Origin of the sequence: Nitrosomonas sp. (assembly GCF_019635155.1) — a bacterium.
Taxonomy (GTDB): Bacteria; Pseudomonadota; Gammaproteobacteria; order Burkholderiales; family Nitrosomonadaceae; genus Nitrosomonas.
In genome coordinates this window covers 56,349-114,019 of the sequence record NZ_JAHBZY010000009.1, presented here as the reverse complement: position 1 = coordinate 114,019, position 57,671 = coordinate 56,349, and the positions used below count along the sequence as shown (strand labels likewise).

Sequence of the window (57,671 nt, the reverse complement as noted above, 5' to 3'; positions counted from 1 at the left end):
GACTACTCATATTAACAAATTTAACGCCATTAATAACGTGTGCTAACAAGTTATAGCCTCTTAAGTGGAACCCTTCTTCCATGAAAGAGAGTCGCCGATTGTCAATAGTTGTTTATAGCTTAAAGAATAAGAGAATTAATTAGCTTGAGTGCGCGGTAAGATATTCTAAGACCTCCCGAACATGCCCTGGTACTTTAACACCACGCCATTCTTTTCTTAGAATCCCTTGAGTATCTATAACAAAAGTGCTGCGTTCTATGCCACGAACCTGCTTACCGTACATATTTTTCATCTTCATAACATCAAATAAGCTACAAGCCGTTTCATCGCTGTCACTCAACAATTCAAAAGGAAATTGCATTTTGGATTTAAAACTTTCGTGGGATTTGACACTATCACGTGAAATACCAATTATGATGCAATTTTTTTGATTGAATGCATCCCAATTGTCGCGAAAATCCTGCCCCTCGACGGTACATCCGGGAGTATCATCTTTGGGATAAAAATAGATTATTACATTCTTACCTAGATGATCAGACAAATTAAAATCTTGCCCACCAGTTGAAGGTAATTTAAAATTTTCCACCGCTTGGTTAAGTTTTAGCATGAGATCAATTATGGAATCTGTGTGTCGATGACAATCGAAATGTTATTGTAACCCAGTTGAACTGGTTCACTAAATCCCTGAAGATCACCACTTGCAGGAACTGCTTGACCGGATTTTGAAATTCTTGCCTCAATTACAACTTCTGGGAAACTTGACATTTTCATAGTCGGTGTCATTGCCATATCATCTGTCAATGTAAACGTCGCTGGTAGATCGCTCGCTTTGAGGCGCAAAATTGCAAGCGGCATTTTAGGACCTGTTTTGGCGCGCGCAAAAATGAACAAAGTATCGTTTGGTGAAGCTTTAGCTACCAATTCAGGTTGAATCGTTACCTGACCTGAAACAGAAATCGACCCTGCCGTAGCTGCTGAGTTGTTCTTAGTTTCACTTCCAGGTTGAACAACCACAGCTTCCTCTTTAGATTCCACCATTTCGACAGATCGTGTCGATTGTTCATGACTTGTTGCTTTTCCTCCAAAGGCGAGCAATCTGGCTTCTGCAATGCTATCCTTTACGGATTTTGCCAGAGGAGAATCAGGAGGAATAGTCGTTAATAGTTTCTCCCAGTATACAGAAGCATCTTCATATTTTTCTTGTTCAAATTCCGCATGACCGGCCAGTGCCAGAGCCGGTGGGAAAAGCGGGTCAATTTTTAACGCTTCATGAAGTAATTCAGTTGGTTTTCCAGCTAAGGTTCCTTGATTCTTAAGTGCTAATGTGCGCGCATAATCACTCAATATTTGAGGGTTATTGGGGATCAGTTCGCTTAACTTTGCGTAAGTATTACTTGCTTCAGTATAACGTTCCATTGCAGTATAAGTACGCGCTAGCATTACCCATCCTTCAATGTCTTCAGGATTACTGCTTAACCTGGCTATAAGGTTTTCCAATGCTGCGGAAAAATCATGCCCCCCCATATCGGAAAGGTTATCACTGCCTCCGCCGCGATTCATATTGGTTGCACTGGCAAGTTGAGCCTGCGGTAACAATCCACGAGTATCACCAATATTCAAATACAAAAAAACAGCGGCTAACGGCAATCCAAGCGCAATAAAAATTGAAACGACTATATTTTGATATTTCTTGTTTCTCTGAGGGGTTATTGTCTCTTGTTCAACGACATCTTGCAGCATTCGCTGTTGCAGCTCCTGTTTACTTTTATCATATTGCTCTTGGCTCAAAATATCATTTTGCAAATCTCTATCAAGCTCCGCAATTTGATCCCTATATACGGTTATATTAACAGCGTCATGCTCAATATCTCTCGCAATATTTTTTTTATTTCTAAGCAGCGTTGGAATCACAAATAACAACGCTGTCACAATGAAAATTCCAGAGATAACCCAGAAAGCAGTCATACGTTTTTACCTTTATTATCTTCTTTAAGTAATGCCTCCGCTTTCTCACGCTGTGCCTGTGAAAGTAATACTTCCTCAATCTGCACTCGTCGACGTCTTAAATAAAAAATTAATGAACCAATACTGATCAAAAATAAAACAACAGGACCAAACCACAATAGAATTGTGGTTGGCTTCACCGGAGGATTATAAAGAATAAAATCTCCATAACGATCCACCAGAAATTGAACTATTTCATCATCTGTTTTATTAGCTTTGATTTGTTCTCGTATTTCGCGTCGGATATCATTTGAGAATTCCGCACGAGAATCTGAAATTGTCTCATTCTGGCAAACTAAACATCGCAAATCCATGGTTAGTTCCAGCATCCGCTTCTCTATTTCAGGATCTTCTGCGACTGGTATAGCCTCTTTTGACCATCCGATCAATGGAATCAATAAAAGTAACAAAAAAACAAAACTTACTTTTGTCGACTTACAATGTGTTAAAAATGTCATAGTAAAACAGCACCCTTTCTCTCAAATAATCTACACCTGATCTTGCAATTCTTTTATTAGAGGAAGGATTGTTTTTTCCAAAGAATCGACAGTTACTGGTCCAATTTGTTTGTGTCTGATAATTCCTTTTTTGTCTATAACATAAGTTTCAGGAACTCCATAAACACCATAATTAATACCTACTTTTCCATCAGAATCGACAATACTGATCTGATAAGGATCACCGTAACGTTTTAACCATTGTAATGCAGTGTTACGATCGTCTTTATAATTCAAGCCGTAGATTGGAACAATCCCGGCATTTGCTAACTGTACCAATAGTGGATGTTCATCACGGCAAGCCACACACCAGGAAGCCCAAACATTCAGCATCCAAACCTTACCAAGATTATCATCCGATGACATAACTTTATCGGAATCATGGAGTTGATTTAGTTGAAACTTTGGTGCTGGCTTATCAATCAGCGGTGATGGAACTTGGCGAGGATTTAATGTCAGACCGATCATTAAAAACACCGCCAGCACCATAAATGCAAACAGCGGAATCAAGTAACGCATCATATTTTACTTGACTCCGTTGCTAACTCAGCTTTATTAGTCGCAGGTGCAATAACAACAGGAGCTTCTTCAGGTAGCCGTTCAATTTCTTCGTCTTTGGTGGTTAACTGATTCTTTTTAGTTATCTTCAGACGATAACGTCGATCTGTAATTGAAGTGATTCCACCGATTGCCATTAAGATACATCCCAGCCATATCCAATCAACAAATGGTTTGTGATAGGCACGAACAACCCAAGCACCATTTGCAAGCGGTTCGCCTAAAGCGACATAAAGATCGCGGAATAATCCAGTGTCAATGGCCGCCTCTGTCATGGCCATACCCGATGCATTATAAGTACGTTTTTCTGGATACAGATTACGAACAAATTGATCGTCTTTGATAACAGCGATGTCTCCACGTACGGCCTTATAGTTTGGACCTATGACATCACTGGTACCATTAAATTGAAAAGTATAACCTCCGACTGTTACCTTACTTCCAATCTCCATGCGCACATCTTTTTCAGTTTCATAACCATTGACTAATGTCACACCGATAATAAATACAGCCACACCTAAATGCGCCAGATGCATGCCATAATAACTTCTTGATTGTTTTAATAATTTGGAAATGAAATTACCTTCACCGCTAGAACTCACGCGATGCTTGATACTTACAAATATGCAAACAATGATCCAAAACGCTAACAATAAACCGAAACTGATCATCGGTTTCCATTCACCCATAAAATAGGGCGCTATCAGTGCAGAAACGACACTCACCGCAAATGCCCAACGTAAACGCACAGCCAATGCCGGCAAACTCATTTGTTTCCATCGTGATATAGGGCCTACACCAATAAGGAAGATTGCCGGCGTCATAACAGGAACAAAAACTGCTTCAAAATAAGGAGGGCCTACTGATAGCTTGCCCAATCCAAGTGCGTCAATAATTAGTGGATACAATGTTCCCAACAACACACTGGCAGCCGCAACTAATAATAAAATATTATTCGTCAACAGCATGGATTCTCGAGAAAGCAAGTCAAATTTACCACCCAGTCCGACTTTAGGCGCACGCCAAGCAAACAGTATCAATGAGCAACTGATAACAACGACTAGGAAAACAAGGATAAAAATACCTCGTGCTGGATCGGTTGCAAATGCGTGTACAGAAGTCAAAACACCCGAACGCACCAAAAAGGTGCCCAATAAGCTTAGCGCAAATGCGCTAATAGCTAATAATACCGTCCAACTCTTAAAACTGCCCCGTTTTTCTGTAACGGCTAATGAATGAACCAAAGCAGTCCCAACCAACCATGGCATGAACGATGCATTTTCAACCGGATCCCAGAACCACCAACCACCCCAGCCTAGCTCATAATAAGCCCACCAGCTTCCGAGCATTATGCCAAATGTCAAAAATACCCAGGCTACAATCGTCCAAGGCCGAGACCATCGAGCCCAAGCCGCATCCAACTTCCCGCTTAATAAAGCCGCGATAGCAAATGCAAATGCAATTGAGAAACCAACATAGCCCATATAAAGCATCGGTGGATGAACAACCATACCTACGTCCTGCAACAGAGGATTCAAATCACTTCCTTCAAACGCTGCAGGCAATAAACGATCAAACGGATTTGAGGTAAATAACATGAACACATAAAAACCAATCGCAACAAGCCCCAACACGCCAAGCACACGTGCGACAACATCATCCGGTAGTTGTTTACTAAAAATACTGACCGCAACAGACCAACTAGCTAACATTAACACCCATAACAACAAGGAACCTTCATGCGACCCCCAGGTAGCCGCTATTCGAAAATGAAGAGGCAACTCCGTATTCGAATTCTTTGCCACATTCAATACTGAAAAGTCGCTGGTAACAAATGAATAAGCCAAGCAAAAGAACGCTATCAGAACGAATACAAATTGGCCTTGCACTACCGGTCTCGCGAGAGCAATCCAGGAGGGAATACCTCTTGCCGCACCAATTATGGGGAGTGTTCCCTGTATGATGGCTAATAAAAGAGCGAGAATTAATGAAAAGTTACCTATTTCTGGAATCATGATGTTGTACCAATTGAAAATTTTTCAGGATTTAAAAAAGAAATTCCCAGAGGTAATAATCTACCTTGAAAAACTATTGTATGAGAGATGCTTTTTGTGCTTTTGCTGCTTTCTCTAAAGCTTCAGCAGCCTCAGGCGGCATGTAGTTCTCATCATGTTTAGCGAGAACCTCATCAGCGAGAAATACACCTTGGTTCGATATTTTTCCTTGCGCGACAACACCCTTACCTTCCTTAAACAAATCGGGCAAAATGCCAGTATAGACAACCGGGATTGTTTCTGCGGTGTCAGTAATCGCAAAGTGTACAGTCGTTGATCCATCTTCACGCTTCACACTACCATCCGCAACAAGACCGCCGATACGGAAACTTTTACCTATGGGCGCCTCTTTAGCAACAACTTGTGTCGGACTAAAGAAAAATACCAGATTACTTTGAAATGCATTCAATACTAAGACTGATGCAATTCCTAACGCAGTTACGCTAGAGGCAATAATTACAAGCTTTTTATGACGGGGTTTCATTTTTAGTCTCTATTTATTCAAGTCGTGAATGTGACCGTATTGTTTTTCCAAAGTTCTACGTCGATTTGAAATTAACAAAACTTCAGCAACGATACAAAGAAATACCACCGCATACGAACCCCAAACATAGAGCCCATATCCCCCCATTGAGAAAAACTCCGACCAACTCGACCAGTTCATTAAACAGCCCCCTTCTTTTGTAATTCTGTTACCCAAGCTGAGTGACTCTCTCTTTCCAGGATAATAACGCGCACTCTTTTTAATATGACTGCAATGGAGTACATCCAGCTTGCTAGTACCATAACAAGCATCCCCGTCAACATCGTCGATGCCATTGCGGGTGCTTGATTAATACTTACAGATGCTCCCTGATGCAGAGTATTCCACCATTGAACCGAGAAATAAATAATCGGAATATTAACTACGCCGACAATTGCGATGATCGCCCCCGCTTTATCAGCCCGGCGTGGATCATCAATCGCTGCCTGTAACGACATAAAGCCAATATACAAAAAAAATAAAATCAGTTCCGAGGTTAACCGTGCATCCCATACCCACCACGTACCCCACATGGGCTTGCCCCACAGGGCGCCGGTCCATAATGCTAGAAAAGTGAACATAGCACCAGTCGGTGCAATCGCGGTTGCGAACATGGAGGATAGTCTTGTATTAAAAGCCAACCCTATTGCGGCCCAGAAAGCCATCACCACGTAAAGAAACATTGACATCCAAGCAGCCGGCACATGAATAAAAATAATCCGATAAGCTTCACCTTGCTGAAAATCTGTAGGTGCCACAAAGAAACCGATATAAAGCCCCGCTACCAAAAAAATCACCGCAGCTATGACAAAGATTGGGATCATTTTTCCTGCAAGTGTATAAAAACTAGCAGGGGACGAATATTTGAACCAATTGATCGCCATTTTATATATTAACAACCTTTATAATAAATTTTAATTCTATCTATAACTTACCCTAATTTTGCAGCGGCTCATTCTATACCAAAAAGTAAAAATCAAAAATTGCTTTCTTTATCTGCACGCTTTACAAATAGAATATTTTAGAAGAAAACAGACAAAAAAGAATATGCTGCTTTTTAAATAGCGCTCTTATAAACCAATCAATGGTTCATCATCGTTTTTCATCTTATTCTAAAGAAACTCGTAGCGACGCAGCCGCCGCCCATGGTGCAAAAACAAGTGAAGCCAGCAGAAATGCGCCAATCAGTGACAAATGCGCATCAAATGCAATACCGGCCATATTTGCTTCAACCGCGCCTGCTCCAAAAATCAGGATTGGGATGTATAGTGGCAACACTAAGAGAGATACCAATACACCCCCGCCTCTCAATCCAAGTGTCAGGGCGGCACCTATGGCTCCTATCAAACTCAACACGGGTGTCCCCAGCAATAATGCGCCTGTTAACACAAGTAATGCGTCAAACGGCAAATCATATTGAATACCTAGAACGGGCGCCATCAACACGAGTGGAACACCCGACACTATCCAGTGCGCAAATGCTTTACCAAGAACAAGAATCGATAATGATTGCGGCGATAACAGCATCTGCTCCAACGTTCCATCCAAATAATCATTAGAAAACATTCTACCGAGCGACAGCATGGATGCTAACAAAGCTGCTACCCACACTACTCCGGGCGCCATTGTTCGAAGCAAATTCATCTCCGGTCCGACACTTAGCGGAAATAAGCTGACTACAATAATAAAGAAAAAAAGTGTGATCAGCACATCAGATTGCCGGCGTACAGCCAATAACAAATCGCGCTTAATAATCCATATAAACATATATTTATCAAGCAAGATGCAACTGCATTTTTGAAGAAGCCGTGATATCGATTTCCTGATGTGTCGTCATCACCACAATGCCATTCTGCTGCAAATGCCGCTCCAGCACCTCCTTTATCAACTGAACGGCAGCCACATCCAATGCAACCAGAGGTTCGTCCAAAATCCATAATGTAGTTTTACAAACGAGCAAGCGCGCCAACGCCACACGACGACGCTGACCTTGCGACAAAACTTTTACCGGTAAATTATCCCTACCGCCCAATCCAATAAAAGCAAGTGCCTCAGCCGCTTGCGAAAAGCTTATCTCAACACCGGCCAACGCACTCGATATGCGTAAATTCTCACTAACAGTAAGATCATCTTTTGTACCGCTTAAATGGCCGATATAGGTCATATCAGAAAAATATTCTCCTTCGAGCGAACGAACCGGTGTATTACACCAACGAATCTCACCTGCAGCAGGATTAGATAAACCACACAACATTCGGAGCAGACTGGTTTTTCCACTGCCATTAGGACCGCTCACTTGCATTAAGCAACCTGCTTCGACAGAAAAATTAATATCTCTAAACAACTCACGGTCCCCGCGAACGCAAGCGAGGTTAATCCCTTGCAACATGATTTTTATCATTCGATGAAATAAAAAGCTATTATACCGTATCGATGAGATTCATAGCATTGTAGATCTTCGAAGCACTCACCGAGTGGTAACTAGAATGTTTAATTTCTCTTGTAGCTTACTGTAAACGCATTCAGTCGATATAAACCGGACATCCAGGGAGGGCATCTTGCTTTTTATTCGCGACAACCGCAAGATCAGTATTATTGGCGGATTATTATTACTAGGTCTTACACTCACAACTGGTATCGCAGTGTATAGCGCCATGCGGCAGCAAATTGAATCCGTGCTTGGCCGAGGATTGAGTGTGGCTTTGCAAGGCAAAGCACTATTGATTGAAAGTCAAATCCAAAAAGGACTTGAGAATACCCACACATTGACACTTCGTCCTTTTCTAATCCAGTCGATACAACAACTTAATGCGCAATCAATAAACAGCAGCGCTTTGCAGGATTTGGAGCGTAATGTTCATTCTTTACCAGAGGCTGGTTTTACAGCTGCAGTTGTTCATGATCAGCGAGGCAACGTGCTGTCGAAAGTCGGTCGCTTTTCAGACCGGCAAGCACAATCCATTCCTCTCAATAAATTTCAAGACACCTACATCATCTGGGATAAGCAGTTTATTTTACGCACCACGATGGATGTTTTTGATCAAGACAAACAACGAATCGGCTCGATCACAACCGAAATAAAATTGCCGCAACTAACCCGCAGATTCAGCGAAATAAGATCGATTGGCAAAACCAGTGAATTCATCCTATGCGCCCCTCCGGCATCAGGTGATCATGAAATGGCTTGCTTGATCAGTCAGATTGATGGCGTGAAATTCGCGCATCTAATGCGTATTACTGAAGTTGGCACTTTGCCGATCAGCTTTGCGCTCAATGGCGAAAGTGGTGTGATTGCGGTCAGAGACTATCGCAACGTGCCGGTCATTGAGGCATACGCGCCATTGCGTCAGATCGGTCTTGGCATCATCCTAAAGCTGGATGAAGATGAATTGTTCAGACCGATCAATGAACAACTTAGAGTCATTATCCTTTATCTTGCCGGACTGATTATCGCTGAAATTCTGCTATTAAACTGGTTTGTGCAAAAATTGATCAAATCGGAACGCGAAGCACGTGGTGCCAAAGAAATTGCCGAACAAATTTCCCTTGAACTCAGCCAAAAAGAAATAGAACTTCGCGAGCGCCTAAAGGAAATTACATGTCTTTATGAGATACGGCGTGGTTTCACACTGGATTTGTCGGAGGAAAAGGTGTGTCAGCAGATTATTGAGCATCTGATTCCAGCCATGCAGTACCCGGAACAGACTGCTATCATAATCGAGCTAAATGGCAAACGTATTGTTTCCCATGCTCAAACTCAAAACTTTACGCATGGATTAGAATCGAAAATTTGGGTCATTGGCAAAGTATGCGGTCAGTTAACTGTTTTATCTTCAAACGACAAGCCATTTTTCCATCAGGAAGAACAAAAACTGATCGATTCCATTACCAATGATCTTTCCAGATGGCTGGAACGCAAACAAGTTGATGAGCTATTGCGTGAACGCCTGAAAGAAATCACTTGCCTTTATGAAATTCGGCGAGGCATCGGTATGGAATCTTCGATTGATAGCGTATGCCATAATATTTTTGAGCATCTAATACCGGCGATGCAATTCCCGGAAATAGCAAATGCCGTAATCGAATTGGATGGCTGGCGTTTTCCCTCTGGGAATTTTGATCAGGTAATAAATCGGCAATTTCCATCTAAAACCAAAATTGTCAGCAGAAAGCAGCATTCCTGGCGCGCAGAGCGGGATCCCGCTTGTACATGCTGGTCTTCAATCACTGTCAATGGCAAAGTACGCGGCCAATTGCGTGTATACTATCCTAACGATAAACCATTCCTCATGCTGGAGGAGCAAAAACTCGTCAATGCAGTCGCAAGTGATCTGGAAAGTTGGCTTGAACGCAAACGGCTGGAACAAGCGATCGTACTCATTGCGGAAGAACAGTCGCATACAATCGGGCAGGAATTGCATGACAACCTCGGTCAGCAAATTGCCGCAATCAGTTATCAAGCAAGAGCCTTAGAAAAACAGATTGCAACCATTGGAAATTCGAATATGGCGGAAATTGCTGCTGCAATTGCTTCACAAGCACAGATCTCAGTCATTCAAATCAAACAGCTTGCACAAGGATTACTTCCATTTGAATTAGAAACCAATGGCTTGATATCCGCGCTGCAAAAACTTGCGAATCGGATTTCAACGACTTATAACATCGTATGCGATTTCTCAAGCAGAAATGATCCAAACGTTAGCGACGAAATTGTAGCGCTCAATCTTTATCGGATTGCACAAGAAGCAACCAATAATGCAATTCGTCATGGAAAAGCGCAGCATATTGAAATATCATTAACGCTTGACGGCGGCATACTAAAGTTATCAATTGCAGATGACGGTAGCGGTTTCCCTGTAGCGAATCTGACGCCCGATACAATCACAACATCAGGAATGGGAATAAAAATCATGCAGTATCGCGCAAGACAGCTAGGCGCCAAGTTGGACTTCCTCTCTCGCGCCGAAGGCGGCACGGAAGTTCGTATTGAAATGCAAATAGGATAAATCTCTCAACCCTATGAAAGCAAGAATAATGCTAGTCGATGATCATGCCATGCTCCGGCATGGCATGGCCATGATGATCAATATGGAACCGGATCTTGAAGTATTTGCCGAGGCAGGTGATGGCGATGAAGCACTTCGCATCCTCAAAAAAACCGGATCAGCGGATATCGTTTTATTAGATGTCACCCTTACGACCGTTTCTGGTTTCGAAGTGATAAAAAGCATGCACGCCTTGATTCCGACACTTCCTGTACTTTTTGTGTCGATGCACGATGAATCGGTATATGCGGAACGCGCATTACGTGCCGGCGCTCGCGGTTATGTGATGAAACAAGAGCCGGGTGAAACATTGCTCGCTGCAATCCGTGAAGTTCTTAAAGGGAACATTTACTTAAGCAAAAACATGCAGGAGAAATTGTTAAAGAAAATTGCATCCGGAGGTTCGGAACCCGAGCAATTGATCAATTCGCTGACTCCCAGCGAATTTGAAGTGCTTCACTTAATCGGACAAGGACACAGCAGTCAGGAAATTGCAAAATTACTCTGCCGTAGCATTAAAACCATTGAAACACACCGTTTTAACATACGAATTAAATTAAACTTAAAAGACGGTGCGGACTTAATCCGTTATGCAACCCGTTGGGTCTCGGAAGAACGTTGATTAAATTTGGGCAAAAAAACCCAAGTGATTGCAGTTGTCATAAAATTCATGACCGACTTTTATATCACTCGCCGGGCGATATCATCCTGTCATCATATTTTTATTTCATCAAAGTTCCGCCCGATTCTCCCGATACATTCACCCATAAATGCGGCAAACCCAGCGACCTTAACCAAGCAGGCCCGTCTTCTTCTTTCAGCATGCCGATTGTCGATGCACTACCGGCAACCACGCAAAACTCTCCAATAACGCTCACTGCCGCCATATAACGTACCGGCCAGCCGGTTTTAGGATTGAGCACATGACCATAACGGATACCATCGAGTGTGATACACCGCTCATAATCACCGCTGCTTGCCAGTGCGCCGGAATGCAACAACAGCGTCTGCAAAATACTGCCAGGGATACGCGGATGTCGAATGGCAACACGCCAGGGTGTGCCATCAACATGCGGACCGATCACTTTGATATCGCCGCCAAGATTCACAATACCGTGGCGAATGCCAGTTTCATAACAAAGTGATGCCGCGCGATCGACTGCATATTCTTTCACGACACCGCCAAAATCGATTTCCATTCCGGCAGTGTTAAATGATAAAACAGGCCGTAGCCAAGCAATTTTATCCCAGCCAACCTTGCTGAGCAGCGCCTGAATAGCTTTAGATTCCGGTATTTTACCGGATTTAAAATTCCAAGCGCGCCGCAGAATACCGGATGTGATATCAAACAAGCCATCGCTTTGCTGATAACAGGTAGATGCATAATCCAGTAAACCGGCCGTTTCATCGTCGACCGGAAGCTGCCCACCATCAGCCGCAATACGATTAATTGAAGATATCAAGCTATCTTCCCGGTACCGGGAATATTTCGCTTCCAGGCGGGAGACATCATCCATCGCAATTTTGGCGGCGCGTTGCGCTGATTTATCATTACGCGCATATAGCTGAATCGAGCACGGCGATCCCATCGCATTAAAATCATAATGAAAGAAATTTAGGCGCGCCATGCAATTCCGGTTTCGAAGCTCAATGCTCCCCCCTATCCTAACTTAAAACTGATAACTCCAGGTTGCTGCCAATGCGCCCTTGCGATCCAATTGAAATCCATTAAAGTCGTTACTTACCGGTTGTATCCATTCGAAACCGAGGCGATTGCCTGCAAACCGCCCGCGCGGAACGGCTGCGTTTAAACCAAATCCGACATCCCAAAATTGACCGCCATAATTGGATGGAAAATCCATGGGGCCGATGCGCGCATTGAATTGATTGAAATCCCGGTGAATGGCGTCTTGCCAAGTATACGCACCTCGTACCGAAGCAGTCAGCCAGCGATTGATATCGAAACCGACCCATGATGTCGCTTGTATGGTATCGCCCAGCCGGTAGCCGGATTTGTTCTGACTCTCCAAACGCTTGATGCCTCCAAATTGCGCGCCCCAAGACCAGCGGTTGTACTCGCCGGCATACGTCAGGCTTGGCATAAAATCCCAAGTACCGCTGCCTTGCTGCATGCCGAAATGGATCAAACCGCCGTCGATTCTAAACACTCGCCGTAACTTGATATCCACTTTGCCAGTCGGCGCACTCAAACCAAGATTGATATGCATGCGATGTCCGGGGATATCGAGCAACCTCACCAGAGACGATAGATAGGTATCGCCGACCGCGCCCGTTTCGTGGCCTGCGATGCCACTATGTTCATGCGTTTCTGTAGTGGATGACGGACGACCGGTCAATTCACGCAGATTCATGTCCATGGTCATAAACGTCGGCATTAACATGACATTCAGCCACTTCGTCGGCGCATACATAAGATCGAGCATATGCATGCTCATATTCATGAAGGTAGGCGTGAAACGGCATGGTGCCGCATCGCTGCATCCTTGTGCAACAATCGTTTGATCGCTTATTTGGTGGTCGCCATGCATCATGCTGCCGTTCGTCCAATTGTGCATATATCGGTAACCCGCCATAAAATCACCGGGTTTGTCGAGCATGTGGCCGAACATGATACCGGCCGGCGGAAGCTTATGATGATGCGAGGATGAATCATGATGGTGCGATGATCGACCGCCTGCAAGCGGCGGATTACTTGGTTCCATATCGAACTTCAACGCAGCGTTGGCCACATAATAATCAAAGTCGGCAAAGCTGCTATTGCCGCCGCCGATTTGCATCGAACTGGCACGCGTGTAGTATTCGAACCCCGCTTCCAACGCGATGCCCCTGCCAATCAGCTTACTCAGCGTAACACCACCGCTCAATGCGCCAAAACCAGCCAGCCGGTGGTCGCTGGAGAAATTTTCAGGCAGCTTCCCGGCATCATACGCAATCGTTTTGGGGACCGGATTCGCAGAAAAGGGGTCAACAGGATTGCCATTCTGGTCAACCAGATTAAATTGATCGGAACCGAAATACTGAATAGTGGGGTTTTTCTCATTAAACCAAATTTGCCGCCCCAAACTATCGATTTCCTGCTTTGAATAACTTTGCATGGAAAATAAATAAGGTCGATAAAAACTCGCGGAATCCTGCGAATAATAACGAATCCGAGGGGTCAACATCCAGCCGCCACCAAGCGGTTGCACCCAACTCGCATCAAAGGTGTGGGTGTTGATACCCCAGTCATCTGCTGACACCCGGTACCCTAAATGCAATGCTGCATTTAGGGCATTGATATATTGTATATATTTAGCATTGAATGCGAACTGATTGCGACTGTCTGGGCGCTGCTCCAAAAGTGCGCGCACGTCTCCAGTAATGAGAGTGTTCCGGTTATTATTCAATTCAGCAGGATCGACAAAGATAACCGTCATCACTTTGTAGGGGTTTTCCAAATATCCGCTACTATGGGTATAGCTAAAATTCGCATCCAGCAAAGCATTTTTGTTCAGTACCTGCGTGATACCCAAGTTACCAACCCAATCATGACGCTTGCCTTTCAGAATCTCCGAGCCGCCGCGCTCCTCAATATGCCCGGCAAAAGCATTTTTGGTAATATATGGCGAAGCATCATGATCCAGAATCGCGCCGATCTGGCTGTCAGTATAACCCGCACCATACTTCAGGCTTGTCAGCTTCTGATTAAAATCCACTCGACCGCCGATATTGCCGAATGTCGATTGATAGTCCCGTTCACTGGAAAAGCCGCCACCGATATTGAAAGTTGCTTCATTCCATTCACGACTCAAACCAAAATTGGCCTGATTGCGTGTTTCCGGAGATGCGGAAGACATTACCAGCACCGACCGGGTATCGATTGCACCGGTGGATTCCCTGGTAATGGGGTCTTTCCCGATCGGATTCAAATCATGATCCAGCAGTAGAAATTTACTGTTAATAAAAGGAGAAGCCCCGACAATCACCGATCCAGAATCAGTATTTCGAGAAACTGGATTATTACTATTGGCAGCTAAAGGCGCGGTCGTCACCGGCGTTGCGCCAGACCAGGTATCTTGGGTATAGCTGAAAGTAAATCGGGTACGGTCTGTTATCGAAAAAATACCGCTACCATGCAAAACATCGGCGGTAATCGGTTTTAAGCTTTGTGGAACACCGTATAGATTGCGCTCGCCTTCCTGATAGCGGCTATATTGAAAATTAATCCGATCCGGTCCAGCTGCATGCCCGGACGACATCAACAAGCCCGGTAATACCAATGCTGCAGATGTTAAAGCCTGTAGAGTGGAATTGCGCGGCTTAACGGATGGTAAATCAGGATAATCAGGTTGATGCTGGTAATTATGTTTTTTGAGTCTTCTTTTCCGCTGCAAATTTGTTACCTTTAAATCAACCGCAACCAGCACTCAGCTTACTTAATAGCAACCACAACCGCCGCCACCGGAAGAAGATTTATGGCTTGGCGCTGCTTCGCGGCTACTGTAATTGTGAGCTTGTATTTCGCTTTGGAGTGGAAATGGATCAATTTCCATTTGAGATTTTGCGAGATTACCGCGTTCCCAGGGCGCCACATGAACACAGCCGGTTAATGTAACCCCAAATATCAGAAACATCAATGCAGTCTTTCGAAAAAAGAATGTTCTAATGAAGGGAATCATTACCATTCCTATGGGCGTTCGTCCACCAATTGAGTTACCAGAGCCCGCAATTCCTCCGTTTCTCCCGGACGGAAACCTTGGTGCACATGGCGAATATTCCCTTTCTTGTCAATGATGTAAGAAGTAGGCATTGCCATCACTTCAAGAGCCTTGGCGCATTCTTTACTCGGATCGGCAACAATCGAGAAATTCGCCGGGTGTTTCGTAAGAAATTCCTGCGCATCCTTCACTTTTTCATCGAGGTTAACACCAATAACATGTACACCTTGCTCCCCCATTTCCTGTTCCAGTTGATTTAAGAATGCAAAAGACTTCACACAGGGAGGGCACCACGATGCCCAGAAATCCATATAAACCACTTTCCCTCTCAGATCCTGCAGTTCCAGCGCCGGTTTGCCATCAAGCGTCGTCAGATCGCATGCGGAAGAGATACGTTCGAGGTGCTCAGCGAGCAAACTAGTGCTGCCTAGAAACAATAAGGCCGCCATTCCCAATAATCTTATTTTTTTCATTTGTTCAGTCCTATTATCCAGTTTGTTGCATTATTCAGACTCAGACTCACAATCCATGCATCCTTATTCAAATTGCTGAACGGCTATATCCGTTCCGGTGTGGGTATCGCTTGCCGTTATACAGTGATAAGAAACGGCGAACGATCGCGCACCTGCTTTTGTTTTGTTTACCAGTAACAAATAGGATCCATTCCCACCATGAATTTTAACTTCGGGGCTGTAACTCGCGTCACCTGAAACCGCATCGGTTGTACTGATCGCCCGATTGCCTTTAATGACCTGTAAATTGACCAGCAATCCATCTTGCGGCTTCGATAAATCTCTAACACTTGCGAGCAGGTGATCCGCCGGACCATTGCCGTTATCATAGCAAGTGACCAAGGCGTAACCGGTAAAACCCGCCACCGTGCCGCCGGAATCCATGACAGTGCCGGCTTCATGCGCTTTGCTTAAATTGACACAACCAAGCAACACCATTAATGCGGCAAGCTTTATGGTTTTCATTTTAGAAACGCAAGGCATCATCCGGAATCCTGTCATTATTACTCAAACTGCTGAACGGTTATATCCGTACCGGTGTGGGCATTACTCGCTGTCATGCAATGATAAGAAACAGCGAATGATCGTACTCCGGCTTTTGTTTTGTTAACCAGCAACAAGTAAACACCATTGCCGCCATGAACTTTAACTTCAGGGCTATAATCCGCATCACCCGAAACCGGGTCGGTTGTATTGATTGCCCGGTTGCCTTTGATAATCTGTAAATTAACCAGCAACTTATCTTCTGGCGAAGATAAATCTCTAACACTTGCGACCAGATAATCTGCCGGGCCGTTACCATCGTCAAAACAAGTCACCAGCGCATAACCGGTAAAAGCCGCCACTGTGCCGCTCGGATCCATCGTCGCACCGGCATCATGCGCACTGCCTAAACCGGCATAGCCAAGCATCATCGTCGAGACCATACACACGAGTGTTTTCTTTAAGGAAATATGAAACATGATAAGAATCCTTGCGTAATAACGCGACAATTATAATGTTACTGCCATAAAACAGAGAACAAAGTTCATTCCATAATTTATCTGATTGATCATTCAACTAAAAAGGCAATCGGACCCACCCGCATAAAATACAGATGAATCCGTCGCCTTCACCACGTCAAAACATAGATGCTTACTTATTTCGGCCACAACTGCGCACCATCCAATATGATTCGCAAATCGCGATTCAGTTGAGCGGCTGAAGGTTTTACAAACACATCCACGCCTTCACCACATGAAGAAGGCAACGGTGCAATCGAGCGAGCAATTGTCAGCGTCGCTGGTGAATCATAGCCATGCAACCCTTCACCATCATATATGGAGCCAACCGCAGGCGTCCACATTTGCACCGTCTCATTGCTGAATCCGTTCGAATCAGTAATTTCACAAACATCCACGATCGAAACAATAAAGGTCACGTTCTTGGCGCAAGAAGCTGGTTCAATCACCACGCCTGCAGTAGTAAAAGGAATGAGTCCTCGATAACCGGCTTTCAATTTACTACCGCCACCCGACCAAAAACCCAGTTTGTTGCCAAGCGAATCTTGAATGTATTCTTGATGAGAAAAAATACTGCCATCTTGAATAATCGTCACGGGATTACCCCAGTTGGTAACAAAATCCGATAAGGTGCCGGTATGCGCAGTACCGCTAACGGTACCAGTGGTTATTATGGAATCCTTGCCATCCGGAAACACTACCACCGTACCCAGCGTACTTATGGTTGAAGCACCATCGGTAGTATTCTGACAACCATGTGCAATTACGACATCATTATAGTTGCTGCCATGGTTTGCTGCGTTCTCCTGAATTACCGGTGTTTTCAGACGCGTATGCGCATGAGCGGATTGCCAAACAACCACCAGCCCTAGAATCCCTGCTAAAGCAAAAGTGCGGTAATTCAAGACAGCCAATTTAAACATTTAAAAACTCCTATTCGACACACAACTCAGTAAATGAAACCTCACCCGGAACAAAACAGGAGGGATGGGTGAGGTTTTGCCAAACGAACTTGTCGATTATTTAGGCCATACTTGCGTGCCGTTAAATTTGATCGGCATATCGCGGTTTATTTGCGCAGCCGAAGGTTTTACTTCCACCTCCACCCCTGTTGCACCGCAAGATGTCGGTAATGCACTGGTACGGGTAACGATGTATGACGCAGGACCGTCGTCGGTCGTACTTACGCGATCGTATGCGGTGCCCAGGTTATTATGGGTCCATAAATTAACCGTCGCTTCACTGAATCCTGCGGTATCAGTGATTTCGCAAATATCCGCAATCGAAATATAAAACTTGACGCTTTTCGCGCAGGAAGTCGGTTCTATAACAACAGCACCGGCTCGGAATGGAATATAACCATTCAAAGTATGCGGCAATGAATTACCGCCACCCGCCCAAAAACCGACCACATTACCCAACGAATCGGTTTTTTCATCCTGAGAACTAAAAACCGCTGTACTAAAGTTCTGCTGCATCAGATTTCCCCAATTCTGCACAAAATCCGTCAAAGAACCCGTATGCGGATTTCCATCTACCAGAATAGTGGAATCCACGCCATCAGGAAATACTACGCTCGTACCAATCACGTTCTCTTCACCGCAACCATGACTGATGATGACGTTATTGGTTATGCGGGTATTTTCCGCAACAGTTGCGGTTTCCAGCCGCGTATGCGCCATAGCGAACTGCGTTGTGCCCGCAAAAGCGGCAATTGCCAGAGCACTGTGAGAAAATAAATTGAGCTGTTTGATTTTCTTCATATCGATCCCTTAATTTGTTATTTTGCCTTAATCATTTTTCATTTTTTGTGAAAACATCCTATAGATCCGATCTTGCCATGAACTGAAAATGACTCCCCAGTCAATCATTCAGAACTGCACAATCCTTGTTTTCTGGAGCCGATCATATTTCCGAATCAAGCAAATGACAATGCGACAAATTGTCGCACCCTTTGAAATCGCTTGGTTAAAGCGTTGCAGAATCTCACGATGTTTTATTTTCACATACGCACTTAGCTGCGACAATTTGTCGCATTTCATAATCGAGATGCTATCTTTAAAATATAAAAATCGCGCTAATCGCTGATATCCACCCTTCTTTCATCTACATACGCTCCATCATGAGTTCAAATTTATCGACAAAATTGTTCGACCGTGTCTGGGTATACTGCACTGTTTTTTTAACCGGTGCGGCCGTCATGGTCATCGAATTGCTAGGAACACGCTTGATTGCACCTTTCTACGGGGCCAGTCTTTACGTATGGACTTCACTTATTTCCGTCACGCTGATTGCGCTCGCATTAGGTTATTACTGGGGGGGTATCTGGGCGGATCGGACACGTTCCGGGTTGTCGTTCATCATTGCGGCAGCCGGACTATTAACGCTCATTATCCCTTGGCTCACCGGACCGGTACTATTGGCGACGGATTCTTTAGGATTACGCCTCGGCAGTTTTATGAGCACACTGATATTGTTTTCCCCCAGCCTGATCATGCTCGGGATGGTTGGGCCATTCGCCGTCAAATTATCAACCTCCACATTGGCCAGCGTAGGCGCCAGTACCGGCTCGATCTATGCGGTCAGCACCGTGGGCAGCGTCATCGGAACACTGTTTCTGGGGTTTTATTTGTTTCCACTGATCGGCTCTCGAGAAATTTTTATTGGACTGGGACTCGCTTTATTCGCCTTGGCAACAATTGTTACGGTTATCGAGCGGAAATATCAGAAATCCGTAATCACCTGGGCACCCACTACATTGATGTTCGTGATCGGCCTGGCGCTCTATCCGCAGATAGCCGGTTCCGGTAAAACGGAATCCGATGATGCTTCTCAAACCGTGTTTGAACGCGAAAGCTTATACGGCTGGGTTCGAGTCATAGATCAACCGCATGAAAATATGCGCCTGCTAACCGTCGATGCCTCGACAATCGGCGCCGCCAGTCTCAATCACGGGGAAAATCTTTTGACTTATCAGAAAATTGTGACGGTAATCCCGGCATTAATACCGACAATAAGGAATGCATTGTTGATCGGCCAAGGCGCCGGTCACATGGTTGCGGCCTTGAAGGAGTTCGGTATCGAAACGGATACGCTGGAAATTGATCCTGCAGTATCCGAAGCCGCCAGCAAATATTTCGAATTCACCCCGACAGGCCGTCAAATCATCGGCGATGCGCGCTACGAAGTCCGCCAGTTGAAAGGGCCTTATGATTTAATCATTTTGGATGTTTTTACCGGCGGAGCAGAACCTACTCATTTGCTGACAGTTGAAGCCATTGCTCAACTGCGTGACTTGCTGACGAAACAAGGGATGTTGGCGCTCAATTTCGTCGCATTTTACGACAATGGACAAAACGCCGCTTTGGCGTCGGTCGCAAAAACGCTGGCGCAGGTTTTTCCGCATCAGCGAGTATTCATTTCCGACCCAAGTGAAAATTTTAATGATTTTATCTTTCTCGCCACTCATCACGCACTCGATTTGAGTGCTGCATCAATCCCGCCAGAGCAACGCAATTGGTTAAAAGATCGTCATCTGGCAATCAATCAATCGAACGGAATGGTTCTGACCGACAACCTCAGCAATCTCGAACTGCTGCAAATCCGCAAATCCGAATCCTACCGGCGCATGATCGTCGATATGATAGGAACTCGTCACTTTATTCGTTAAGACTGTTCCGGAAAATTGCTGCGTTCGTTCACTTGATTTCGCTTTGCAACATTTCTGCAGCATGCCGCCGTGTTGTTTCAGTGATTTGAGCACCCCCCAGCATCCGGGCGATTTCGTCGACGCGTTGCTGCGAATCCAAGATTGAGATATGACTCACAACCTGTGCGGCTTCTCCGGAACGAACGGATTTCACGACTTGCCATTGCTGATCACCGGCTGCGGCCACTTGCGGCAAGTGCGTAACGCACACTACTTGCCGTTCCTGCCCTAGTTTTTTTAATAGCTGACCGACGATTTCAGCAACTTTTCCGCCGATACCGACGTCGACTTCGTCAAAAACCAGGGTGGGCACAGCGCCGACTCCGCTGGTTATTACTTGAATAGCCAGGCTAATTCTTGATAACTCGCCTCCTGAAACAACTTTGGCCAGCGGCCGTAGCGGCAACCCCTGGTGCGCCACAACTTGAAATTCAATGTGTTCCAAGCCATCGGCGTTACCCTGTTCCAATGAAATCAATGCAACAGAAAATTGGCCGCCTTCCATCGCGAGAGTTTGCATCGCCGTAGTCACTTGCTGCGATAACGCGTGGCTGGCATTCTGGCGGATAACCGTCAACTGCGCGGCCTGTTGATGATAATCGGACCACGCAGCCGTTTCGAGTGCCTGCAAGCGATCAATATCGGCGTCTGAACCGAGCATTTTCAGTTGCCGGGATAGCGATTCCATCAATGCAGGCAGTTGTTCCGGATTCATGCGAAATTTCCTGGCGGTCGCGTGGATCGCCGACATTCGCTGCTCGATTTGCTGCAATACCTGGGGATCCAACTCCAGGTTCTGACGATAGTGTTTCAACTCGTACAAGCTTTCCCGTACTTGAATATGTCCTGAATCAAGCAAGTCGGCGATAGGCTTTAATTGCTGATCATATTCTTGCAAATTTTGTAATTGCATAATCACAGCATTCAGTTGCTCCAGCACCGACGATTCGCTGTCGGACAACGTATTGATCGCCATCTCCGCCGTTTCCATTAACGCCGCCAAATGCGACAACCGGCCATGATCCGCTTGCAATGACTGCCACTCTTCCAATGAAAAACGCACTGCAGACAATTCTTCCAGCTGCCATTCAAGCTGTTCGCGCTGACCGAGCAATTCCGCCGCACGTTCTTCCATGTCGATTCTTTGCTGTTGACAGTTTCTCCAGTGCTGATAAGCCAATTTGACCGTTCGCGCCAGTTCGCTGCAACCGGCAAATGCATCCAGCAATTCCCGTTGCGCATCTTTTTGTAATAGTATCTGATGCGCATGTTGGCTGTGAATCGCGATCAGAAAATCCCCCGCCATTCGCAATTGTTGCAATGTCACCGCATGACCATTGATATAATTGCGCGATCGGCCGTTACTTTCAATGATGCGGCGCATCAAGCAGTTATCCGGCTCACCCTGTAAATCATTGTCGTTTAACCAATGCACCAACGAAGGCAAGTCGCGAATATCAAAAGTAACGCTGATCTCGGCCCGTTCGCATTCTTGCCGGATCTGATTGACATCGCTGCGTTCCCCCAGGATCAAAGTCAGCGCATCGATTAGCATCGATTTCCCGGCGCCTGTTTCACCGGTCAGTACCGTAAAACCGGGCATCACATCGAGATCGATCTGATCGACAATGACAAAGTTTCTGATACTTATCTGTCTCAGCATGATAGCGAAATTCGTCGCGCGATCATGGAAACTCGCTCCAACCCAATTTTTCTCTTAGCATCCGGTAATAGCTATGATGAACGGAATGGAGCAGCCGAACCGATTGAGGAAAGCGCCGTATAAAAATTTTGTCGGTAGGTTCCAAATCAAATCCGGAATGGCTATCGCAATTTATTCTGACTTGTTGACAACTAATCATCCGGATTTCAACGACAGCATCCGGACCGATCACGATCGGCCGATTACTGAGGGTATGCGGACAAATCGGCACCAGCGCAATTAAATCCAAATTGGGATGCAAAATCGGGCCACCGGAAGACAACGCGTATGCCGTTGATCCTGTAGGAGTGTTTACGATTAATCCATCGGATCGCGGGGTATTCACATATTCACCGTTAACTTTAACCTCCAGCTCAATCATTCCGCTGCTCATGCCGCGATACAGCACCACATCGTTAAATGCCAGACTACTAAAAACATTGGCATTCTCACGAAGGATCTCCGTATAAAGCAACATACGCCTTTCCGTGATATAGCTTCCCGCCAGCATTTCATCCAATGTTTCGAACATGGTATCGATGGATAAATCGGTCAGAAAACCCAATCGGCCTTGGTTAATGCCGATCAACGGCACATCGTAAGCAACCAGCATGCGTGCGATGTTTAACATCGTGCCATCGCCGCCCATCACCACTGCTAAATCCGCTTCCGCACCGATCTCCTCCAGTGATAGTGCCGGATATAAATCCGTGCAAATATTTGCGGCTGTCAGGTGATCAAATAACACTTTGTATTTTTTGGTCGTCAAGTATTCAGCCAGATTAAGCAGCGGTATCGCGATTTCGGGATTTTTATGTTTACCGACCAATGCAATGGTCGAAAATGATGAATTCATAACAGGAAAATATGATTAACTATTATTGCTCTGGGTTGGAATTAAATATTAATACCGTCATTACCGTTAAAATAAAATAAGTTAGCCAGTAATACCCCATATAGCGTTGTAAAATCACCATTTGTACATATTTAACAGGAAATATTCCTTGAGAAAACATCCAGCTTTCCCAGTGGATTCAATCCGTCTAGGCGACTGGAATACGAACACCGCTGAAGTTTAGCATACACAAAATTGGACGATTGATTACTTGCATTCAAATATAAACCCAGCTGACTGGTGTAAAATAAAACCATGTTAAACGAGCGTGCGCAAATACTATTAAAAACCCTAGTGGAACGGTATATCCACGAAGGGCAACCGGTGGGTTCCCGGGCGTTATCCAAATTTTCCGGCTTAGACTTGAGTCCGGCCACTATCCGTAATGTCATGGCGGATCTTGAAGAAATGGGATTGGTCGCCAGCCCGCATACTTCCGCCGGAAGAGTTCCGACACCCAGGGGTTATCGTTTCTTTGTGGACACGTTGCTCGTCGTGAAGAAGCTGGACAAAACGGAATTGAATCATTTGGAAAATCAGCTACACCCAGACAACCCTTCGCGTTTAATCAATGCCGCTTCACAACTACTCTCGGAATTGACCCGTTTTGCAGGTGTTGTCGTGACACCGAAACGCAAAGGAGCGATCTTCCGCTACGTTGAATTCATGGCACTCTCGGAAAAACGCATTTTGCTGATCATCGTTACCCCCGAAGGGGATGTGCAAAACCGTATTATCTTTACCAATACGCCGTACAATCAATCCGACCTGATTGAAGCCGGTAATTTTATCAATCAGCACTATGCAGGATGCACCCTGGACGAAATCAGAGGCCGATTGGGCACTGAATTGAAGCAATTGCGCAGCGAAATGATCACCCTCATGAGCGCGGCGATTGAAGTCGGCGGCGATGCCATCAATGAGAGTAGCGAAGCGGTAGTGCTCGCTGGCGAGCATAATTTACTGCAAATCGACGATCTCTCCGAAAATTTAACGAGTTTGAAGAATTTGTTTGAATTATTCGAGCGCAAAACAAAGCTCTTGCAATTACTCGAACTAAGCCGGCAAGCTCATGGTGTTAAAATTTTTATCGGTGGAGAATCCGAGGTTACGTCACTGAAAGAATTCAGCGTCATAACCGCTCCCTATGAAATGGAAGGCGGAGTGGTTGGTATGGTCGGCGTAATCGGCCCCAGACGCATGGCTTACGAGCGAATTATTCCCATCGTGGATATTACCGCCCGGCTGCTCTCCAGCGGTTTATCTCAGCAATAATCGATGATCCTGTAATCAAATTCAACTTAAATCCCGATGTCAGTCAAATCAAATTACCAGCACGGCTCACCGAGTCGAACCGGTGTGCTGCTCATTAACTTAGGAACACCCGACGCGCCGACTGCCGTAGCACTACGCCCCTATCTCAAGGAATTTTTGAGTAATCGGCGTGTTATCGAAATGCCGCGACTGATTTGGTGGCCAATTTTGCACGGCTTCATCCTGCCTTTCCGGCCCAAGAAATCGGCGGAAAAATACGCAAAAATCTGGATGCCGGAAGGTTCTCCGTTGAAAGTGCACACCGAACGGCAGATCAAACTGCTGCGGGAAGCATTGCAAACCCGGTTAAACAATCCGCCTATTGTCGAATATGCAATGAATATCGGCAAACCCTCGGTCGCGACGGTATTGGCCGATATGCAAGCGCAAGGTTGCGAACGCATTCTTGTCATCCCATTGTTCCCGCAGTATGCTGCCAGCAGTACCGCGGCAGCCATGGACAATGTATTTGCCGTATTGGGAAAAATGCGTAATCAACCCGCGATTCGCACTGTCAAGCACTATTACGATCACCCGGGTTATATCGCTGCACTGGCACAGAATGTACGCGACTATTGGGAAGTTCATGGCCGGCCCGACAAGCTGATCATCAGTTTTCATGGCACCCCGCGGTCCAGCCTGGACAAGGGAGACCCTTACCATTGCTATTGCCAGAAAACCGGGCGCTTACTGGCCGAAGCGTTGGCACTGCAAACCGAACAATATGTCGTATGCTTTCAATCGCGTTTTGGCAGAGCGCAATGGCTGACACCCTATACGGCGGTCACGCTGGAGCAATTAGGCAAAGCGCAAACACGGCGCGTGGATATCGTTTGTCCCGGTTTCGTTTCGGATTGCCTGGAAACTCTGGAAGAAATTGCAATTGAAGCAAAGCATACTTTCATTCAGGCCGGTGGACAGGAGTTCCATTACATTCCGTGCCTCAACGAACGTCATGATTGGATAGCAGCGATAGCGGATATAACGTGTACCCATTTGCAGGGGTGGCTGGATATGGGAATTTCTGAGGAAGCAGCGCAGTTATCAAGAAAACTGGCGTTAGAAATGGGCGCGAAAAACTAATTGCTGCATTTCCCCTCGATTCCTTGAGGGGAAATGGATTTAATCCATCAATGCCCGGATTGGCGCATATGTTTCATCGCTTCTTCCGAATGTTTAGCAGACTCTTGACCATGGCCCATCTCAGCATGTTTGATCGCTTCTTCTAAATGTTTGATCGCTTCATCCATGTGCTTGTGCGATGCGGCATGATCATCCCTTGCCGCTTTAGCATGCGCTAAACTGTCTTTGGCATGCTCCAGCGATTCTTTGGCATGTCCCATTTCTCCATGAGCCTGAGCTTTTCCAGCATGCTCCATTGCTTCCGATGTGTGTCCCGCATCGGATGCCCAAGCTTGGGCATTCATAATTAAAGCCAATGCACTGATTGCAACTGCAGTTGATAGTAATCTCATGATGATTTCTCCTGTTTGAATGTTATTAAAAAACACAATGACTTCTGAAAAATCTCAGTGGCTGGATAACAACAAGTGAAGAATGTAATTGCTTATTCTTCCCCCACTTCTACCAACACACTTTCAGTATATACCTAATTCCCTCCACATTGCATATACAATAATCATCTTGGCTGTGAAATTATGTTATCCCGCGGCCTCAATCGTTCATACTGACGAGCAGCAATTTGCTAAAGCCATTTCTTTACTACCCGCTTGGCATTATCGCCGCAAACACTCCATTTTCATTGATTCTAATCAAAAACCCCTGATTCTGACTGTTTCAGCATGAGTCCATTCAGGATCTGAAACATAATGGAACAAACTACCGCATCTGCTTGCATGGATTTACCCAAACGCACCAATCCAAACGAATGGATCGTTTTGCCAGAATTATCCCAGTGCGTGTAACATTTGCTTTGTTATTCACGCATGAGCCCAACACGGCGATATGACGGAGGCATTCTTGAAAAATTTCCATTCGATTTACTCGCACCACTTTATCCGGGTATCAGCCTGCATTCCGTATCTCAAAGTTGCCGATCCGGTATTCAACGTCGATCACATCATTGAACTTGCAATGCGTGCATCCAAGCTCAAATCGGCCATCGCACTCTTTCCGGAACTGAGTATCTCATCCTACTCCGCTGACGATCTATTGCATCAGCAAGCCTTACTCAATGCAGTGATTGCGGGTATCGGCCGCATCGTTGAAGCCAGTCGGGAACTTACGCCGGTTCTACAAGTTGGCGCGCCGTTGCAATTAGAAGGCAAGTTATTTAACTGCGCGCTGGTGATTTATCGCGGCCGTATCCTCGGTATCGTGCCGAAAACCTATTTGCCGAATTACCGGGAATTTTATGAAAAGCGGCAATTTACACCGGCACATGCCGCGCTCACCCGTGAAGTAAGCTTTCTCGGGCATACTGTTCCGTTCGGCGCTGATTTGATCTTCAACGCAACCAACTTTGCGCATTTTTCCTTCCATACCGAGATTTGCGAAGATCTGTGGACGCCGCTGCCGCCCAGCACTTACGCCGCGCTTGCTGGCGCCACCGTTCTTACCAATTTATCGGCCAGCAACATCACCATCGGCAAAGCCGATTACCGGCGCAACCTATGCGCCATGCAATCAAGCAAATGCCTGGCAGCTTACATGTACGCCGCTGCCGGTCCCGGTGAATCAACCACCGATTTGGCATGGGATGGCCATGCGATGATTTACGAAAACCATCAGCTGCTCGCGGAATCCGAGCGTTTCTCCGATCAACAGCAAATCATCACCGCCGATATCGATCTCGAGCGGCTGATCCAGGACCGTATGCGCACCACCAGTTTCAACGATACGGTGCAACTGCATCGGGAGCAATTGCGCAGCCTCCGCCGGATCGAATTCGAGTTTGCCGTGCCGGAAGACACCGTGCCGTTACATCGCCCGGTAGCACGTTTCCCGTACGTTCCCGACAATCCGGCAAAACGCGACGAGCATTGCTATGAAGCGTACCAAATTCAGGTTCATGGATTGATGAAACGACTCGCATTCACCAAAACCGAGCAGATCGTGATCGGCGTTTCCGGCGGTTTGGACTCGGCGCACGCGCTCATTGCCGCAGCCCACACGATGGACCGGTTAGAGTTGCCACGCACCAACATTCTAGCTTATACCCTGCCGGGCTTCGCCACGGGCGAAGCGACCAGAGCCAATGCGCATCGGCTAATGGCCGCACTCGGCGTCACCGGTCAGGAAATCGACATTCGCCCGTCTTGCCTGCAAATGTTGAAAGATATCGAGCACCCATTTACTGACGGCAAGCCTCAATACGACATCGCCTTTGAAAACGTGCAAGCAGGGGAACGCAGCTCGCACTTATTCCGCCTCGCCAATTTCCATCACGCGCTGGTACTCGGCACCGGCGATCTCAGCGAACTCGCGCTCGGCTGGTGCACCTACGGCGTCGGCGATCACATGTCGCATTACAACATCAATGCATCCGTCCCGAAAACATTGATCCAGCATTTGATCCGCTGGACTATCGGCAGCCGGCAGTTTAACGACGCCACCAACGAGGCATTAGCCGCCATCCTGGATACTGAGATTTCACCGGAACTGATTCCCACACAATCACCCGACAAACCATTGCAAAGCACGCAGCAAATCATCGGTCCTTACGAGTTACAGGATTTTAACCTCTACTACGTCACTCGCTTCGGCTTCCGTCCGGAAAAAATTGCATTTCTCGCAAACCATGCCTGGGGTAACCGGCTGACCGGCCACTGGCCGGACGGCATCACCGAACAATCGCGGAATGAATACGACCTCGCCACCATCAAGCAATGGCTCGGCGTGTTTCTGTCACGCTTTTTTCAAACCAGCCAATTCAAACGCTCATGCATTCCCAATGCCCCGAAAGTCGGCTCCGGCGGCTCATTATCACCACGCGGCGACTGGCGCGCACCATCGGACGCGGAAGCGAAAGTCTGGTTGGACGAATTGAAGTTGATTCCGTGACATATTGCCGATCACTATTGATTCGATCTTAAGAAAGTTGGGTGATCCGCCAAACACTAGTAGCGACTTTAGCCATCGCCTTCTGGCGTGCGGCGATGCGTTCCGGCGTCCAATCAACGTTATCTTTCACCACATTACGGGTAAGCTCAAAATTACTGGCGGCCAGCACTGGTTTTTTAATAGTAAATTCAGCATTACCCAAATCACGGTTCTGGCCTTTAGTAAGCAAAGTCATATTACCAAGACGGTAAACCATGGCATCCGCCTCCTCTTCGTTAAAAGCGGACCAGCCTGACGTCGGATTTTGCGGCAAGATGTGCTCAATCGTGATGCTGTCACTCTCAAAATCATAATCTTGTCCGTTCAACTGAGACTCCAGGGCGCATAAGATGTAACGGACAATGCGCGCGTTACGGGAATTGGTAGTACGCAATATTTTTTCCGAGAAATCGCCACGAAACTTGTCATCATTTGGATAAATCGGCTTCATAACATCCAGCGTTTCAGGAGCTGTTGTTAAGCCACCATTGGAAATTTTCTGCGCTACGCTATGATAGACATGTTCTTGTTCATGCGTTGGCAAACTGCCGATAACATTGTATCGAAACGAAATCATCACGCAACTGCGCAACAAGCTCTCAAAATCGTCCGATGAAAATCTGCGATGCGCCGCCAGTAACAGAGAAAACGGTTGACGCACGCTGAACATCCGCAAATTCTGCACAAATCCTTTGAGATTCGGCGCCCATAACGACACTTCCGGGTTGGTCAACGCCAAATAAGTATCCATATCTTCTTCCATGCCGCGCAGCAATTCAAACACGGATTCACGGTCAATAATCTGAGCACGGATGGTCTTGAATAACTCGGACTGACGCACCGAAGTTTTCCGGCTGATCCAATGCACCCGCAGAAAATCCGGAAAACTCTCACTGCCAAGCCGGCTTATCATCGCTTCCCAGCGATCTTCCAGCGCGTTCATTTCATGCGCATGCTCGCCATCCCGGTGCAGTACCGAAAACAGATAATTTTTCAACAAATCCGTGGATGAAAGACGCACTCCACGTGCATTGAGCGTTTCAAACACCTTATAAGCATTGAGCTCGTCCGTCACACTGATGACAGTGAAAAATAATCGATCACTCATCGTCTCAACCAAACTAGCCAACGCGACACCTTCGTCACCGCTTGCTTTTTTGGCGTGCTCACGTACACGTTTATCAAACCATTCAAACGCCTTGCGTAAGCCGTGCTCGGAAGCACGAAAACCGCGCTGCGGCAAATGCCCAAGCGGCATCAGGTACGTTTGAAAATAATGATCGTTATTACGGTTCAGCGTTAGTTTGCTGCGCGACACCAATGTCACCGGATCCAAATAGCCGATATAGGTTTGGCGTATTTGCTCGATGCGTTGCTGATTATGCTCAGGATTATTTTTTCCGTCGACCAGCCGCTTGAGATTCTTGAGTATCGCCAAAACAATCAGCGTCAATGTCGTCAAGCGCTGCTGACCGTCAATGACATCAAAATTCTTATCATCCTGCGATTGCAACACCAGATAGCCCATGTAATGCGCCGGCTCACCGCCTTCTCGAACTGTACCAAGAATATCCATCCACAAATCTTCCCACTCGTCTTCCGTCCAACTGTAGTCACGCTGAAAACGTGGGATACGATAAGTCAGTCCGTTACCGATCAGCTTCCGGTAGGTATTGTTTTCGGTTTTAAAGTTTGTGGCGGACATATCACTCCCTCCTTCATATTCTTACGGCTAGCCTATTGTAAAACCGTGAATTCTAGCTTGTCAGTCTTCTGCAATAATTTCAAACCTCTGCATAAAGTTCTTTCAATCAAGCGCCAAGACGCACTCTAGCCTGAACTTGCTCACGAACACGGGCTTGAATTTGGGCGTGCAGCCGAGCCTCAAGATTTTCGCGGTCGCTGACCGAGACCACCAGGGCGTAGTTTTCTTCATCCAGACAAATTGCGCGTCCCCACTCTTTGTCTTGTCGGGTAACCACGACGAACCATTTCTGCTTTGGTGATAGTTGTTTCAATGTCCAGATTGAGGACTGTACCGTGCATCGTTCACGTTCTTGTGACGTAATAGTCCGATTGCTGGCTGCGGCATCGCCGGTGGAATCTTCCTCCTTTTTCAATTTCTGATTGAATTGCCGCTGCACTTCATCGAGAGACCCCCCCTTGACCAAGCGATAGCTGATCTTCGTACCCAAATACTCCATGCGCGTAGTCTTCACGGGTGGGCAATAAGCCAGTGTCACCCTGATCTGGCGTGTGGCGCGGTTGCTGCGTAAAAACTCATCAGGCAATGGCAGTTCGTAAAACTGATGGCTATCGTTCTCGATAGCCGATTCGGCAAGGAGTACTACCTTGTCATCGGTAGAGCGGAACAGCGTGTCGGTATTCACCTTGCCATAGCCAACAACTTGACGCAGGTGTTCTTGCATCTGCCCGGGAAAGGCCGCAATGCAAGCTGGCGGAACATCGGCGTGGTTGACCAGCAATGCCCTCAGTAGGTTTGCTGATGCGCGGGGATAAGTGTTGAGCAATCGCCCGGCCAAATGAGTGATATAAGGTGCAGAAAAACTCGTGCCGGAAATGTCTTTGAGCAGAGTAGCTCCGATGAAGTCATGATTCGGAACCAGAACGCCAAGGCGACGATTGTCTTTTCGAAATTGCTGGCCTTCCTGCCGCATCGGCGATACCAAATTCCCACCATGCGCGACCAGGTCTGGTTTGATCGCGCCCTTGATAGAAGGGCCGTGGCGTGTAAATGGAGCGGGCTGATCCTCCGATGCTGGGCTTAGCGCATTAATATACCTATCCCCGTATCGCTGCTCGTCTGCGTTTGCGGTGTGATTTGCCAATGCACCGACAGTGAGCACATTCAATGCTGGTGCCGGGTCGATAATGAACGACTCAGGGATCAATAGGTATTCTGGATACTCTGCCCGCCAATCGGACTGAGGTATCGTTTCGGTACCGCGAAAGTTGCCAGCCGAGACAACAAACAGGATATCGTATTCGCGCGCCAGCCTGTCTAGCGTATAGGCAATCCCCCGAATATGTCGCCCATCGTAGGGGACGTTCTCGTTTCCAAGGGAAAGATTAAAAATCCGGCAACCCAACTCCCCGGCGAAATACTCGACGGCTTTTTCGATGGTCTGCTCAATGGTTTTCTCATCAAACACTGCCTCATTCGTACCTGCAGCTTTGGTCATGATCTTGCCGCTGCACAGCACCAGCTCAGGCTTCCATTGATCCGCGGCAAGGCATTCTTCAATATTTCCGTACAAGACAATCCCGGCCACGGCAGTACCGTGCCCGACTTCGTCTTCGGCGTCTTGTCCCGCTATGTAACTTTCGGCCTCACCGAATGCCGCACGTAGCAGCGGGTGATTGCTGTTGATACCACTGTCGAGGATGCAGATTCTCGCTGCTCCCGATGGAGGTGAACTGATCCCATCAACATGAGGCGTAACAGGTACATCCATTTGCTGGTAGGTAATTCCGGTGCGTGGCGGCAAGTCCACCAGACGAACATCTCTATGTTCCAAAAGATGCGCGGCTTGTTCTTTCGTTACATCAAGCCGATACAATAAAAGGCTATCACGGTTAATCCGGTCAATCTGATGAATACCATGAGTTTTGATCCATTCCTCAAACCGATGCACGGTTGATGTCCGCTCCGGGCTATGCACACCACCCAACGGCCATAGCTCAACATCTAGCTTGAACGTGGCCGAATAAGGAATGCCAAAATGTTTGATCGCCCAGCTTTCCCTGTCTTCTCGACACCAATTGCCAATGCCATCAAGAGCAAGCAACAAATTCTGATAGCTTAGATCCTGACCTTCAGGAAGCCCCAATCGGGCAAGATGATCGGCAAATTCAGCCAAGCCTTGTTCTGATGTGAAGACAATGCAAACAGTTTTGTCTTCCTGGCTGATGAACTCGATACCATGCTTATTGAGCTTGCCGAGATCGAGGCTGCCGGAATAACTCAATTTGAGAACGAGATTTCCGTCTTCTGCACCTGGCTGCGCTTTGGCAACTTGGGCTGCCCCGCGTAATGCCGTGCCTAGAAATCGTCCATGGGCTGCCGGATCAGGGCGAACAATTCCTTTAATACTTCTCTGCTTCGCTGTGCGTCGATCATTGATAAGTGGCTCTTTCTCAATGCGAATATGCTCATAGGCACCAGCCATGTATTCTCCCAGATTTGATTAACGAGCAGACCGTGTTTCCCTTTCTTTTGCTTGAGACAAATCTTTCACGGTAAGGAATTCTTGATTGCGAAGAATCATGCGTTTTATAGCACGCCGCACAATCCGCTCGATGTCTGCTGGGCTTAGCCCTTTAAACATCTTGGCCAACTCCGGCACAGCAACTTCAAACTCTCGTCTCACGCCTCGAAGTTTCAGTTGCAATATCTTGGGCAGCAATTCGGCAGAAGGTAAAGGGAATTTCAGTGTATCATCGAATCGCCGCCATACTGCGCTATCCAATATCTGTTCATGATTGGTGGCAGCGATTAGAAGGCTTTTCCCTCGATAGGCATCCATCATTTGCAACACGGCATTGACTACACGCCGTAATTCGCCATGCTCACTATTGTCGGCACGCTCTTTACCCAAAGCATCAAACTCATCAAACAGGGCGACTACTGCATTCTGCTCGATGAAATCAAAGACCTTGCGCAAATTGGCCGCGGTCTCACCAAGATAGGATGAAACCAATGTGTCGATCCGCACAATAGCAAGGGGCAAGTCCAATTCATATGCGATTACTTCGGCTGCCATGGTCTTGCCACACCCAGGAGGGCCAAAGAAAAGCACCTTGGATGAAGGCTGCAATCCATAAGTCCTAAGAATATCTGCTCGACGATGCTCTTCTAATACATCTTCTATGGCTGCAAGCGCCACCTTGGAGAGAACAAGCTCTTCCAGCGAACGCTGTGACTGCCGAATGTCCAGCAATGGCAATCCACGTTCCTTGTCTGTTGGCAAGCTTGGTAGCAGGCGCGAGAGCGAGCTTGAAGTAACAGGTTTTGATTCGCCGTATAGAATCTGCTCCAGATCGTTGGCAAGCAAGTGGTGCTGCTTCTGCCGTTCTTCTTCAATAATGGACTTCGATGCGGCCTTGAATGCCGCAATATCCCCGTCACTTCCTGCCCTAATTAGTTGCCGTAGCACTTTAGCGCTCGCCATAATAATCCTCCCCCAAATTTCTTAATTCTACTCTACTGACAGGCTCATTACCTGAGTCTCATAGCCCCCAATTTTATAAGTTTTTGTTGTCTTCAAGAGCAGGAAATTCCAACCCCTCAATCTCCTGCAACGATTTCCCGGCAATGCCTTGTAAATCGCCGTACATGCCGACCGTTGCACTCATTACGCGCTCAATTTGTTCCTCGCGCTTGGCCCATTGCTTCATGATCGCTTTGCGTTCCTTGTCGAGATCTTCCTGCATGGTGGAAAACGCTTCAACAATGGCTTCGACGCGCTGGCGGAAGCGCGGGCCGGTGAGGTATTGGTAGACCATTTCGGTTTTGCTCTGCTGACCTTCGGAGGATTGGCGCGCCAGCGCGATCTCCAGCAATGATTGCCGCAGGATCATCGCAACCGGCAACGCGGCGCGCGGGTGCGTAACCCAGACGCCTTCGATCAATTCAAAGGTTTCCACGCCTTTCGGCAAGGTATGGCTGACGATGACCGCCACTTCCGCTTTGGCGGCACGTTGATCGTCGCGCAGTTTCACCAGCCAGGCATCGCTCCAGTTTTTGGTGCGTTTGAACTCCCATAACAAGGTGCCGCCGGCTTGCCCTCCCGCGCCGATCACGCGGTGCAATACATCGCCGCCGAATTCGCCTTTCGGCACCGGCTCGATCGCATCGAGCGGAAATTTCATGCGCAACAAGCTTTCCAGTTCGAGCTCCTGCACTTCCCCCTGTAATTGCTGCGAACCTTGCTCGGCTCGGCGTTTAAGATCTTCGATCTGTTTCTGCATCGCGGCAATGGTTTGCTCCTTCTCCAGCACTTTGAATTTTTGTTCGTCTTCGGCTTCTTTTTTAGCTAGTAACCGCACTTCCACCAAGCCTTCCTGTACCCGCTTGGCAACCGTCAATTCCAGTTCGCGTTTGGCGTCGTCCAGCTCGCGTTGCTTCTTGATGAGCTCCGCTTGCGCCTGCTGCGCCTGCGCCAGTTTCTCGTCACGGGATTTGAGGATTTCTTGCAATTCGATCAACTCCCGCACTTTGCTCTCCAGCTCGGCAGCGCTAGCCTGCTTCGCTTTGCGCGATTCTTCCGCGATTACCCGCACGCGCTCCGCTTTCAATTGTTCGGACACTTGCAGCGCCACTTGATCGTCGAACTTACGCTTTTCCTCCGTCAGTAACTTTTCCTTGTCTCGCATCGCTTGCTCGCGTTGCTGAATCTCGCCATCTTTTTGCGCCAACCGCTGCTCAAATTGCTTGCGGGTCGATTCGATCAAAGGCGCCGCCAGCGATTCAGTCAGTTTGATTTCGGTTTTACAGTTCGGGCAAGTAATCGTCGGTTCTGTCATAACACTGTTTCTCCAGTCGATAGCGTGAGATTGCGCGATTTATTAAAAGGTTGCTCTGAGAAACCTGCATTTGTCATTCCGGATGTTGTGAAGAATCGTTTGCAATCAGCAGGATTTCCCGCTGTGCTCGAAATGACGATCATTCAGAGGCTTTTCAAATATTGAAGTAAAGTTTACCTTAAACTAAAGATATCTTTCAGTTCGCTATTGCTCAGATTCCCGATCCATTTTTCCCCGTTGCCCACGGTCATATCAGCCAAATTCCGCTTGGATTGAATCATGTCATTGATGCGTTCCTCGAAGGTGGCGCGGGTAATCAGGCGATGCACTTGTACGTTATGCTGCTGTCCGATACGGTAGGCCCGGTCGGTTGCTTGCGCTTCAACCGCCGGATTCCACCACAGATCAAAGTGGATCACATTGGCGGCGGCTGTCAGATTGAGACCGGTGCCCCCGGCTTTGAGCGACAGCAGAAATATGCGTTCGGTACGGTCGTTCTGAAAACGATCTACCATGTCATCGCGTATTTTTCGTGCAACACCGCCGTGCAGAAATTGCGGCTCCCGGCCGAATCGTTCTTTGATCCAGCCCGACAGCAACTCACCCGCTTCGCGGAATTGCGTAAACACCAGCACCTTCTCATGCGCGGCAAGCAAGGGGTCAAGCAGATCAAGAAACAATCCGGCTTTGCCCGATAAGTTGGCGCTGGAATCTCCTTTTTTGAGGTATTGCGCCGGATGATTACAGATTTGCTTCAAGGCCATGATCATTTGCAGCACCAATCCTTGGCGTTTGAATGTGTCGGATTCACCGTTGATCACCTGCAGCGCTTCACGCACGACGGATTCATATAATGCCGCTTGTTTTTCCGTCAATTCGCAATATTGATTCTGCTCAATTTTGTCGGGCAAATCGCTGATAATGCTTTTATCCGACTTAAGCCGTCGCAGCAAGAACGGACTAGTGATGCGTTTAAAACGATTCGCCGCGTGCTGATCATGGTGGCTTTGTATCGGTGTCGCAAACTCTTTGGTAAAACCGGTGAGATTCCCCAGAAAACCGCGATTGGCAAAATCCATGATGCTCCAGTATTCGGATAACCGGTTTTCAACCGGCGTTCCGGTCAAGGCAACGAAACTTGCCGCCGGAATCGCCTTGACAGCTTTAGTTTGCTCAGCAGCCGGGTTTTTGATGTTTTGCGCTTCATCGACGACGACGATATGCCAGGATAATTTCTTGAGCTTGGACAGGTCAGATCGCGCCACGCCGTAGGTCGTCAGCAACAGATCAGATCGTTCTATCTCCAGCACACGCTCCGCGCCATGAAAAACACCCACCTTCAGCGTTGGTGCAAAGCGTGCAATCTCTTTCACCCAGTTGGTCAGCAAGCTGGTTGGCACGATCACGAGCGCTTTCGCCTCTTCCAGCCTTCCTTCCTCTTTGAGTCTCAGCAAGGTGACAATCACCTGGAGTGTCTTGCCCAGACCCATGTCGTCGGCAATCACACTGCCAAACCCAATACGGATATTGCGGTACAACCAGGCATAGCCGCGTTCTTGGTATGGCCGCAAAGTTGCATTCAGTCCTACCGGCAGTGGCACATTATTAACTTCGATGAATTCACGAATAATGGCTTGCGCTCGCGCATCCAGCGTTACCGGCGTGCCCAGATACTCCCCGGTCAGAGCAATTCGTAGCAGTTCCGCTTGCGTAACATGCGGCGGCTTTTCCAATTGCAAACGCAACCGTTCAATTTCCGCAGGATCGAGATAAACATAATCACCCCTGAAGCGCACAATTCCGTGAGCAGTTTTGACCAGTTCTTCAAACTCGGCATGCGAGAGCTGGCTATGACCAATCGCCACCGTCCAGTCAAAACCGAAAACATCATTCGCATTGAGGTAACCGGAGCTTCCGGTATTCTTGCCGGATAGTTTCATCGATAGCTTGGGCCGCAGCACGCGGTCTAGGGTCTTAGGCAATAACACGGGTATTCCAAGCAACCGGATCACCGGCAGCACATCAAACAAAAATGCCGGGAGCGCTTCGGAGCTCAGCGCTATCGGCGTTGTTGCGCCGGTGCTGATGTAGCTATTAAAATCCGGTAAAAATTCCGCCAGCAATGCCACTGTTTTCAATACACTATAACGACTCTCCTGCCATGCCGGATCGATCAACAGACTAGCAAATGAAGCAGGTTCCTGTAGCAGATCATTACGTGCCGCAACGCCCAGCGACAAGCTGAATCCAATATTTTCTTCCTCTAATCGCAGCACCGGCACATGGGCCTGATGATTCATATGAAAGCGCGCCAGCCACAATTGCACCCCGCTACCTATCTCGCCTTCCCCAGGCCCTTCAAACCGTGCGTAACCCTGGCCAAAAAACAGATCAATCAGTTTGTTGCCATATGGCTTTTCAGCACCAGCATCACTCCATCGATGCATAAACTCGTTTAGAAATAAACTGCATAGCGCCACAGCTTGTACTTCTCCCGAGAGATCGATCACTTTCTTATCAGCGTGAAAAGCCAATAATCCGGATGGCAATCGCGCCGCCAATCGACCGATCAAAGCGCTCACTGTTTCATCCAGCATCGCCGGCAACCAGCGCAATCCCACCCCTAGTTCACCGGCATTGAATACCTGTGGCAAAGTTGCGCCCTTGGCCAGCAAATGCAAACTGACCATGCACGCATGAAACATAGCCGCAACTTCGGGCTGCAGATCCGGCAAATCAGCTTCGGCAATTTGTTGCAGACCGGTTACCCAATCCAGCCAGCGCAATGACGTCGTCATTCCGGTAAGGATGGGCTGATAGCCGGTATCGAGAGATAGATGCGGCTTATCCGCAGTGGTAATTACAGATTTCGCGCGATCAACCTCCACGGCAGTATTGAGTGAAAGCCGTGCCTGCTTGGTCACTCGTTTCATCACCTTCTCATAAATGACACGAAAATCGCCCTGCTGAAAGAAGGCAGGATTTGCAGGTAGCACATTCACCAGAGAAACCGAAAGGTCAGGCAAAGTGGAATAGTCCAACGTGCTATAGTCCGCAACGTCAACGGCATCCAGCACCGCCGTTGCATGTTGATGCGATTGAGATTGAGCCAGCAAATCCCCGGCTGCCGGTAGCGCAGCCCTGGCTTCGCTTTCAATCGAAATATGGCGGGCTTCCAATTCCTGAATAAGATCGACTCCCTTCAACAAAAACACAATGAAAGGATTACCGTCAATTTCGCGGCTAATCAAATAAATCACTGCGGCCAGGTGTTTGCAAGGCACCGCCCAATCCGGACAAGAACAGTACATGGATAGATCCGACCAGCGTGCCGGAAAGATATCGATGTTCAGCATTTTGGCATGCTCCAGAACAGCGGAATCCAGCTCACGGTTGAGCATTCTCGAGATAATCATCGGATCATGCGCCAGGGCGTCAAGCAAACCCTTGACCTGTGGTATCGGCATAGCCGGAACCTCGATTCTCACCGTGTAAGGTTGCGAACGGGAGCCTTTCACTTTGGCATGTATATTTCCCTGCTGAATCTCAATTTTCGTCACCGAACCTTTATTGGCATAACTGCGCCCCCGCGGCAGCCGGTTGTCAAAATCGATTTGCGACAACGCGTTTAGCCACTGCGCGCCCCACCAGGTTTGTCCATAATTTTTATGCGTCGGCATACTGCAAGCGTTGATGCATTAAAGACCCACACCGAAGTCCGGGCACGTAATCGTCGGTTCTGTCATTACAATTTTCCCCTTTTAATACGGCAACATTTGCCGGTCTGAGCGGCAATGCGCTCCCAGAACCCCGGCTGAAAAACGCCAGACCCCGTCATCATGCGCCTGTCACCGGTTGGCATGATCATTGCTGTCAGTTTTGAAAGCAATTCATTATAAACCGGCAGTATTCAACACTCAGGAACCCCCATGAAAAATAAATATGAAAGTTTGGAGCTCGGTCAATTCATACCGCTGCATTATCATCACAATATGCTAAACGACACAGCTCGCATGCAAGGCTTTAAAGAGGCGATCGATTTATTGGTCAAGCCGGGTACCAAGGTGTTGGAACTAGGCGGTGGCACCGGCGTGCAATCGTTCTTCGCTGCGCAAAAAGCGCAAAAGGTTTATTGCGTTGAACGCAACCCGGAGTTGATTAACGCCGCGCGCAATCTCCTGGCGCAAAACCAAAACGGCGGCAAAGTCGAGCTTATCCAAGCCGACGCCATGCACTACTTGCCACCGGAACCGGTCGATGTGGTGATTTGTGAAATGTTGCATACCGGTTTGTTACGTGAAAAACAAATGCCGGTGATCGATTCTTTCAAACAACGCTACCTGAAGAAATTCGGCGAACCGCTGCCGGTCTTTGTGCCGGAAGCAAGTATCCAAGCGATTCAACCGCTGGAACACGATTTTCATTTTTCCGGGTTTTACGCGCCGACGATTCAATTCCAGAATCCTTACGTCATTCAGGAACGAAGCAAAGGTTTGGGAGACCCCGAAGTATTTCAAATGCTGGCGTATGCCGAACCCTATAGTCAAACCTGCCAATGGGATGGAGAAATTCTGATTACCGAAGACGGTCAGCTCAATGCTTTGCGTCTCATCACCAAAAATTTACTGGCGATCAATGTGACGACATGCAGCACCATCGACTGGCATACGCAATACATCGTCTTCCCATTGCCGGAATCCATGCAGGTTTCCAAAGGCGACCAAATTGCCATCCGCTTCAGCTATCAAGGCGGCGCGCCGCTCAATGCATTGACGGATTCGCTGCAAGTCCGCCTGATCAGCAAACAAACACCCGTTCTGGAATTAGCACTGGAAGCATTGAATCAATCGGCGGAATCGCAACCGGAAGTCGTGGAAAATGCCGGAGTAAGGTAGCACTACTACGCAAGAGCCGCGCAATGCGGCTCGTCTGCTATTCCCAACCTTTCGATCGTACAGTTTTTTGTTACGAAAAAGTAAAACACAATACTTATTACGCCGGACGGTAAGTATTGCGCAATCAGTTAACTCTCATACCCGCAATATCGCATTGTTCACGTTGCAGTAATCGTGATTATCTTCCGGATTGACTCCCCTCAAATCCAAAGAACCGGTAAGATTATCAAAAGTGGTTTAGCGTCCACCGATACCATCAACTGAAAAACAAAAAATGAATAAAGAAACCGAAATAACCCGGTGCGATTTGAAATTATTCGGCATAGCCGCGGCAAAAGGCCGATGGGTATTTGTAGCGATCGGGCTATTGATCAATGTTTGTTTGGGATCGATTTATGCCTTCAGTATTTTCAGAAAACCGCTGGAAAGCTTTTGGGGCATTACGTCGGTTCAAAGCGGTTATCCGTTCATGGTTTTTCTGGCGGTATTTGCGATCGCGATGCCATTGGCGGGTAATCTGATCGAACGTTGGGGACCGAGAATGACAGCCACGCTCGGCGGCTTCCTGGCAGGAGCCGGATGGATTGCGGCGAGCTTTTCCGTGAATATCGTCACGCTGACACTGTTATATGGCATCATCGGCGGCGCGGGAGTCGGTATTGTGTATGGTTGCCCGATCGCCGTGGTCGCCAAATGGTTTCCGCGGCATAGCGGTTTGTCGATCGGGTTGACGGTCATGGGTTTTGGCGTATCGGCATTACTCATCGCGCCGCTAATGAAAACGATGATTCATCAACCGGACATCGGGATCATGCATACCTTTCTGTATCTTGGAATTATATTCACGGTCATTATCATGCTGCTAGCGCAGTTGCTGCGTTTCCCGCCGCGCGAATGGAATTCTGCGGAGCCCGAAACCCTTGCCGCAGCACCGGCACCGTCCGCGTTCAATTTAGACCGGCAAGCCATGTTGAAAACCACGAACTTTTACGCACTGTGGGCAACGTACACAATCGGCTGTTTAGCGGGATTAATGGCGATCGGCATCGCATCGCCGGTCGGCACCGAACTGGCGCAGTTGGACACGACCACCGCCGCATTCGCGGTGTCACTGTTCGCGGTATTCAACGGGCTCGGGCGGCCGCTGTTCGGCGTTTTAACCGATAAGCTGGGGCCACGGTATACCGCGATCATTTCATTCGCGATGATTCTAAGCGCATCGTTGCTCGTGTTCTTTTTCGGGCAAGGCAATGCCGTGCTATACCTGTTTGCATTTTGCGTGTTGTGGATGTGCCTGGGCGGCTGGCTGGCGTTAGCGCCCACCGCGACCGGTATCTTTTTCGGCAAGCAGTATTACGCACAAAATTATGGTCTGGTGTTTACCGCTTACGGTGCCGGCGCCATTATCGGGACGCTGTTATCCGGCAGCATCAAAGACATCACCGGCAGTTATTTGCATGCATTTCCGATCGTTGCATGGCTGGCGGTACTTGGAATATTGATCGCTGCAAAGGGCCTGAATCCTGCAAAAACCGGTCAAGCGCATTAAGAAAACACTCCATTCTCATGCGTCATGATAACAACGCATTTCGTTTTAATTCTTCCCGTGATAACCTTCAACCAGGCATGATTGGAAACATGTTGATTGGAATAAACATTCGCTATGGATAAATTAGGACTTCCGATTGTGTTATTGGCGGCTTTATGGGGCGCGGTCAATACCACACTGAGCTTCTTTCAAATCATCAACGCCAGGCGCGACATGATGTTTGAGTTGATCGACAAATGCGGGCATTGTTCGGAACAAACGCTCGGCCCCGTGGAAATTTATCTGACCAACCTGCTACCGCTCACTATCGGAAACATCATCTTTCTTTGCTTGATCAGCTATGTGATCGTATCCATCCCGCGCCATATGAAAATAGAAAATGACGATGAAGCCAGCCGGCTGAAAAAAGCTTGCAATATCATTGCCGTATTGCCAATTTTCGGTGCAATCGCTTTTTTTGGCGGCGCCATCTTTGATCTGACGATGCTGATCCGCGCTTTGACATGAAAAACAATCTCCCGCTAAAGCTCGCGCTGCTGCTGACAGTATTCATCTTCAGCGGCTGCGCGGTCATGGATAAAAACATTCCCGACTGGACACAATACCGCGTCCCGGACAAAACCAACGAACTGGAATTGGCGTCCTGGAGCACTGGCACCGGCGAACCGGTGTTGCTGATTCATGGCTTTGGCGCAAGCAGCTATAGCTGGCGGTATATCGTTGAGCCGCTGGCGCAAAAGAACCGGGTCATCACCATCGACTTGAAAGGCTTCGGCGATTCACCCAAGCCACGCGATGACGCCTATTCCGTTTACGAACAGGCCCGATTGGTCAGAAACTTCATTCTCGAAAACGATTTGAAGAATCTTCACGTCGTTGGCCATTCCTATGGCGGCGGCGTGGCGTTAGCGGTATCGATCTATTTAGCGAATTCCAATCCGGGCCTGCAAAAAAGCCTGGTACTCATCGACAGCGTTGCCTATCCGCAGGAACTGCCCGGTTTTGTCAAAATACTCGCAACCCCGGTATTGGGGCCATTAATCACCTATGCAGTACCCAATACCTTCCAAGTAAAAGATCTTCTGCAAAAAGTGTATTTTAATGACGATCTGATTCCGCAAGAGGCTGTCGACCACTATGCCGCCGATCTCGGCAAACCCGATGCCAAATACGCGCTACTCACTTCGGCGCGGCAAATGCTGCCGACTGATTTGCAGCAATTCTCAGACAATTACGCGAGTCTTACCATCCCTGCCCTGATTGTCTGGAGCCGGGAGGACGAAATCGTGCCGCTAGCCGTCGGCAAACGCTTGCATGAAAATCTGCCGAACTCAAAACTCGTCATCATGAGCGATGTCGGTCACGCCGTGCAAGAAGAAAAACCATCGCTGCTGTTACCGCATTTGCGCAGCTTCCTCGAAGCCGTATCGCACCACCCTGCAATCACCCCGTAAACACGACTCTTATATCCGACCGGTCAGCATCGTCAATCATCCACCGTTGAGAGCGATCCCATCATGCGAAATTTCAGAATCTTCACCATGAACATCCAGGCTCAGGCCTGGCCCGCAGGCCCGCACAGCGACGCCGAATGGCGCGCGAAAGCGGCAGTCAAAGCACTCGATCCCGGTAATTTCGCGTTTGACGAGCACCCCGACGTGGTGGTATTCAACGAAGCGGATAACGAAGATGCGAAAGAAATACTGGAAGATGGATTGAAGCATCTGTATCCGCATTACATCGTGTCGTTCGACGGCGGCAGCGGCGACCTGGACGATGGCGGGCTGGCAATATTCAGCAAATTCGAGTTCTTCGCATTGCCGCCGTCGGAAAAAAACTTTTCCGGTAATCTCAGCCGGTATTATCCCTACAATAGTCTTTTTTCTTACCCGATGAGCGCTGGCAGTGACAGTTGGGCGGAAAAAGGCGTGGCCATCGTTCAAATCAGCACCGGCCTGCATTTTGAAGCCGTTACCATCGCCTTGACACACTTGCAGGCGTTTTACGACGAAGTCGGCGAACACCACATCATCCGCCTGCGGCAATTGAAAGTCATCGAAAGCGCTTTGATCGACCTCCTCGGCGCGCCGGAAAACAACACCAATTGGGATAAGGTCATCGTGCTCGGCGATTTGAACATCCGCGGCGATACGCCGCCCTACTCCACCGATGGCCATGGCGAATGGACCAACGTGTTTATCAATAACGGCGGCCCGTACAATATTTCCTCGCTAGGCATTACCGCCCGGCAAAACCATCTGATTTTCACCGAGCAACTGATCGACGGCTGGCGCACGTTCATGACGCCGCCCGGCGCTTTCATGGAAGCCGATCCGGGGTTGACCAACACCAACCTGAAAGAAGGCGAGCATTTGCCGGCGGGATTGAAAGAGCGGCTGGATTACATCTGCTTTCCGAAGCAACGCACCGATGCCGTGGGCGAAACGCCGCGCCATCTGGTGGCGCAACACATGCGCATTCTGCCGTCGAATTTCTCCGCGCTGGATATGGCATTCGAACGAATCCAAAGCGACCACAAAGGCATTTTGGCGCAAGTACATTGGCAATTTCCGTACAACACACCGAATCAAGCCAAACTGCAAAGCGACTTCAGGCATTTTCAGACGCCGGATTCACCGGTCAAAGTCAATATCGCCAACGACCTGAAAATCCCTTCCCCCGGCGTGTTCCAGTGGATTTATATCCGCGAACCGGGCACCTACACCTTCACTTACTCGCCCAATCTGGAAGCCGCGTTTTATTTTGAGAACGCTATGTCGACCAAAATCGACCCGTACAATCAAGTCAAATGGACAGAAATAGGACTCGACCTCGACTGGCTAAACGGTCTGCGGCACGAATTCCAGCTTGCTGAAACGGGCGATCAGGTCGATGTGCATAAACCGATGTTCATCCGCCTGAAAGCCACTGAAACAAAAGAGCAATTCACCGGCAGCATCGCTTTTTCCTTCATCAAACACACCGGCGAGAATCGTTTCCTCGCTATCGGCCTATTGCCGAACGACGACCCCAAAGACCCGCGCTTACCCGTGGGTCAGAAAAACGGCAAAAACGACGAATGCTGGTTCCGCGCGCCGCTGGCCGAGCAATTGCTGAGCGGCAATCCTTACCGGGTGGAGTTTTACATCCAAAACGACTTCAACCGGAAAATCCGCCTCAGCCTGTTCGAAGGCATCGCCGCGCCAGCGCCTTTTGAGCAAGTAACGAACGAAGACGCGCTCACGCTGATCGGCTATGACCGCGCCGCCGACATCCAGGATGTTTACATGCTGCTGGAACGCAGCCAGATAACGGATTTCGAATTTCTCGCCGGTTACCGCTACAGCATTTCCTACCTGAATCACCTGGAAATCTACAGCATCGAAGATCAAAGCGGCCTCGGCGCGGATGAAATCCACCTCACCCTAACCGCCGACGACATGGCGACCAACTTCCTCGACTTCACCGACGAAGACTTCGACGACGACGAACGGCGCATGCTCAATTCTTATTACCCGAGAAACACCGCGTTCAGCGACCGGCTCAACATCACCGTGTTCGAACTCGACAGCGGCGATGACGACGACGGTCCCTTCACCGCCACGATTCCGGCATTGAAAAAAGGCGAAAACAGCAGGGAATCATCGCTCATCATCGAAGCGGAAGGTGCGGAGTATCAAATTAGTTACAAACTGAGCCGGAATCCTAATCGGTAAGGATGTGATGGATTGATCGTTTTGGTGGCTTTTTTCAGCTTCGTAGGACGGATGCCCGATGGGTGATTCGTTAAATCAAAACCAATGCCAAGCTATATCATCATGCTCATTTGGCGGAATGCTTTCAAATTCTGCCTTATACGAGTTACACGGATTCCTGGTGTCATTCCAACCTATCGTGCTGTTTCTTTCATCACGACTCGATCAAACCGAATCCCTTCCATGTCCCAGGGGTTCCAGATTCGATACAAATCCAGCCTGCAAAGCCTTTCTGAGGATCGCCTGGAACTGGATCCACATTCAAGATTCTATCTCCTTTTTGCCAATAACCTGCAGTTGGTGGGATGCTACGCGTCTGAAGACGTACCCGTTCGCCTCGCTCAATAAGCCCAATGTAAAATCCTTGTTCAAACCACAGCTGACTGTCGCCCTCCGCTGCCGCTTGAGTGCTGAAGCGCAGCGGTGTGCTGCCATTCAATCTCGCAAAACTTAACTCCCACCAGCCCTTTTGCCAAAGCTCGTAGATCAGTTGGTATGGGGCAGCTATAGGTTGCCCTTGCTCGTCATAGGCTTGGAGATCAAGTGCAGCGGGAATTTGCTCCGCTGTACCGAGACTACAACTGACCATCTTCTTCATTGTAGGGTTTATTTTGGTAGATGCCATCGGACTAAATCCTCGAACACCATTGGAAAAACTCGCAAGATCTGTTGGTTGTAACCAGATGGCATTTCCCTTGATATCCATATATCCCCCCAATACAATGTTGGGAGCATCAATTTCAGAACGCCCCTCCGAGTAGCAATTCAGGAATAACGAGCGTGGAATAGTTGAGCCTTCATCCTGTGCAACGGCTTGGAATGCAAGTCGGGGCACGAGGGGATCACCACTCTCGTCTCTTCCATTCTCATGCGATGAGCAGGCAATGAAAGTATTTCCGACCTTACTGACATCGCGAATCGCCCAACCACCATTGTCAGAACAATGTAATCCGATTGCACAGCCCGCGTTTGCATCACTACCTTGTAATAACAACCCATTACCTGAACATAACTCGACTCGGCAGTTGTAAATCTGCCAGGCATCCGCGTTCGTTCCCAGCCTCTCACTGTCACCAGCCTGGATGTGAATTCCGTCTCCCCCGAATCCTTCAATGTAGACGTCACGCAAGGCCATCATTGCGTACATGACCACTCCGTGTGCGGCAGTAGTATTCGTCCTGCCTGTTGCTACGATCTGTAAGCACTCAACGATCGACCAATCCCCGCGTCCATAAGCCGGCGTTGGAGCAGTCGCCGGTCTATGACAAATGATTCCGCTTATTCCTGCAGGAAACAGAAATCGCGTACCAGCAAAACTTTGTCCTCCAGAACCAGTCAACTTCATCCCGCGAATGAGTTGGATGGAACTAGTAAAACGATACTCTCTGGAACGAAAAAGGAGCGTGAACCCGCGTGGATCGTTGGGATCATTCGTGGCATGGAAATTGACTTGTGCTCTTTCGATTGCAGGGGACCAATCATTCCCATCGGTTGTTTGATAAAAATCTTCTATTTCACACAACATGTATATCCCCCTTTTTCCAATCAAACGCATCCTACAATAAGACATTCGAAATGACGCACGCGATATATTACGCCAAGCGTATTAGCTAATTTTTTAGCATCCATTTTATCTTCTTATTCTTTATATATTTATCATAATCGTAAACCTCATCACAGTGAAGTTGCAAGAAGGATCGTCGAGTTTTTGGATCAACATCCACCATAACACATGCAATAATGAATCCGCGATGCAATTACAAGCGTTAGGGAAGCTACAAGCAAAATCATGATTACTTTATATGGCATTGAATGGTCACGCGCGAAATATGGTTTGTTCACGCTGGCGGAGCTCGGCTTGGATTTCCAGCATGTCCGGATCAACCCCTTCGAGAAAGAGAAGGATGCACCCGGGTATTTAAAGCTGAACCCGCTGGCGCAGGTACCCACGCTGGTCGATGGCGATCTGGTGCTGACCGAAGCGATGGCGATTAATTTTTATCTGGCGAGAAAATACGGCGCGGGGAAGCTGTGGGCAGATCGACTGGAAGACGAAGCACAGATCTACAAATGGAGTCTTTTCGCCGTCACGCAAATGGAAACCGCCTGCGTGGATCTGATTCTGCACCGCAAGGTTTTGGATGCGAAAGTTAGAAATCCGGACATCATCCAGGTGGCTGAGAAGAAACTGAAAAAACCGCTTGAAGTATTGAACAACCATCTCGCCGATAAAGATTTCTTGGTGGCCGGCAAATTTACCGTCGCGGATATCAATATGACGGGTGTTTTGTCCTATGCGCTGGGCGGCGAATTCGATTTCTCACCCTATCGCGAGGTGGCGCGGTACTTGGATTCTATTTTATCGAGACCGGCGTGCAAGAAAGCGGGAATTATTCCCCGCACCTGAGGAAACGCTGATTCATTGCCTGCGCAAGCGATTTGCTCCTGGTGCTCTCGATACGTTTATCTAACCGGTCATGCTCCAATATTCAGCTACAATGCGATACTGAAAACCGTTATCTCGATTAAGCTGATGAAGCCATAGTCCATTCGCACATGCCGATTCCCTTTGAATTCTGGGTGCATCACGCCATTTTCTACGCGTTACTGTTTTTGATTCATTATGCGTGCGGATTACTGGTCATTCATCGCAATGTTAAAGTTAACTACACGCGCAAAGTTAACCATTTCGCATTCTTCTTCCTGCCTTCGTTACTGTCACTAATCATTGAATACCCGTACAGTCCGGCAACATTTCTCATCGATTTAATCGGCGCATTTGTTTTTCTGACATGCTTCATCAAACCCATGCGAAATAACTCCCGGGTGCTTTCGGTCATGTTCAGCTCGTTTGATCGACCGGAAGATCGGCCATTCACCTTGGTTTGGTTGTACACCCAGTTTATTGCCAGTTACCTGGTATTGATCCCGTTGCTGATTTATTTCGAAAGCCGTGAAATGCTGCCGCTCGTGATGATCATCATCATTGCCAATGGCATCGGCGATGGGCTTGCGGAACCCGTCGGCATACGATTTGGCAAGAAAAAATATAGCACTTATGCGCTTTTTACCAAGCAACAGTATGTTCGAAGCTATCTCGGTAGCGCATGCGTATTTGTGACAACGGTGATTGCAATACTGGCGTTTCAGCAATATTTCAGTGCTACTCAGCTACTGGCGGCACTACTGGTCATGCCGATCCTGATTACGCTAGCCGAAGCTTTTTCTCCCCATACTTGGGATAGCCCGCTCATCTATGCGGCTGGCGGGGTTTCATTGATTAGCGTTTTTCATTATTTGTGATTTTCATGTGAACGCAAAGTACGGCCCTTTTTGTTCTTGTTGAGGTGAGCCGCAAAAAGTATAATTCCTGACTAACTATTCCTAGTCAACTTGGAACCAATCGATGAAAACTTACACCATTTACAACGCCAAAACCCATCTTTCTCAGCTCATCGAGCAAGCGTGCGCAGGTGAAGAAGTCGTGATCGCAAAAGGGAAGAATCCTGTCGTTAAATTGGTCCCTGTGGATTCAGTGCCGCACAAGCGCCAATTTGGTGTCATGCGCGGCAAAGCCACGGTCACCGAGGCTTTTTTTGAACCGTTGCCGGACGAAGAATTGGCGGCTTGGGAGCAATAATTGCAAGCTTTGATGGATACGCATACCTTGCTGTGGTGGTTGGACGGCGACGAACATTTGTCACTCGTTGCCCGCCGTTGGATTGAAACGGATGAACACCGCATCCTGATTAGTGCGGCATCCGCCTGGGAAATTGCCACCAAAGTGCGTATCGGTAAATTACCGGGCGCTCAAGCCGTTGCAGCAAATTTTCTTGCTTGTGTGATCAATCAGGGATTTACGCCGCTCGACATCACAGCCGATCACGCCTTACGTGCCGGCAGCTTACCCGGCCCGCACCGCGATCCGTTTGATCGCATGCTGATTGCACAAGCACAAGCCTTGAACATACCGCTCATCAGTAACGAGCATCTGTTTGATCACTATGGCATCCAACGTATTTGGTAAAAAGTTAAAATTCAGTGAACACAACTTCTTCTGTGGTTTCTGCGTGATTGTTGAGCGTATTTCCTTTTTGTACGGGGAATTCAATAGTACTCAACTTGCCGCGCTGATTCTGGCGTCATGTGTTAATGCAAGACCTGCTACCTTATCTGCCTTGCTTGCTTGATTTTATCGTCTGAGTTTGCCATCATTGATTGCATCTTTTGCACATTCTTCAAGAGAAAAATATGGCCAGTATCACGATCCGGGATTTACCCGACAAAACCAAAGAATTGCTGCGCATGCATGCGGCTCAAGCGGGCGTTTCCCTGGAAGCCTACGTGCGCCATATTCTGCAAAAGGCATCGCTAGCCAACGAATTCAAGTCCGCCGACATTGCGCAAATCGCGGAAAAGTACTTTGGTGCAAAACATGGCGTGGAACTTGACCTGCCAGCACGTGGCACAAAGCGTCAGACCATTGATTTTGATGCATGATTGTTCTGGATACCAATGTCATTTCGGAATTGATGCGCGAACAACCCGACGCGAATGTTAAACGATGGATCAAAGCGCAAAAACCGATTCATCTTGCGATCACCGCAATTACCATTGCAGAAATTCAACGAGGGTTGGCACGATTGCCGGAGGGTAAACGACGCACTCAATTAACCGTCAATTTCTTGAATTTTATCGCGGAAGCTTTCAGCGGTAGAATTTTTCCCTTTGATGAAGAAGCGGTCTATCGCTACGGTGAAATTGCCGCAGCGTGCGAAAGCAGTGGAATCAATACCGATGCCGTGAATCTGATGATCGCCGCCATCGCCAGCAGCAAACAAGCGGCAATTGCCACACGAAATGTTAAAGACTTTACCGGCTGCAACGTTGCAATCATTAACCCTTGGATGGATTTACCCACGTAAGATAATCGATGGAATCCTGCCCCATTGATTCCAGCCTCTTATGCGGGTTATCAGATCGCTCGCATCTCAACCACGAAATGCCGCTTCGATTGTGGCAATTTCGATTTTTCTCATTGTCAGCATCACATCAAATGCGCGTTTGGAGGCCGCGCGGTCGGGACTGGTGAATGCTTTCGTCAGGGCAACCGGTGTAATCTGCCAAGAGATACCCCACTTGTCCTTGCACCAGCCGCACTCGCTTTCCTGGCCGCCGTTGCCGACGATTGCGTTCCAGTAACGATCCGTTTCACTTTGGTCCTCGGTTGCAACTTGAAACGAAAAGGCTTCGTTGTGCTTGAACGCAGGCCCGCCATTGAGTCCGAGGCACGGGATGCCCATCACGGTGAACTCGACCGTCAATACGTCCCCTTCCTTACCCGATGGATAATTCCCCGGTGCGCGATGCACCGCGCCGACTGACGAATCGGGGAATGTCTCGGCGTAAAATCGCGCAGCGCCCTCGGCGTCGTTTTCGTACCAGAGGCAGATCGTGTTCTTTGCAATCTTGGTCATGTCATATTTCCTTTGCATTTAGGAAAATTGATTAATTCAGCGGATGAGATGAAGCTTCGTAGGACGGATGCCCGAAGGGTGATCCGTCAAATCATGCGGGCGGAACGCTTTCAGCTTTCGCCTTACGCGGGTTCATATTTTATGTATTCCTGAATAGCAAATCACCGTAACCCCATATTGCTGTTCCAAGCACTAAGGATGTCAATATTGAAATATCGAAAGGTTTCCGCGACCTTAATTGATTGACTATTATTGGATCTGGTTTCCATGTCTCATCTCTTTTCTCACGGAGGTATTGTTGGATGCCAAAATTCCTATATTCGAGAAAAGCGCCAAGGATTACCATTAGTGAACCAGAACGCGAAAACCAATGGCCCTCACCAGTTAAATAGCTGTAGTAGCAAAAGAATAGTGGAATTACATATGCTGCGATGAGCAGAACCATTTCCCACCAATGTACAATTTTTGTTTCGTTATTCATTAGAATAAATAATGATCCATAGCCTATCGTGGAACTTAGTAAGACGAAGGAAGAAGCTTTTCAAGAACTGCATTGGTGCGCTATTGCTTTTCTCGATAATATAATTTAACTCAAACAAAGTAGTAGTTCCATACCGAAAAATTGAATTCTTGCGAAGCATACCCTTCAATCCCAGTTACACGCAATTGATATCAACACCCACCATAACCCAGCAATTTCATTGAAAAACGTTTAGAATGTGCGCCCCTTTCTTGTAACCATCATCCGCAGGTATCCACTTTGATTACAACCGCCAATATCACCATGCAATTCGGCGCTAAGCCGCTATTTGAGAATGTTTCCGTTAAATTTGGCGGGAGTAACCGCTATGGGTTGATCGGCGCGAACGGTTGCGGTAAGTCGACGTTCATGAAAATTCTCGGTGGCGATCTGGAGCCGACGGCTGGTAATGTTTCGGTCGACAGTGGCGAGCGGGTGGGCAAGTTGCGTCAGGATCAGTTCGCGTTTGAAGACTATTTGGTGATCGATACGGTGATGATGGGACACGCGGATTTATGGCGCATCAAGCAGGAGCGCGACGCCATTTACGCCAATCCGGACGCCACCGAAGACGATTATATGCACGCTGCCGGACTGGAATCCGAGTTTGCCGAGTTGGACGGTTATTCGGCGGAAGCGCGCGCCGGGGAGCTATTGCTCGGTGTCGGCATCCCTTCTTCTCAGCATCAAGGCTTGATGAGCGCCGTCGCACCGGGTTATAAATTGCGCGTGTTATTGGCGCAGGCATTGTTTTCCAATCCGGACATCCTGTTACTCGACGAGCCGACCAATAACCTCGATATCAATACCATCCGCTGGCTGGAAGATGTGATCAACGACAGCAAGAACACCATTATCATCATTTCTCACGACCGGCATTTTTTGAACAGCGTGTGCACGCACATGGCCGATTTGGATTACGGCGAATTACGCATTTATCCCGGCAACTATGACGACTACATGACCGCTTCGACCCAGGTGCGCGAGCGCATGCTGGCCGATAATGCCAAAAAGAAAGCGCAGATTGCCGATCTACAGTCGTTTGTCAGCCGCTTCTCCGCCAATGCGTCGAAAGCCCGGCAAGCTACCAGCCGCGCGCGGCAGATCGAGAAAATCAAGCTGGAGGACGTCAAACCATCCAGCCGTCAGTATCCGTTTATCCGCTTCGAATTTCACGACAAGGAAAAACTGCATCGCTTGGCCGTTTCCATCCTGGCCATTAGTAAGGCCTTCCCCGACATGGACAAACCGCTGTTCAAGGATTTTAATCTGAACATCGAAGCGGGCGAGAAAGTCGCCATCATCGGCCCGAACGGTATCGGTAAAACCACGCTGCTGCGCTGCCTGGCCGGTGACTTAACGCCGGATCACGGCGAGATCAAATGGACCGATAAAGCAAATCCCGGTTACTTCCCGCAAGACCATGCGGCGGATTTCGCCGAAGACATGTCGCTGACCGAATGGATGGATCAGTGGCGAAAAGGTAGTGACGACGATCAAACGATTCGCGGCACACTGGGGCGGTTATTGTTTTCCGGCGACGACGTAAAAAAATCCACGCGCGTGATTTCCGGCGGAGAACAAGGCCGCATGCTGTTCGGTAAGCTGATCCTGCAGAAACCCAATGTGTTGCTGATGGACGAACCGACCAACCACCTCGATATGGAATCGATTGAATCGCTGAACAGCGCGTTGGAACGATATACCGGCACGTTGATTTTCATTTCCCACGACCGTGAATTCGTGTCCTCGCTGGCCACGCGCATTCTTGAAATGACACCGGACGGCATCAAGGATTTCAGGGGTAATTACGAGGATTACTTGCGATCGCAGGGAATTGAATGATCTGTAACAATCAGTGGCTGAAATAATCACACTTTGGTGAGACCGTGGCCTTAAAACCGACCATCTATAAATTCAAAATTGCGTTGACCGATCTCAATCGCAATTATTACGATACGCTCAGTTTAACCGTTGCGCAGCATCCCTCTGAAACGATCGAACGCATGATGGCGCGCATGCTCGCGTTTTGCATCAACGCCGAGGGATCGCTACTGTTTACCAAAGGCTTGAGCACCGCGGAAGAGCCTGATCTCTGGGCGCATACTGCGGATGGCCGGATCGGCTTATGGATCGATGTCGGCGAACCCGCCCCGGAGCACATCAAGAAAGCCACTCGCATCGCCCAAACTGTCAAAGTGTACAGTTTCAATTCCAAATCGAATGTCTGGTGGACGCAAGAACAAGCAAAATTCGCCGTGCTGACCGCAACTCTCTTCCGCTTCGATTGGCCGCAAATTCAGACGCTGGCAAAATTGGCGCAACGCACAATGGATATCTCCGTCACCATCATCGGGGAATCGGCGTTTGTGGCGGCAGAATCGGGGGAATGCGAAGTGAGTTGGGTAACGTTGCAAGCTTGATCTGCATCTTACTTCCCGCTTTGCCGTGGTCCGGTTTCCGACGAACGACGCAACCATAGCGCATTGTGAATTTTAGCGCGGAGTGAAATTTGCGACTTTAAACCGGCTTTCACCCATCCCAAACCGGTCTTAATCCCCATCCTTGCGGGTTTACATGTTACGATTGTGTTACGATTCTTCGCTGACTGCAAAGCAATTGGATTTGCTAATTTTCGGCTGCAATAATCACGACGTTTGCTATTCCTGAACATTTTTTGGATGCATGGGTTTCGGTTGCTTGACCGGAATTTTGGCGACTTTGGGTTTTAATCGCCCGGCATGGGTGGAAGTAACTTAATTACTTGAAATATTAATCGATTGAATGTCTAACAACTATTTCGATACGCTCATTATCGGCAGCGGATTGGCTGGATTTTCCCTGGCATTGCATCTGGCGAGTCAGCAAAAAGTCTGCATCATCACCAAGCAAGCGGCGGACTCCGGCGCCAGTTCCTGGGCGCAAGGCGGGATCGCAGCCGCGCTATCCCATGAGGATTCTCCCGAACAGCATGTGCGCGACACCTTAGTCGCCGGAGCCGGTTTATGCGACGAAGCAATCACCCGATTTGTCGCCGAGCATGCGGCAGCGGCGATACATTGGCTGATTAACCAGGGTGTTGCTTTCACTTCGGACCCAAACAACGAAACCGGATATCACCTCACGCAAGAAGGCGGCCACAGCACCCGGCGCATCATCCATAGCGGGGACGCTACCGGTAAAGCCGTGCAGCAAGCGTTGATCCGGCAGATCCGGGCGCATCCGAATATCCACATTTTAGAACATCATATCGCGATCGATCTGATTACCAGCGACAAACTGCCGGATTATAAAAATACCGGGCAGAAGCGTTGCTTCGGCGCTTATGTTCTCGACAAGAAAAATGATCAGGTACTCACTTTTATCGCTCAAAATACGGTATTGGCAACCGGTGGCGCGAATAAAGTTTATCTTTATACCACCAACCCGGATACCGCCACCGGTGACGGCATCGCGATGGGCTGGCGAGCCGGTTGCAGAATCGCCAATATGGAGTTCATCCAATTCCACCCGACCTGCCTTTATCACCCCCATGCCAAGTCTTTTTTAATCAGCGAAGCGGTTCGTGGAGAAGGCGGATTATTGAAACTGCCTAACGGCGATCGTTTCATGCCCCGCCATGATGAACGCGCCGAACTCGCACCGCGTGACATCGTCGCGCGCGCCATCGACTTTGAAATGAAAAAACGCGGCCTGGATTGCGTTTATCTGGATATCTCGCATAAACCGACAGAGTTTCTAAAAGAACATTTTCCGACGATTTACGCACGTTGTTTGGAATTGGGTATCGACATCACCCGAGAACCGATACCGGTTGTTCCGGCCGCTCACTACACGTGCGGCGGTGTTATGACCGACCGACATGGCAGAACCGATTTGAGCAATCTCTATGCCATCGGTGAAACCACACATACCGGCTTGCACGGCGCAAATCGCTTGGCAAGCAACTCACTGCTCGAGTGCGTGGTATTGGCGCAAGCCGTAGGCGACGATATTATCAACCAACCCGCCAATGAGCCACCGCCGCTCCCCGATTGGGACGAAAGCCGGGTTACCGACGCGGACGAGGAAATTGTCATTGCCCACAATTGGGATGAATTGCGCCGCTTCATGTGGAATTATGTCGGTATCGTGCGCACCACGAAACGGCTGCAACGCGCGCAGCGCAGGATCGAGCTGCTACGCGAAGAGATCAATGAGTACTATACGAATTTCCGCGTTACCAGCGATCTGCTCGAATTGCGTAATCTGGTCGATAGCGCCGACTTGATCGTACGTTGCGCAATGCTTCGTCACGAAAGCCGTGGCTTGCACTTTAGCAAAGACTATCCGGGGACTTTGCCGGAAGCTCGCAATACTATCCTCAGAAAAAGTGGTTAGAACACCATGAATCATACTGACTGCTATCGCACTATTCATCGTATCCCCCGCTACCGGTAATTGTTTAAGCGACTATGGGAAACGATTGGAATAATCCACCGGTAGTGCAATGGAGTCAATATCTGCTCGACAGCTATGCCCATTGGCTCCGGCACGAGCTTATTGATCGAAGCGGCACGGCACAGGAACAAGCGTACCGGCTATTCCACAGTCCATTTGTCGTCGCATCGCACAGCACCGAAGCGGATCCGATTCTGAATTACGGAAATCAGGCAGCGCTAGTGTTATGGGAAATGGACTGGCAGCAATTCACGCAAACGCCGTCACGCCTCACCGCCGAGCCGCCAAACCGCGAAGAACGCGCCCACATGCTGGAACAAGCAAAAACCCAAGGCTATATCTCAGATTACCGTGGCATTAGAATTTCCAGCAGCGGCAAACGTTTTCTGGTCGAGCAAGCGATCATTTGGACGATCCATAAGCCGGGCGGCGCCACCATCGGACAAGGCGCGACTTTTTCAATCTGGAAATTTCTCGAATAGCAAAAACAAGCACCGCCCGCTGCAAAAACAAATTTGCCCGAAAATGATATCTGGTTTATTCTTGGCCCCCAATTGTATGACAACCTGGAGAAATGACCGAGTGGTTGAAGGTGCACGCCTGGAAAGCGTGTGTACGGCTCAAACCGTACCGCGGGTTCGAATCCCGCTTTCTCCGCCATTATTTACAGCATAATCAATAAGCTATTTATCAATGCTGACCAAATGTTGCCCATACATCTCGACTGCCTTTTACCCCATGCTGCTCATTATTGTTAATCCAGCGAGCATATGTTTTAGCTGTAATTAACACATTAGAATGACCCATTTGCGCAGATACCCAAGCTATATTCTCACCAGCCGACAACATCATTGATGCAAAAGTTTGACGTGTTTGATACGGATTTCTGTAACGCACCCCGGCTTTTTTCAATAATGGAATCCAGCATCCTTTCCTGATTTGTTGATCACCAGTCCATTGTTTGCTGGTGTGCGGATTTAAGAATACTTTTCCGCCTTGTAATAGCGTATGTAGCTTTTGATTGATCAGTGCAGCCTCCACATGCGGAAGCATGTCTATTTCCCGATTACTTGATTTTGTTTTTGTGGATTCGTCATTCTTGGCAGCGTAGGTATGTGCCTTGTTAATCTTTATTTTCTTCCGTTTCCAGTCAATATCCGTCCATTCTAGGGCAATTAGCTCTGAGGTCCTCATCCCAGTCCAAAAAAACACAGTGCACTGGTTTTTTGTTGATCCTGCAGCAGCATTGATTATTGCCGCTTGCTCTTCTGCATTAAACGGGTCAACGTATATCTTCTCTTTTGGCGGTTCATTGCGTTTGTATGTCCATCCAAACAGCGGATTAACCGGTATTAGGTCATCATGTTGAGCATCTTGCAGGGCGGCGCGTAGTGGACTCAAGATGTTAATAATCCTCTTATTCGAGCAATCCATGCTAGCCACCCAATTACGCACATCTGCACGAGTCAACATATGTAGTGACCTGGTCAAGTAAAACCGGACACCTCAGTTAAGCTGCTTTTATCGATTTTGCTGCTTCTGCTTCATATTGGTTTGGACTTCTGTAATCCAGGTATGAATGCAGTCTTTGGTTGTTATAAAACACGGCGATATAGTGCAAAATGAATCGCCCCGGGTTTTCCGGAGATAAAATGATTTGAGAGGAGGGAAAGATGAAAGATCAAATCAGTTATTCACCGGAAGTACGGGAACGAGCGGTAAGATTGGTATTTGAGCAGCAAAAAGAGCATGAATCGCAATGGTCGGCAATCAAATCGATTGCATCGAAGATTGGCTGCACAGCAGAGACATTGCGGACCTGGGTAAGAAGAGCGGAAGCGGATCAGGGAATTCGGGGAGGTATGTCGACATCGGATCGTGAACGGCTCAAGGAA

Annotated in this window: 50 protein-coding genes, 1 tRNA gene and 2 pseudogenes (1 of these 53 only partly in view); 23 read left to right on the top strand and 30 right to left on the bottom strand. The window is 48.1% G+C overall.

The window, feature by feature from the left end; all coding sequences use genetic code 11:
• Positions 1–139: 139 nt before the first annotated feature.
• The 10 genes from KF839_RS08155 to ccmA form a co-directional block, all read right to left on the bottom strand.
• Positions 140–607, bottom strand: a complete 468-nt coding sequence (locus KF839_RS08155; protein WP_292917345.1) for a peroxiredoxin — start codon at positions 605–607, stop codon at positions 140–142.
• An 8-nt stretch (positions 608–615) separates the two neighbouring features.
• Positions 616–1,965 carry a c-type cytochrome biogenesis protein CcmI gene (ccmI, locus tag KF839_RS08150; RefSeq protein WP_292917344.1) on the bottom strand — a complete coding sequence of 450 codons (1,350 nt, stop codon included), beginning with the start codon at positions 1,963–1,965 and terminating at the stop codon, positions 616–618.
• Entirely contained in the window at positions 1,962–2,462 is a 501-nt protein-coding gene (locus tag KF839_RS08145) for a cytochrome c-type biogenesis protein (RefSeq protein ID WP_292917343.1), read from the bottom strand. The genes ccmI and KF839_RS08145 overlap by 4 nt, the downstream gene beginning before the upstream one ends.
• Positions 2,463–2,492: 30 nt before the next feature.
• Positions 2,493–3,023, bottom strand: coding sequence for a DsbE family thiol:disulfide interchange protein (locus tag KF839_RS08140; protein ID WP_292917342.1), 531 nt, complete (start codon positions 3,021–3,023; stop codon positions 2,493–2,495).
• The gene (locus KF839_RS08135; RefSeq protein ID WP_292917341.1) at positions 3,020–5,074 is read right to left on the bottom strand and encodes a heme lyase CcmF/NrfE family subunit; all 2,055 of its coding nucleotides are present in this window, start codon (positions 5,072–5,074) and stop codon (positions 3,020–3,022) included. Before KF839_RS08135 ends, KF839_RS08140 begins: the two co-directional genes overlap by 4 nt.
• Before the next feature lie 73 nt (positions 5,075–5,147).
• Positions 5,148–5,597, bottom strand: coding sequence for a cytochrome c maturation protein CcmE (gene ccmE, locus KF839_RS08130; protein ID WP_292917340.1), 450 nt, complete (start codon positions 5,595–5,597; stop codon positions 5,148–5,150).
• A 9-nt stretch (positions 5,598–5,606) separates the two neighbouring features.
• The gene (gene ccmD / locus KF839_RS08125) at positions 5,607–5,744 is read right to left on the bottom strand and encodes a heme exporter protein CcmD (protein WP_292917355.1); all 138 of its coding nucleotides are present in this window, start codon (positions 5,742–5,744) and stop codon (positions 5,607–5,609) included.
• Between the two features lie 32 nt (positions 5,745–5,776).
• On the bottom strand, positions 5,777–6,520 hold the full coding sequence (gene ccmC / locus KF839_RS08120) for a heme ABC transporter permease CcmC (protein ID WP_292917339.1): 744 nt from the start codon (positions 6,518–6,520) through the stop codon (positions 5,777–5,779).
• A gap of 223 nt (positions 6,521–6,743) precedes the next feature.
• Entirely contained in the window at positions 6,744–7,403 is a 660-nt protein-coding gene (ccmB, locus tag KF839_RS08115; protein ID WP_292917338.1) for a heme exporter protein CcmB, read from the bottom strand.
• Positions 7,404–7,410: 7 nt separating this feature from the next.
• Complete coding sequence (gene ccmA / locus KF839_RS08110) at positions 7,411–8,025, bottom strand: cytochrome c biogenesis heme-transporting ATPase CcmA (protein WP_292917337.1); 615 nt, start codon at positions 8,023–8,025, stop codon at positions 7,411–7,413.
• A 169-nt stretch (positions 8,026–8,194) separates the two neighbouring features.
• Here ccmA and KF839_RS08105 point away from each other — a divergent pair, with 169 nt between their 5' ends.
• A complete protein-coding gene (locus KF839_RS08105; protein ID WP_292917336.1) occupies positions 8,195–10,642 on the top strand; it encodes a sensor histidine kinase in 2,448 nt (815 codons plus the stop codon).
• Between the two features lie 13 nt (positions 10,643–10,655).
• Positions 10,656–11,303 (top strand): response regulator, encoded by a 648-nt coding sequence (locus KF839_RS08100; RefSeq protein WP_292917335.1) that lies wholly within the window; start codon positions 10,656–10,658, stop codon positions 11,301–11,303.
• Between the two features lie 100 nt (positions 11,304–11,403).
• Here the strand turns inward: KF839_RS08100 and KF839_RS08095 are convergent, their stop codons facing one another.
• The 8 genes from KF839_RS08095 to KF839_RS08060 all read right to left on the bottom strand — a co-directional run bounded on the left by KF839_RS08095 (position 11,404) and on the right by KF839_RS08060 (position 18,675).
• Positions 11,404–12,309 (bottom strand): FAD:protein FMN transferase, encoded by a 906-nt coding sequence (locus KF839_RS08095; RefSeq protein WP_292917334.1) that lies wholly within the window; start codon positions 12,307–12,309, stop codon positions 11,404–11,406.
• A 42-nt stretch (positions 12,310–12,351) separates the two neighbouring features.
• The gene (locus KF839_RS08090; RefSeq protein ID WP_292917333.1) at positions 12,352–15,075 is read right to left on the bottom strand and encodes a DUF3570 domain-containing protein; all 2,724 of its coding nucleotides are present in this window, start codon (positions 15,073–15,075) and stop codon (positions 12,352–12,354) included.
• A 42-nt stretch (positions 15,076–15,117) separates the two neighbouring features.
• Positions 15,118–15,315 carry a DUF4266 domain-containing protein gene (locus tag KF839_RS08085; protein WP_292917332.1) on the bottom strand — a complete coding sequence of 66 codons (198 nt, stop codon included), beginning with the start codon at positions 15,313–15,315 and terminating at the stop codon, positions 15,118–15,120.
• Between the two features lie 53 nt (positions 15,316–15,368).
• Positions 15,369–15,872, bottom strand: a complete 504-nt coding sequence (locus tag KF839_RS08080; protein ID WP_292917331.1) for a TlpA disulfide reductase family protein — start codon at positions 15,870–15,872, stop codon at positions 15,369–15,371.
• A 63-nt stretch (positions 15,873–15,935) separates the two neighbouring features.
• A complete protein-coding gene (locus KF839_RS08075) occupies positions 15,936–16,376 on the bottom strand; it encodes a hypothetical protein (protein ID WP_292917330.1) in 441 nt (146 codons plus the stop codon).
• A gap of 38 nt (positions 16,377–16,414) precedes the next feature.
• Positions 16,415–16,873, bottom strand: a complete 459-nt coding sequence (locus tag KF839_RS08070) for a hypothetical protein (RefSeq protein ID WP_292917329.1) — start codon at positions 16,871–16,873, stop codon at positions 16,415–16,417.
• Positions 16,874–17,049: 176 nt separating this feature from the next.
• Positions 17,050–17,835, bottom strand: coding sequence for a hypothetical protein (locus tag KF839_RS08065; protein ID WP_292917328.1), 786 nt, complete (start codon positions 17,833–17,835; stop codon positions 17,050–17,052).
• Positions 17,836–17,931: 96 nt separating this feature from the next.
• The gene (locus tag KF839_RS08060) at positions 17,932–18,675 is read right to left on the bottom strand and encodes a hypothetical protein (RefSeq protein WP_292917327.1); all 744 of its coding nucleotides are present in this window, start codon (positions 18,673–18,675) and stop codon (positions 17,932–17,934) included.
• Positions 18,676–19,034: 359 nt separating this feature from the next.
• Here KF839_RS08060 and KF839_RS08055 point away from each other — a divergent pair, with 359 nt between their 5' ends.
• Positions 19,035–20,582 carry a fused MFS/spermidine synthase gene (locus KF839_RS08055; protein ID WP_292917326.1) on the top strand — a complete coding sequence of 516 codons (1,548 nt, stop codon included), beginning with the start codon at positions 19,035–19,037 and terminating at the stop codon, positions 20,580–20,582.
• Between the two features lie 28 nt (positions 20,583–20,610).
• On the opposite strand, the gene recN is transcribed toward KF839_RS08055, so the two are convergent.
• Both recN and KF839_RS08045 read right to left on the bottom strand, forming a co-directional pair.
• Positions 20,611–22,284, bottom strand: coding sequence for a DNA repair protein RecN (recN, locus tag KF839_RS08050; RefSeq protein WP_292917325.1), 1,674 nt, complete (start codon positions 22,282–22,284; stop codon positions 20,611–20,613).
• Positions 22,285–22,306: 22 nt separating this feature from the next.
• On the bottom strand, positions 22,307–23,179 hold the full coding sequence (locus KF839_RS08045; RefSeq protein WP_292917324.1) for an NAD kinase: 873 nt from the start codon (positions 23,177–23,179) through the stop codon (positions 22,307–22,309).
• Between the two features lie 294 nt (positions 23,180–23,473).
• On the opposite strand from KF839_RS08045, the gene hrcA reads away from it, so the two are divergent.
• Together hrcA and hemH are read left to right on the top strand one after the other, a co-directional pair.
• Complete coding sequence (hrcA, locus tag KF839_RS08040) at positions 23,474–24,493, top strand: heat-inducible transcriptional repressor HrcA (RefSeq protein WP_292917323.1); 1,020 nt, start codon at positions 23,474–23,476, stop codon at positions 24,491–24,493.
• Positions 24,494–24,529: 36 nt separating this feature from the next.
• Entirely contained in the window at positions 24,530–25,615 is a 1,086-nt protein-coding gene (gene hemH, locus KF839_RS08035; RefSeq protein ID WP_292917322.1) for a ferrochelatase, read from the top strand.
• Between the two features lie 47 nt (positions 25,616–25,662).
• Here the strand turns inward: hemH and smbP are convergent, their stop codons facing one another.
• Positions 25,663–26,007 carry a small metal-binding protein SmbP gene (gene smbP, locus KF839_RS08030; RefSeq protein WP_292917321.1) on the bottom strand — a complete coding sequence of 115 codons (345 nt, stop codon included), beginning with the start codon at positions 26,005–26,007 and terminating at the stop codon, positions 25,663–25,665.
• A 505-nt stretch (positions 26,008–26,512) separates the two neighbouring features.
• Here smbP and KF839_RS08025 point away from each other — a divergent pair.
• Positions 26,513–28,555 (top strand): NAD(+) synthase, encoded by a 2,043-nt coding sequence (locus KF839_RS08025; RefSeq protein ID WP_292917320.1) that lies wholly within the window; start codon positions 26,513–26,515, stop codon positions 28,553–28,555.
• A gap of 28 nt (positions 28,556–28,583) precedes the next feature.
• Here the strand turns inward: KF839_RS08025 and KF839_RS08020 are convergent, their stop codons facing one another.
• The 5 genes from KF839_RS08020 to KF839_RS08000 form a co-directional block, all read right to left on the bottom strand.
• Entirely contained in the window at positions 28,584–30,299 is a 1,716-nt protein-coding gene (locus KF839_RS08020) for a DUF262 domain-containing protein (protein WP_292917319.1), read from the bottom strand.
• A 106-nt stretch (positions 30,300–30,405) separates the two neighbouring features.
• Positions 30,406–32,784: a S8 family peptidase gene (locus KF839_RS08015; RefSeq protein WP_292917318.1), complete on the bottom strand. Its 2,379-nt coding sequence runs from the start codon at positions 32,782–32,784 to the stop codon at positions 30,406–30,408.
• Between the two features lie 18 nt (positions 32,785–32,802).
• Positions 32,803–33,786, bottom strand: coding sequence for an AAA family ATPase (locus KF839_RS08010; RefSeq protein WP_292917317.1), 984 nt, complete (start codon positions 33,784–33,786; stop codon positions 32,803–32,805).
• Positions 33,787–33,859: 73 nt separating this feature from the next.
• Positions 33,860–35,140 carry a DUF2130 domain-containing protein gene (locus tag KF839_RS08005; RefSeq protein WP_292917316.1) on the bottom strand — a complete coding sequence of 427 codons (1,281 nt, stop codon included), beginning with the start codon at positions 35,138–35,140 and terminating at the stop codon, positions 33,860–33,862.
• A gap of 173 nt (positions 35,141–35,313) precedes the next feature.
• Positions 35,314–38,820, bottom strand: a complete 3,507-nt coding sequence (locus KF839_RS08000; protein WP_292917315.1) for an SNF2-related protein — start codon at positions 38,818–38,820, stop codon at positions 35,314–35,316.
• 249 nt (positions 38,821–39,069) lie between these two features.
• Here KF839_RS08000 and KF839_RS07995 point away from each other — a divergent pair, with 249 nt between their 5' ends.
• The 5 genes from KF839_RS07995 to KF839_RS07975 all read left to right on the top strand — a co-directional run bounded on the left by KF839_RS07995 (position 39,070) and on the right by KF839_RS07975 (position 45,300).
• Positions 39,070–40,035: a class I SAM-dependent methyltransferase gene (locus tag KF839_RS07995; RefSeq protein ID WP_292917314.1), complete on the top strand. Its 966-nt coding sequence runs from the start codon at positions 39,070–39,072 to the stop codon at positions 40,033–40,035.
• 274 nt (positions 40,036–40,309) lie between these two features.
• A complete protein-coding gene (locus tag KF839_RS07990) occupies positions 40,310–41,584 on the top strand; it encodes an L-lactate MFS transporter (RefSeq protein ID WP_292917313.1) in 1,275 nt (424 codons plus the stop codon).
• A 114-nt stretch (positions 41,585–41,698) separates the two neighbouring features.
• Positions 41,699–42,091 (top strand): hypothetical protein, encoded by a 393-nt coding sequence (locus KF839_RS07985; RefSeq protein ID WP_292917312.1) that lies wholly within the window; start codon positions 41,699–41,701, stop codon positions 42,089–42,091.
• Positions 42,088–43,038 carry an alpha/beta fold hydrolase gene (locus KF839_RS07980; RefSeq protein ID WP_292917311.1) on the top strand — a complete coding sequence of 317 codons (951 nt, stop codon included), beginning with the start codon at positions 42,088–42,090 and terminating at the stop codon, positions 43,036–43,038. The genes KF839_RS07985 and KF839_RS07980 overlap by 4 nt, the downstream gene beginning before the upstream one ends.
• Before the next feature lie 63 nt (positions 43,039–43,101).
• Positions 43,102–45,300: an endonuclease/exonuclease/phosphatase family protein gene (locus KF839_RS07975; RefSeq protein WP_292917310.1), complete on the top strand. Its 2,199-nt coding sequence runs from the start codon at positions 43,102–43,104 to the stop codon at positions 45,298–45,300.
• 193 nt (positions 45,301–45,493) lie between these two features.
• Here KF839_RS07975 and KF839_RS07970 read toward each other — a convergent pair whose 3' ends face one another.
• Positions 45,494–46,864, bottom strand: coding sequence for a hypothetical protein (locus KF839_RS07970; protein ID WP_292917309.1), 1,371 nt, complete (start codon positions 46,862–46,864; stop codon positions 45,494–45,496).
• A 264-nt stretch (positions 46,865–47,128) separates the two neighbouring features.
• Here KF839_RS07970 and KF839_RS07965 point away from each other — a divergent pair, with 264 nt between their 5' ends.
• From KF839_RS07965 to KF839_RS07940, 6 genes are all read left to right on the top strand, one after another.
• Entirely contained in the window at positions 47,129–47,746 is a 618-nt protein-coding gene (locus tag KF839_RS07965; protein WP_292917308.1) for a glutathione S-transferase family protein, read from the top strand.
• Positions 47,747–47,895: 149 nt separating this feature from the next.
• On the top strand, positions 47,896–48,642 hold the full coding sequence (locus tag KF839_RS07960; protein WP_292917307.1) for a hypothetical protein: 747 nt from the start codon (positions 47,896–47,898) through the stop codon (positions 48,640–48,642).
• 103 nt (positions 48,643–48,745) lie between these two features.
• Positions 48,746–48,979 (top strand): type II toxin-antitoxin system Phd/YefM family antitoxin, encoded by a 234-nt coding sequence (locus KF839_RS07955; protein WP_292917306.1) that lies wholly within the window; start codon positions 48,746–48,748, stop codon positions 48,977–48,979.
• Positions 48,980–49,366 carry a type II toxin-antitoxin system VapC family toxin gene (locus tag KF839_RS07950; RefSeq protein WP_292917305.1) on the top strand — a complete coding sequence of 129 codons (387 nt, stop codon included), beginning with the start codon at positions 48,980–48,982 and terminating at the stop codon, positions 49,364–49,366.
• A gap of 224 nt (positions 49,367–49,590) precedes the next feature.
• Complete coding sequence (locus tag KF839_RS07945; RefSeq protein WP_292917304.1) at positions 49,591–49,839, top strand: FitA-like ribbon-helix-helix domain-containing protein; 249 nt, start codon at positions 49,591–49,593, stop codon at positions 49,837–49,839.
• The gene (locus tag KF839_RS07940) at positions 49,836–50,264 is read left to right on the top strand and encodes a type II toxin-antitoxin system VapC family toxin (RefSeq protein ID WP_292917303.1); all 429 of its coding nucleotides are present in this window, start codon (positions 49,836–49,838) and stop codon (positions 50,262–50,264) included. Before KF839_RS07945 ends, KF839_RS07940 begins: the two co-directional genes overlap by 4 nt.
• A gap of 66 nt (positions 50,265–50,330) precedes the next feature.
• Here KF839_RS07940 and KF839_RS07935 read toward each other — a convergent pair whose 3' ends face one another.
• Positions 50,331–50,816 (bottom strand): VOC family protein, encoded by a 486-nt coding sequence (locus KF839_RS07935; RefSeq protein ID WP_292917302.1) that lies wholly within the window; start codon positions 50,814–50,816, stop codon positions 50,331–50,333.
• 760 nt (positions 50,817–51,576) lie between these two features.
• Here KF839_RS07935 and KF839_RS07930 point away from each other — a divergent pair.
• The 5 genes from KF839_RS07930 (at position 51,577) to KF839_RS07910 (ending at position 56,436) form a co-directional block, all read left to right on the top strand.
• Positions 51,577–53,181 carry an ABC-F family ATPase gene (locus tag KF839_RS07930; RefSeq protein ID WP_292917301.1) on the top strand — a complete coding sequence of 535 codons (1,605 nt, stop codon included), beginning with the start codon at positions 51,577–51,579 and terminating at the stop codon, positions 53,179–53,181.
• A 44-nt stretch (positions 53,182–53,225) separates the two neighbouring features.
• Complete coding sequence (locus KF839_RS07925) at positions 53,226–53,759, top strand: YaeQ family protein (protein WP_292917300.1); 534 nt, start codon at positions 53,226–53,228, stop codon at positions 53,757–53,759.
• Positions 53,760–54,120: 361 nt separating this feature from the next.
• Positions 54,121–55,716 carry an L-aspartate oxidase gene (gene nadB / locus KF839_RS07920; RefSeq protein WP_292917299.1) on the top strand — a complete coding sequence of 532 codons (1,596 nt, stop codon included), beginning with the start codon at positions 54,121–54,123 and terminating at the stop codon, positions 55,714–55,716.
• 74 nt (positions 55,717–55,790) lie between these two features.
• Positions 55,791–56,258, top strand: a complete 468-nt coding sequence (locus KF839_RS07915) for an MEKHLA domain-containing protein (protein WP_292917298.1) — start codon at positions 55,791–55,793, stop codon at positions 56,256–56,258.
• Positions 56,259–56,344: 86 nt separating this feature from the next.
• Positions 56,345–56,436 (top strand) — tRNA-Ser (locus tag KF839_RS07910).
• A gap of 30 nt (positions 56,437–56,466) precedes the next feature.
• Here the strand turns inward: KF839_RS07910 and KF839_RS07905 are convergent.
• Both KF839_RS07905 and KF839_RS07900 read right to left on the bottom strand, forming a co-directional pair.
• Positions 56,467–57,177, bottom strand: coding sequence for a site-specific integrase (locus KF839_RS07905; protein ID WP_292917297.1), 711 nt, complete (start codon positions 57,175–57,177; stop codon positions 56,467–56,469).
• Between the two features lie 109 nt (positions 57,178–57,286).
• Positions 57,287–57,400 (bottom strand): annotated as a pseudogene (locus KF839_RS07900) (IS3 family transposase); the annotation flags it as partial.
• A gap of 49 nt (positions 57,401–57,449) precedes the next feature.
• Between KF839_RS07900 and KF839_RS07895 the strand changes: the two are divergent.
• A pseudogene (locus KF839_RS07895) lies at positions 57,450–57,671 on the top strand (IS3 family transposase) (it continues 985 nt past the right edge of the window).

Excerpts from the sequence above, each read along its gene's own strand:
- KF839_RS08155 (WP_292917345.1), bottom strand. The coding sequence starts at position 607 with ATGCTAAAACTTAACCAAGCGGTGGAAAATTTTAAATTACCTTCAACT.
- ccmI (WP_292917344.1), bottom strand. The coding sequence starts at position 1,965 with ATGACTGCTTTCTGGGTTATCTCTGGAATTTTCATTGTGACAGCGTTG.
- KF839_RS08145 (WP_292917343.1), bottom strand. The coding sequence starts at position 2,462 with ATGACATTTTTAACACATTGTAAGTCGACAAAAGTAAGTTTTGTTTTT.
- KF839_RS08140 (WP_292917342.1), bottom strand. The coding sequence starts at position 3,023 with ATGATGCGTTACTTGATTCCGCTGTTTGCATTTATGGTGCTGGCGGTG.
- KF839_RS08135 (WP_292917341.1), bottom strand. The coding sequence starts at position 5,074 with ATGATTCCAGAAATAGGTAACTTTTCATTAATTCTCGCTCTTTTATTA.
- ccmE (WP_292917340.1), bottom strand. The coding sequence starts at position 5,597 with ATGAAACCCCGTCATAAAAAGCTTGTAATTATTGCCTCTAGCGTAACT.
- ccmD (WP_292917355.1), bottom strand. The coding sequence starts at position 5,744 with ATGGGGGGATATGGGCTCTATGTTTGGGGTTCGTATGCGGTGGTATTT.
- ccmC (WP_292917339.1), bottom strand. The coding sequence starts at position 6,520 with ATGGCGATCAATTGGTTCAAATATTCGTCCCCTGCTAGTTTTTATACA.
- ccmB (WP_292917338.1), bottom strand. The coding sequence starts at position 7,403 with ATGTTTATATGGATTATTAAGCGCGATTTGTTATTGGCTGTACGCCGG.
- ccmA (WP_292917337.1), bottom strand. The coding sequence starts at position 8,025 with ATGTTGCAAGGGATTAACCTCGCTTGCGTTCGCGGGGACCGTGAGTTG.
- KF839_RS08100 (WP_292917335.1), top strand. The coding sequence starts at position 10,656 with ATGAAAGCAAGAATAATGCTAGTCGATGATCATGCCATGCTCCGGCAT.
- KF839_RS08095 (WP_292917334.1), bottom strand. The coding sequence starts at position 12,309 with ATGGCGCGCCTAAATTTCTTTCATTATGATTTTAATGCGATGGGATCG.
- KF839_RS08085 (WP_292917332.1), bottom strand. The coding sequence starts at position 15,315 with ATGTTTCTGATATTTGGGGTTACATTAACCGGCTGTGTTCATGTGGCG.
- KF839_RS08080 (WP_292917331.1), bottom strand. The coding sequence starts at position 15,872 with ATGAAAAAAATAAGATTATTGGGAATGGCGGCCTTATTGTTTCTAGGC.
- KF839_RS08075 (WP_292917330.1), bottom strand. The coding sequence starts at position 16,376 with ATGAAAACCATAAAGCTTGCCGCATTAATGGTGTTGCTTGGTTGTGTC.
- KF839_RS08070 (WP_292917329.1), bottom strand. The coding sequence starts at position 16,873 with ATGTTTCATATTTCCTTAAAGAAAACACTCGTGTGTATGGTCTCGACG.
- KF839_RS08065 (WP_292917328.1), bottom strand. The coding sequence starts at position 17,835 with ATGTTTAAATTGGCTGTCTTGAATTACCGCACTTTTGCTTTAGCAGGG.
- KF839_RS08060 (WP_292917327.1), bottom strand. The coding sequence starts at position 18,675 with ATGAAGAAAATCAAACAGCTCAATTTATTTTCTCACAGTGCTCTGGCA.
- KF839_RS08055 (WP_292917326.1), top strand. The coding sequence starts at position 19,035 with ATGAGTTCAAATTTATCGACAAAATTGTTCGACCGTGTCTGGGTATAC.
- recN (WP_292917325.1), bottom strand. The coding sequence starts at position 22,284 with ATGCTGAGACAGATAAGTATCAGAAACTTTGTCATTGTCGATCAGATC.
- KF839_RS08045 (WP_292917324.1), bottom strand. The coding sequence starts at position 23,179 with ATGAATTCATCATTTTCGACCATTGCATTGGTCGGTAAACATAAAAAT.
- hrcA (WP_292917323.1), top strand. The coding sequence starts at position 23,474 with ATGTTAAACGAGCGTGCGCAAATACTATTAAAAACCCTAGTGGAACGG.
- hemH (WP_292917322.1), top strand. The coding sequence starts at position 24,530 with ATGTCAGTCAAATCAAATTACCAGCACGGCTCACCGAGTCGAACCGGT.
- smbP (WP_292917321.1), bottom strand. The coding sequence starts at position 26,007 with ATGAGATTACTATCAACTGCAGTTGCAATCAGTGCATTGGCTTTAATT.
- KF839_RS08020 (WP_292917319.1), bottom strand. The coding sequence starts at position 30,299 with ATGTCCGCCACAAACTTTAAAACCGAAAACAATACCTACCGGAAGCTG.
- KF839_RS08015 (WP_292917318.1), bottom strand. The coding sequence starts at position 32,784 with ATGGCTGGTGCCTATGAGCATATTCGCATTGAGAAAGAGCCACTTATC.
- KF839_RS08010 (WP_292917317.1), bottom strand. The coding sequence starts at position 33,786 with ATGGCGAGCGCTAAAGTGCTACGGCAACTAATTAGGGCAGGAAGTGAC.
- KF839_RS08005 (WP_292917316.1), bottom strand. The coding sequence starts at position 35,140 with ATGACAGAACCGACGATTACTTGCCCGAACTGTAAAACCGAAATCAAA.
- KF839_RS08000 (WP_292917315.1), bottom strand. The coding sequence starts at position 38,820 with ATGCCGACGCATAAAAATTATGGACAAACCTGGTGGGGCGCGCAGTGG.
- KF839_RS07995 (WP_292917314.1), top strand. The coding sequence starts at position 39,070 with ATGAAAAATAAATATGAAAGTTTGGAGCTCGGTCAATTCATACCGCTG.
- KF839_RS07990 (WP_292917313.1), top strand. The coding sequence starts at position 40,310 with ATGAATAAAGAAACCGAAATAACCCGGTGCGATTTGAAATTATTCGGC.
- KF839_RS07985 (WP_292917312.1), top strand. The coding sequence starts at position 41,699 with ATGGATAAATTAGGACTTCCGATTGTGTTATTGGCGGCTTTATGGGGC.
- KF839_RS07980 (WP_292917311.1), top strand. The coding sequence starts at position 42,088 with ATGAAAAACAATCTCCCGCTAAAGCTCGCGCTGCTGCTGACAGTATTC.
- KF839_RS07975 (WP_292917310.1), top strand. The coding sequence starts at position 43,102 with ATGCGAAATTTCAGAATCTTCACCATGAACATCCAGGCTCAGGCCTGG.
- KF839_RS07970 (WP_292917309.1), bottom strand. The coding sequence starts at position 46,864 with ATGTTGTGTGAAATAGAAGATTTTTATCAAACAACCGATGGGAATGAT.
- KF839_RS07965 (WP_292917308.1), top strand. The coding sequence starts at position 47,129 with ATGATTACTTTATATGGCATTGAATGGTCACGCGCGAAATATGGTTTG.
- KF839_RS07960 (WP_292917307.1), top strand. The coding sequence starts at position 47,896 with ATGCCGATTCCCTTTGAATTCTGGGTGCATCACGCCATTTTCTACGCG.
- KF839_RS07955 (WP_292917306.1), top strand. The coding sequence starts at position 48,746 with ATGAAAACTTACACCATTTACAACGCCAAAACCCATCTTTCTCAGCTC.
- KF839_RS07945 (WP_292917304.1), top strand. The coding sequence starts at position 49,591 with ATGGCCAGTATCACGATCCGGGATTTACCCGACAAAACCAAAGAATTG.
- KF839_RS07940 (WP_292917303.1), top strand. The coding sequence starts at position 49,836 with ATGATTGTTCTGGATACCAATGTCATTTCGGAATTGATGCGCGAACAA.
- KF839_RS07935 (WP_292917302.1), bottom strand. The coding sequence starts at position 50,816 with ATGACCAAGATTGCAAAGAACACGATCTGCCTCTGGTACGAAAACGAC.
- nadB (WP_292917299.1), top strand. The coding sequence starts at position 54,121 with ATGTCTAACAACTATTTCGATACGCTCATTATCGGCAGCGGATTGGCT.
- KF839_RS07915 (WP_292917298.1), top strand. The coding sequence starts at position 55,791 with ATGGGAAACGATTGGAATAATCCACCGGTAGTGCAATGGAGTCAATAT.